This window comes from Granulicatella sp. (assembly GCF_057274575.1).
Map to the genome: position 1 here is coordinate 1 of NZ_DBHISP010000014.1, position 41,075 is coordinate 41,075.

Here is a 41,075-nt window from a genome sequence, read left to right on the forward strand (position 1 = left end):
AATTGCAACAAGTGGTTCTAAATCTCAAGTTTACCAAATCGAATTGACTTCTGAAACAGGAACTAAATAAGAAAAGAATAAAAAAACAAGTCTAGAATGTCTAGACTTGTTTTTTTGTTAAAAAGAGATAAAATGAAAAATAGATGATTAAGATTAAAAAAAGATTAAAAAATGCTTGCAAATTGGAAAGAGTTACTGTATTATAAATTCAACATAAATTTATGGATTGAAAATCACAACCAATTTATAGAACGGAGAATGAATATGAAAAAGAAAAATATGATGATTCTGTTTTCAGCAACGACGGCGTTAACTTTGGCAGCTTGTGGTGGCAATAACAATAGTTCAACAACCACAACTACAAGTAGTGCTACGAATACTACTCAAACGAAATTTGCTTCAGAAGTAACTCATGATGGAACCCCTATTAAAGGTGGAACATTAAAATATGCCATTGTATCAGTTTCACCATTTTCTGGAATTTTTCCGGATGAGTTGTCTCAAGTCACAACGGATTCAACCATTGGTGGTTTAATTGATGAAGGTATGTTTGAATATGACGAGAATCGTAAATTAACGAATACTGGTCTTGCTAGCGTTAAGTTCGATGTAGAAAACAAAACAGCAACGGTTTCATTAAATTCTAAAGAATATAAATGGTCGGATGGACAACCAGTAACAATTGACGATTATATTTTCGCGTATCAATCAATTGGGGATAAAGATTATACAGGTATTCGTTACGATGAGGATTATAAAAATGTAGTCGGTATGGAAGAATACCATGAAGGAAAGGCAACAAGTGTATCTGGTCTTCAAAAGGTAGATGACTATACGGTTAAAATCCAATTCAAAGAAATGAGTCCATCGATGCAACTAGCTGGGGGATCATTATGTAATTACATTATGCCAAAACATATCTTTAAAGATATACCTATAGCTGAATGGGAGCAAAGTGATTATGTTCGTGGCACAAAATTTGTTGGTTTAGGACAATTTAAACTTCAATCAATTACTCCTGGGGAGTCTGTTACATTAGTTCCAAATGAACACTACTACAAGGGAGTTGCGAAAGTAGACAAGGTTGTAATGGAAGTTGTGTCTCCAGCGAATATTGTATCTGAAATGAAAGCAGGAAACTATGATATAGCAGAGATGCCAAATTCCCAATATGAAGCTTTCAAAGGATTAACTAATGTAACGTTCTTAGGTAAATTAGCTTCGGCTTATGAGTATATCGGATTCCACTTAGGAAAATATGATGCTGCAGCAGGTAAAAACGTAACAGATCCAAATGCAAAAATGAGCGATGCAAAGCTTCGCCAAGCAATGGCCTATGCATTAGATATTGAAGCTGCAGGACAAAACTTATACAATGGACTACAACATTCTACAAACTCAATTATTATTCCATTCTTCAAAGACGTATATAATAAGGAACAAGAAGGATTTACTTATAATCCAGAAAAAGCAAAACAATTGCTAGATGAAGCGGGATATAAAGATGTTGATGGTGACGGATTACGTGAAAACAAAGATGGTTCTAAATTACAAATCAACTTTGCAGCACGTACTCGTGATGATGCCAATGAATCACTTGTTCAACAATACTTGAACTGGTGGAAAGAAATTGGGTTAGATGTAAAACTTTACACAGGACGTACGATTGAATTGAACTCATTCTATGATAAAGTTCAAGCGGATGATCCAGAAATCGATGTATTCGCTGGTGGTTGGTCTACAGGTTATGATCCAAATCCAGAAGGATTATTCGGTGAATCTGCAAAATTCAACTTTGAACGTTATGTGGATGCTGAAGGAACTGCAATCATGAAGAAAATCGCTTCAACAGATGCATTCGATTCAGCTAAAAACGTTGAATTCTACAAAGAATGGCAAAAATACGTTCATGATAAAGCGTTTATCTTCCCAACGTTAGTCGGAGAATCAATTACAGCAGTTAACAAACGCGTGAAATACTACGATGTAAATTTAGGCAGTCGAAAATCTGACCTCTATCAAATTGAGTTAACAAGCGATGCTGCTGCTAAATAAGAATTCAAAAGAGATGGACTTCGGTTTGTCTCTTTTTTTATTGTGGAAATTGTGATGTCCAATGAAAACGTATTAATGACGTGTTTAGGATGAATTTTGGGTTCAAAATTAAAATAACATGAGAAAAGTTAATTTTTTGCTCATAAATAATGGTAATCAAGATTGATTCATGGTAAACTAAAAATACGCTGTATCTGCGCTCAAATTGTCATACAATTTGCATTTAGAGAGCATGCAACGTATAATAGAAACGTTGTTTTATTATTTTAAGAATTGAAATAGTTCACTGAAAAAAGAAAATAAGGAGGAATCGGATTTGACAATTGATAAGCCACTATTAGAAATCAATAATTTACATGTTGGTTTCCGTATCAAAGATGATTTTTATGATGCAGTAGATAATGTATCTTTAACATTAGAAAAAAATGAAATTTTGGCCATCGTTGGAGAGTCAGGATGTGGGAAATCTACATTAGCGACAACCATCATGGGCTTACACAATAAAAATAATACAAAGATTACAGGGGACATCATTTATAACGATGTAAACTTAGTAAATTTAAACGAAGCGTTGTACAACAAGATCCGCGGAAACGACATCGGTATGATTTTCCAAGATCCATTGGCTTCATTAAATCCATTGATGACAATTGGGGCTCAAATCGATGAAGCTCTTTATTATCATACAGACTTAAATGAAAAAGAACGTACTGAACGCGTATTAGAATTGTTAGGACAAGTAGGGATTCCAAACCCACAACGTACTTACAAACAATATCCACACGAATTATCAGGTGGGATGCGTCAACGTGTGGTTATCGCGATTGCATTATCATGTAAACCACCAATTATCATTGCCGATGAACCAACAACTGCCTTAGACGTAACGATCCAAGCGCAAATCTTAGACTTATTAAATGATATCCAAAAAGAAACGGAATCTGGAATCATCTTAATCACTCACGACCTTGGTGTAGTAGCAGAAACTGCTGACCGTGTAGCCGTGATGTATGCTGGACAATTTGTTGAAGTAGCACCAGTTGAGGAGCTGTTTACAAATCCACAACATCCTTATACACGTTCATTATTACAATCAATCCCACAAGCGGGATCAGAAGGTCAAGAATTACATGTAATCAAAGGAACAGTGCCACCATTACCAAAATTACCACGTAAAGGTTGCCGTTTTGCTCCACGTATTCCGTGGATTTCAGCGGACGCTCACGAAGAAAATCCAACACTTCACGAAGTTGGACCAAATCACTTCGTTCGTTGCACATGTTATAAACATTTCCATTTTGAAGGGGAGGAAGCATAATGAGCGGTTTTGTAACCATTGAAGATTTAAAAGTTCACTATCCGATTCGTAGTGGCTTCTTTAACCGAGTAACGGATCATGTTTATGCGGTAGATGGAGTGTCACTTGAAATCGAAGAAGGGAAAACTTACGGTCTTGTTGGAGAATCTGGTTCTGGGAAATCTACAATTGGTAAATCGATTATTGGTCTCGAACACGTAACAAGCGGTAAAGTGATCTATGAAGGTGAAGACGTAACAAACAAAGCACGTCGTCGTACTTCAGACTACAACCGTAACGTACAAATGATTTTCCAAGATTCACTGTCAAGTTTTAACCCTAAAAAACGTATCTTAGATATCGTGGCTGAACCATTAAGAAACTTCGAACGTTTATCTCCAGATGAAGAGAGAAAACGCGTTATCGAATTAATGGAAATTATCGGATTATCTGAAGAAGCCTTATTAAAATATCCACACCAGTTCTCAGGTGGTCAAAGACAACGTATTGGTGTTGCTCGTGCTTTAGCAAGTAACCCTCGTTTAATCATCGCCGACGAACCAGTATCAGCGTTAGACTTATCTGTACAAGCGCAAGTGTTAAACTACATGAAACGTATCCAAGATGAGTTCAACTTAAGCTACTTATTTATTTCCCATGACCTTGGGGTTGTAAAACATATGTGTGATGAGTTATTCATCATGTACCGTGGACGTTTTGTTGAAACAGGTAAAGCGGAAGATATCTACGCTAACCCACAACACATCTATACTAAACGTCTATTGTCTGCGATTCCGGTAATCGATCCAGAAAACCGTGAAGCAAACAAACTTCGTCGTAAAGAAGCTGAAAAGTTCTATCAAGAAAATCAAAAACTTTATTATGATGAAAACGGTCGTGTGTTTGATTTACAAAAAATCTCTGACACACACTCTGTTGCATTTAATCCAAAAGGAGGAAACTAATTATGTGGAAAACCATTTTACGTCGTGTGTTATTGATGTTGCCACAAATCTTCATCCTTAGTGTGCTAGCATTCTTAATCGCGAAGATGATGCCAGGGGATCCATTTACAGGTTTAATTACTCCAGAAACGGACCCAAATACAATTGAAGCGTTACGTGTGAAAGCCGGATTCTATGATCCGCTTCCTGTTCAATATTGGAACTGGATTTCAAAAGCATTCCGCGGAGACTTCGGTCAAAGTTATACTTACAAATATGAAGTAACGAAATTAATCGGTGAACGTATTGGTAACACAGTATGGTTATCATTATTAACATTGATTTTAACTTACTTAATTGCATTACCATTAGGGATGATTGCAGGTCGTTTCCAAAACACTTGGGCTGATAAAGTAATCGTAGTATATACCTTTATTACTTACTCAATCCCAGTATTCGTATTTGCGTTAGTATTATTATGGTTATTTGGTTATACATTAGGTTGGTTCCCAACTCGTGGATCTGTCGATTCAGATGTAGTTGCTGGAACAATTGGCTATTATGTAAACAAATTCCATCATATGCTTTTACCAGCGTTTACGATGGCGATTCTTTCGACTACAGGTACAATTCAATACTTACGTACAGGGGTTATTGATGCGAAGAGTCAAGACTACGTTCGTACTGCACGTGCGAAAGGGGTTCCTGAAAATGTTGTGTTCAACCGCCACATCTTCCGTAACTCAATCTTACCGATTGCAGCTTTCTTAGGATATGAATTCACTGGTTTAATCGGTGGTTCAGTGTTTATCGAAAACATTTTCTCATATCCAGGGATGGGGAACTTATTCGTATCATCTATCACAGGACGTGACTACTCAGTAATCTTAGCGTTACTATTATTGTTTGGTACAGCGACTCTTCTAGGTACGCTTCTATCAGATATTATTATGAGTATTGTTGACCCACGTGTACGTGTACAATAATAAAAGGAGGAGTAGCAAATGGAGCAAAATAATGTAAATACAGTTGAAGAAACTGTTGTTGAAGAAAGCACCGTATCTACACCGCCTGCTGGTTTTCAGGTTATTGTACGGGAGTTTTTAAAGGATAAATTAGCGCTTTTCGCGTTAATTTTACTAGCATTGATTTTCTTAGTTATTTTTATTGGACCATTTTTTATTAATGAAGATACAGCTCTTAAAGTAAATATCTTAGGTCGTTATAAAGCCCCAACAAATGCTCATTTGTTAGGGACAGACGAAAGTGGTCGTGATGTTTTAGCCCTATTAATTATCGGAGCTCGTAACTCAGTATTAATTGGGTTCTCAGTTACAATCTTGACATGTATCGTTGGTATCATCGTTGGATTGATTTCTGGTTACTACGGTAAATGGGTGGATACAACTTTAATGCGTGTTGTTGACTTTATCATGATTTTGCCAACATTGATGATTATCATCGTGTTCGTAACGGTAATTCCAAACTACACCATGTTCCACTTTGTATTTATCATGACAGCCTTCTATTGGGTAGGTTCTGCTCGTTTATTCAGAACACGTACTCTTCAAGAAGCAAGCTTAGACTATGTAAATGCATCTAAGACATTAGGTTCAAGTGACTTACGTATCATGTTCCGTGAAATCTTGCCAAACTTAAGTTCATTAATTATTGTTAACTTAATCTTACGTTTAGCAGGGAACATCGGTATTGAAACGGGGTTAACTTACTTAGGTTTCGGTTTACCATTTACAACACCATCACTTGGTACATTAATCTCTGCAGCGAAAAATGCGGATATCATCGAAAATAAATTATGGGTTTGGTTACCAGCCACAATCTTAATCTTAATCATGATGTTATGTATCAACTATGTTGGTCAAGCATTGCAACGTGCAGCGGATTCTCGCCAACGTTTAGGTTAATCATAAATTTGCAAAAGAGATTGAAGGAAACTTCAGTCTCTTTTTTTGTGCGCAAAAAGGCCAAATAGAAAATTTTTTCGTACCTAATAGAGAAGAAAAGTGTAGGATTTCGGTGTTTGGTTGTGAAATAGAAGGGAATCTAGTAAAATAGAGAATACAAATGGTGAAAGGAGTGGCCATGATGTACGTAAGTGAATCATTTGAAACAGTGCTAAAGAACCGTGAATTGAAACTGGATAAGAAAGATTTAGGTAATGACGGAATTGCGTTTCTAGGTCTCTATTCAGAAGGAGAAGATGAGTTTCCGTTTAGCGTCGTGTTTGATGATAGCCAGGATCGTACCGATTACCAAATCACTTATGAAGGAATCGGAAATGGAAAAGACTTAGGTTTAGATTTATTCGATGTGCTTTTTACCATTAATCGCTTGAACCAGGAGTTAGTGGCCTACTATACGCTACTCATGGATCCAGATGGGGAACTTTTTATTCGCTATGTGGGGAGAGTAACTCCATTTGAAACTTTCACTTTGTATGAATTACTCGTGATGGGTTCAAAAATTGCATCAGAAGTACGAAGAACATTATTAGAGTTAAAGGATGAGAACAATATTTAAGAAGTATTCCGATTTGATAAAGCCATACGACATTATTATTGTGCTCGTGTTATTGCTCTTATCATTTTTACCAAATGCAATTTATGCTTACCAACAAGCAACGGTTAAAGAAGAAGCTAAAATATATGCCATTATTACCATTGATGGGGAGGAAGTTCAGCGTATCGAGTTAAGCGAAAATACGCCTCGTGAAGAGTTTTATTTTGAGCCTCATGATAATCAATATAATATTATCGAAGTTGATGGAACTAGAATTAGAGATAAAGAGGATAATAGCCCCGATCAGATTGCTGTGAATACGGGCTGGATTTCCAAACCGGGTCAGACCAGCATCTGCTTGCCACATGGGCTGATGATTGAGATTGTCTCAACCGAACCTGCCAATAGTGATAATGACACCATTATTCCGTTATAAAATAAATGAAAGTTCGCTACAGTTGTAGCGGACTTTTTTGCTATCTCGACAGTTCTCTTTCCAAGGAGGAGAGTATTTTGTCAGTAGCCTTTAAGATGCACCAAATTACCTAAAATCACACAGCGCATTTTTTATAACAAATCCTATTTCAGAGTTTTTAAAATAAGGAGTTTCTCGTAGTAAGAATTTCTCTTTGACTTAGACGATGAGGAGAATCGAGCGGATTTTAAAATAGCAGTAATGGGAAATGACACAAAATGCGAATTAGGAGCCGTAGGAAGTCTTTCCTTACGGCTCCTTTGAGGCTTTTAAGGTGAGAGACGAGAGGCTCGAACCGTTGTCCCATTACAGCTATTATAAGAAAATCAGCAAGGATTCGATTCATCGTCATTATTAAATTCATAAAGAAATTTTTGTAGAAGAGAAGCCTACTCCTTATTTTATAAAAAAACTCACGAAAGAACGCTGGAATATGGTATTATAGTGAAATAAGGAGGAATGCACTGTGCGAATTATTTCAGGAGAATTTGGCGGAAGACGCTTAAAGGCAGTACCGGGCCAAAATACTCGTCCGACGACCGACAAGATAAAAGAATCGCTCTTCAATATTTTGGGCGGTTATTTTGACGGAGGAGTCATGCTCGACATGTACAGCGGAAGCGGAGCCGTTGCCATTGAGGCCGTTTCTCGTGGGATGGACCGTGCGTTTCTATTCGAGAACAATCGCCTTGCACAAAAGACGATTGAGCAAAATATCGAGATTACGAAATCACCCGAGCAATTTCATTTAAAACGACAAAATGTGAAGCAAGGATTGAAAACACTGGCGAGTGACCCAGCGTTTGAACCGCTAGAATTGGTGTTCATGGATCCACCATACCGCATGCAAGAAATTGTAAAGGACATTGAGCAGTTGCAAGAATTAAACTTAGTTTCTCCAGACTGCGTGATTGTTTGCGAGGTGGATAAGGAAGTGCAACTTCCAGAACGAATTTTAGAATTTGAGCAATATAAGCGCGTGGAGTACGGCATTACAGCCTTAGTGTTCTTTGACCGTGCATCCGACGAAGAGGAGGCTTAATATGAGAAAAGCGGTAGTAGCAGGAAGCTTCGACCCGATTACAAATGGGCATTTAGATATTATCGAGCGAAGCAGTGAGCTCTTCGATGAAGTCATTGTGGTTTTATCGCATAATGTTCAGAAAAATTATTTATTTTCTTTAGACGAGCGAAAATTGATGGTTGAAAAAGTGATTGCGCATGTACCCAATGCCAGAGTGGTAGCCGTAAGCGGAGGATTAACGGTAGAGGCGGCGGCTCAGTTAGGAGCAAGCGTTCTTGTGCGCGGGGTTCGAAATGCAACTGACTTCGAATATGAAGCGACTCTTGCATCTCATAACCGTGTTCAAAAAGGGGAAGTTGAAACGGTTCTTTTACTCAGTAAGGAAGAATATCGCTTTGTAAGCTCTTCGATGATGAAAGAATTGGCACGTTTTGGTGGGGATGTCAGTCCTTTTGTCCCTGAAGTTGTGAAACGCGCCTTAGAAGAAAAGTATAAGAATACGCCAGAACGAAAAATTAGAATGGATGAGGAGATTACAAATGTCGAAGTCTAAGAAATTTTTTTATATTATTTTAACAGTTATTCTGTTAGCGATTATTTCATTCATTCCCATTCCTTACGTCATTGAATCTCCCGGAACGGCTGAAGATGTATCTCAGTTTCTAACGGTCAATGGGACAAAAGATGAAGAGGAGGGGACACTGCGAGTGCTGACTGTCTATGTAGAGCAAGCCACCGTCTTAACTTCTTTAAAACAATTTTTCAAACATCATGAGATTTTACCTGAAGAAAAAGTATTTGGAAACTATACTCCAGAAGAATATGATCAATTACAAGAGTTCAGTATGCGAAATGCTCGTTCAAAAGCAGTTCGTGTCGCCTTTGAAGCAGCTGGAAAGTCAGTAGAAAGTAAAGTCAACGGTATTTTTGTCACTCGAGTGGATCAAAATTCTAATTTCCGTGATAAATTAAAAGTCGGCGATATCATTGAAACAATTGATGGAAAGAAACTTGAAAATACGGATGAGAGTCTTGAAGAATTACAAGAGTATCTTTCTTCACTGGAACCAGGCCATTATTTATCACTGATGATTAAACGTGATGGAGAATCAAAACTAGTTCGTGATAAATTAAAATTGAACAGTCGTACTGGTAGAATTCGTTTAGGATTTGAAGGAGAAATTGATGAAGACGTAACGTCAGATCCTGCGATTGAATTTGATCCTCATGGTGTCAGTGGTCCGTCAGGTGGCTTAATGTTCACTCTTGAAATCTATAATCAAATTACGAACAGCCATTTGAAAAAAGGACATAATATTGCGGGAACTGGAACGATTGAACTGGACGGAAGAGTTGGAAGAATCGGTGGGATTGATAAGAAGTTAGTTGCAGCAATTGAAGCTGGAGCTACTGTTTTCCTAGCACCGGATGATGAAATTACGGATGAGATGCGTGAGCGTTATCCAGATATCAAGACAAATTATGAAGAAGTAAAAGAAGCAGCTGAAAAGTTGGGGACAGATATTAAAATCTATCCTGTAAAAACTTTACAAGAAGCGATTGAGATTCTAAAAAATCTATAACAGGAGAGTCATTTTTCTCATATCTTTAATTGGAGCAATCTTTTTAAGGAGTGAGAAAAATGGCTTTTTTTGATGCATGGAGAAATAAATGGGAAGAAATGAATTGGAAAGTAAAAGGGAATATTTTATTTGTTTGCCTCATTATCGGGATGGGGCTTTTTTGGATGAGTCGTCAAGGGGAAGAGGTGGAAGAAGTTGCACCATCCCTATCGGAGACAACCATTCTTCCTCAAGAGGTAGAAGATAAAACAACTGTTTCGACCGTCATTTATGTCGATGTAAAAGGAGAAGTTCACCACCCAGGAGTCTATCGAATGAAAGCAGAAAATAGAGTGAAAGATCTCATTGAGGCTGCAGGAGGATTCACTCCATTGGCAGATGATCAAAAATTGAATTTAGCTCAACTCTTAGAGGATCAAATGGTGATTGTAGTCCCAAAAAAGGGAGAAGAAGTGAATTCGGAGCTCTCTCAAGCTCCCACGCCACATAAAAAAGAGGTTGGAAAAGAAGGTAAGATCAATATTAATACGGCAACCGTTGAAGAATTGAAGACATTAAAAGGGATTGGGGAGAAAAAGGCAGAAGCCATTATAGAATATCGAAAGCAAAATGGTTCCTTTAAAAACAAAGAAGAACTTATGAAAGTGAGAGGGATTGGAAAGAAATTATATGAATCCTTTCAAGAAAGAGTGATCGTCCAATGATTTATTTTGTTCTTGCAAGCGTGATGGGGACGGCGATGGTCGTTTTTTCAGTCGGGAAAGTGGGATGGGTTCTTCCTTTACTGCTTATCGTAGTTGGCTTTATCCGTGAACAATCAATACGAAAAAAAGCAATGGGTCTAATGGTCGTTGGAATTTTTTCTATTCGCTCATTTTATTATGTCCAGGCTATTACACAAACTCCTTTTCACCCTTCACAGTCTCTCCATGGGCAAATGATATTAAATCCCCATCACCTCAAAGTGAATGGGGATTTGTTAACCGGAAGTGCACTTCTAGAAGCAGAAGGAAAGAGTGAAAGAGTATTTTTTCGCTATATTTTGGGTTCGGAAGAGGAGCAAAAGGTGTTTCTGGAACTGAATCATGTGGTAAAGGTATCTGTTGAAGGAATTATTGAGGAAATCGAACCTGCTCGTAATAAAGGGAATTTCGATGTGAAGAATCATTATTTAAGTGTGGGGATTCTTCATTCTTTCAAAATTGAAAGTCTATCAAGTAGAAAAGTTGCTGTCAAAGGAATCTCTGCTGCTATTGAAAATCTTCGTTTCTGGCTGATACATCAAGTGCGCATGCAGAAGGAAAATCAGGTCAAACAATATACATTAGCATTGCTTCTTGCGGACAAATCAGGATTTGATGAAGAAGTTTGGGAACGGTACAAACAACTTGGGATTCTGCATGTATTAGCGATTTCGGGGCTTCATATTTCGTTAATGGTTTCTGCCCTTCAAAAGTTTTGCTGGAGGTGCGGGATTACTCGAGAGAAAACAGATGGTGTATTAATGTGTTTTGTCCTGTTCTATGGGTTTGTCATCGGATGGGGAATTAGTGGGACGCGCGCGATTGGAATGGTGGTTCTCTCGATTCTTTTGAAACGATGGACGCCTCTTCGTCATCACACACAACTATGGAGCCTTTTAGGGATGCTTGTTGTATCGGTCCTCATTTGGCCAGGAATTCTTTGGAATGTCGCGTTTCAATTAAGCTATGCGCTTAGCGGAGTGATTCTTCTATTATCCAAGTGGCAAAAAAATGTGCTTCCTAAAGTCAACGCTTCATTATGGATTCCAATAGGAATAAGTGTTATGGCTTTGCCTCTCATCTGTCAGTATTTCTTTTATTGGAATGCCTTTAGCATCATCCTTACTGCTTTGTTTTCCCTATTGTTTGAAGGGGTTCTATTCCCGCTATTAACGATTTATCTGATTGCGGTATTACTTGGGTGGGGGAATTTAGTGGCTATCATTTGTTTTCTAGGAGAAGCACTTCTTTCGGGGCTCACTCAACTATTAACCTTTTGTCAGAAGTTCACCATTACAAAATTTACATTCGGCATTTGGGAACCATGGGAGTGGGTTGTTTATTTTTTGTTGATTCTTATCGCACTAGTGCTATTTGAACGAAGGAAAATGACAGTTAAAAAAGGACTCTTTTTTCTAGGGGCTCTTATTTTACTTCTGGTAGAAGTTCCCTATCATTGGGGAACTGAGCTCATCATGATAGATGTTGGGCAAGGGGATTCGATTTTAGTATTGGCTCCAGGATGGAATCAAGCGACATTAATCGATACAGGTGGATTGAGCGATTTTGCCTTCAAAGAAGAATGGAGAAGACGCAAGAGAAAATCCCAAGGAGTCACAACTGTCATTCCTGCTCTTCAAGCAGAAGGACTTTCAGAATTATCGCAAGTAATGCTTTCCCATGGAGACGAAGATCATGTGGGGAATCTTCGAGAAATCGCACAGCAGATTAAAATCAAAGAAATGGTGATAGGAAAAGGGATGGAGAAGCTTCCATTGATGCAACAGCTGAAAAGGGACTATCCGTCCATACGGTGGAAGTTGGTTTCTTCAGGAAACGAGTGGAAATGGAACCAAATGAAGTGGCAAATTCTGTGGCCAAAAGACACTTCCAAAGGAGAAAATGATGATTCAATTGTAGCTCTTCTAACGATTCAAAAACATGCCGTGCTACTCACGGGAGATGCTTCTGAAAAAGTAGAAGACACTATTCTGAAGGATGCTCCCAACTTGCATTTTTCTATTTTAAAAGTGGGACATCATGGAAGCCGAACGTCTACAAGCGAAGCCTTACTAAAAAAAGCTTCCCCTTCTATTGCTTTGGTTTCTTGCGGGAAGAATAATCGTTATCGCCATCCTTCAATCGAGACGATAGGAAGGCTGAATGGCATACACGCTCATATTTTCCGCACGGATCAAGATGGCCAAATTCGTCTTTATTTTAAAAAAGAACAGATTGAAATTTCTACGAAACTTTCGAAAAAGTATCAGAAATTGAAAGAATAGACAAAGCCCACGTTTCAAGATAAACTTAAAGGACAGGAGGCGGAAAGATGGAATTTGAGAAACAACTCGATCGCATTAAAAACGGGCAAGTGAATCTAGTTTATTTAGTTCAAGGAAAAGAACCTTATTTACAAGAACTTGCACGGAAAGTGTTTTTAGAGACCATTGTGGCTCCTGAAGATCAAGACTTGAATGTGGGACGATTCAATATGGAGGAAGTCTCTATTCAAACAGCCATTCAAGATGCAGAGTCGGTTCCTTTTTTTGGAGAGAGAAGATTAGTACTGGTTGATAATCCAAGTTTTTTTACTGGAGAAAAAGAGAAAAAATCAATGGATCATCAATTAGAAAGATTACAGGCGTATTTAGAAAATCCAATGGAAAGTTCTGTGATGGTATTCTTTGCTCCGTATGATAAGTTGGATCAACGAAAGAAAATCGTGAAACAATTAAAGAAAGTGGCGGTTTTATTAGATGCTAGTGAACTAACGGAGAGAGATGTTAAACAGTATATTCAGGATTCTCTGCGTAACCACCAGTACACCATTCAAGAAGAAGCGCTGGAGACCTTACTCGTTAAAACGCAATATTCACTAACGAATAGTATGAAAGAATTGGATAAACTGATGATTGCTTCCATTGATACAAAAATGATTCCACTGGAACTGGTCGAGAGTTTAGTCGCCAAAACATTGGAACAGAATATTTTTGAACTTGGGGAATCTATCTTGAAAAAAGAGGGAGTCAAGGCACTCCAAATCTATCACGATATGTTACTACAAAAAGAAGACCCCTTGAAGATGAACGCGATTCTTTTAGGTCAGTTTCGATTATTGCTTCAAGTGTCCTACTTGAAAAGAGAAGGGTATCAAGAACCAGAAATTCAAAAGACACTGGGCGTACATCCGTACCGTGTTAAGATTGCCCTGCAACAATCCAGAAGATTTGGGTTATCCCTTTTAGAAAAAGCCTTTATGCAATTGGTCGACACAGAATATGCTCTAAAGACGAGTCTAGGGATTAAAGAGATGCAACTGGAATGGTTTATCCTACAGTTTTGTGCTTAGCAAACAATAAAATTCAAATATACAATATGGAGGAATAGATATGACCCCAATGATGATTATTATCGCTGCGGTTGCAGTGTTCGTATTACTAAGTTATGTAAAGGTAAAAACAAACAAGATTTCTAATAGAGAAAGTTCTTATTCGAATACTAATCGTTCATCTAACGAACAAGTAGAGTACATCCCAGAAGAACTAGAAGAACACTTACGTACACTAAAACGCGACGGTCGCCTTATTCAAGCAATCAAAGACTTGCGTGACGAAACAGGAATGGGCTTAGCCGAAGCCAAACAATTTATCGATGACTTATCTGTCTAACAAAATCAGAGTGCCCAAGCAGGAGACTAATCCCCTCCCGCGGGCACTCTTTTTTTCTTCCCGGAGTCTTCACATTGTTCAGGCCCTTTTTTCTAGCAACTTCATATCCCCCGGGCACTTTTTACTTTCCCGGAGCAGTCCTATTGTTCGGACTTCTTTTTTATCTCTGAAATCAAGCATAGGGTAAAATTCTTACGGATTTTACGGGTGAAATCAAAATAGAGGATAAACAAAAAAGAATCAGTTTATTGAAAGAATAGCGGGAACGTGCATTAAATGCGAATTAGCAGGAGTAGGAAGACCTTCCGTACTCCTGCTTTGAGGCTTTAAAGGCGAGAGACCTAGGCTTGAGCCGTTGCCCCGCTATAACTCTTTCAATAATAAAACTGATTCTTTTCAGTTTATCCGGTATAACACTCTACCTTGAAGAAATCCGTAAGGATTTTACCCAGCCAACAAGAAGCACCATTGATCGGGCTTCTTTTTTCATCTCTAATAATATACGCCTCACGGATATCGTATTAGAGTAGAACAAAAACGAAGAACTTCCTGGATTCATCGGAATCATCGTCATGAACTAGAAAGCAATGTGAATTACTGAGGCTTAGTGAATTTCACTTAGCCTCAGTTTGAAGCTTGCTAACCTTGAGACTTCGGCTCAAGGTGGTGCCATGATGATGATACCGATGAAAAATCCAGAGGAGTTCGAAGGGGATGTTCCAATCTCTTCATTCGTTATCCGTGAGGCGTTCCTATTTTTGAGCATAAAAAAAGAGCCCGAGATCAATTCTCAGGCTAATTATTATTTGCTTAATTTTGCAGCAAGACGTGATTTGTCACGAGAAGCTTTGTTTTTGTGGATTAATCCTTTAGAAGCAGCTCCGTCGATTGCTTTGTGAGCAGCACGTAATAATTCTTCAGCATTTTCAGCACCTTCAGCTACTGCAGCTTCGAATTTTTTGATAGCAGTACGCATAGCAGAAGTTTGTGAGTTGTTTGCTAGTGTTGACTTTTTGTTAGTACGAACACGTTTGATTTGTGATGCGATATTTGGCAATGGGTTCACCCCTCTTTCATTTTACATGTATAATCACTGATCAGTTGTTTCCAACACGGACTATTATACAAAAGTCCAGTATGAAATGCAAGCAAGGTATAGGGTTGGCAGGGTGCAAGCTGGCGGTAAATATTGTTTATTGATGGTATAATGGAAAAGAATCGAAAAAAGAGGTGAAGGTATGAATGAATTTAAACTAGTGGCTCCGTATACGCCACAAGGAGATCAACCTCAGGCCATCCAGGAATTAGTGGAGGGGCTTAATAAGGGCGTTAAAGAACAGACGCTTCTTGGTGCGACAGGTACGGGGAAGACGTTTACGATTGCTAATGTGATTAAAGAAGTGAATAAGCCGACATTAGTGTTAGCTCATAATAAAACATTAGCAGGGCAATTATATGGAGAGTTAAAAGAATTCTTTCCGGACAATGCTGTAGAATATTTTGTTTCTTATTATGATTACTACCAACCAGAAGCTTATGTGCCTTCTAGTGATACTTATATTGAAAAAGAATCCAGTGTCAATGATGAAATCGATAAGTTGCGCCACTCTGCTACAAGCGCGCTTTTGGAAAGAAGAGATGTCATTGTAGTTGCTTCCGTATCTTCTATGTACGGGTTGGTAAATCCAGAAGACTACCGCGACCATGTATTGTCTCTTCGTGAAGGAATGGAAATAGAAAGAGATGAATTACTTCGTCGTTTAGTCGAAATGCAGTTTGAGCGAAATGACTATGATTTCAGAAGGGGAACATTCCGAGTGCGAGGCGATGTAGTCGAAATCTTCCTTGCGGGACATGATGCGACGGCGTTTCGAATCGAGTTTTTTGGAGACGAAATCGAAGCGATTAAAGAAGTAGATGTGTTAACAGGAGAAATTAAGGCAACGGTAGAGCATGTTCCAATCTTCCCGGCAACGCACTTTGTCGCGAATGAAGACCAAATCTCTAAGGCGGTTTCGACGATTAAAGAAGAACTCGCCCTCCGCCTAAAAGAATTAAGGGACAATAATGAGTTGCTGGAAGCGCAGCGATTAGAGCAAAGAACCAATTATGATATTGAAATGCTCCTAGAGATGGGATACTGTAATGGGATTGAAAACTACTCTCGCCATATGGATGGAAGAAAGCCGGGACAACCACCGTATACATTGCTTGATTTCTTCCCAGAAGATGCACTATTTGTCGTGGATGAGTCTCATATTACAATGTCTCAAATTCGTGGAATGTATAATGGGGACCGTGCTCGTAAGGAGCAATTAATTAAGTACGGATTTAGATTACCAAGTGCGCTAGATAATCGTCCGTTACGCTTTGAAGAGTTTGAAGCAAAAGTTCCGCAAATTATTTATATTTCTGCGACTCCAGGTCCATATGAATTAGCACATACGCCAAAAGTTACCGAGCAAATCATTCGTCCGACAGGCTTGCTCGATCCGCCTGTGGAAGTTCGTCCAATTAAAGGACAAATTGATGACTTAATTAGCGAAATTAATTTACGTGTTGAACGGAATGAACGTGTCTTTATTACGACGCTTACGAAGAAAATGTCTGAGGACTTAACCGATTACCTAGAAGAAGTAGGCATTAAAGTGAAGTATCTTCACAGTGATATTAAGACATTGGAACGTACTGAAATCATCCGAAACTTGCGATTAGGAGAATTCGACGTATTGGTCGGAATCAACTTGCTTCGTGAAGGCTTAGACGTACCAGAAGTTTCTCTGGTGGCGATTCTAGATGCTGATAAAGAAGGCTTCCTGCGTAGCGAGCGTGCTCTAGTGCAAACGATTGGACGTGCTGCACGAAATGCAAATGGCCGAGTGATTATGTATGCCGATAAGATTACAGACTCTATGCAAAGAGCGATTGATGAAACAAACCGTCGTCGCAGTGTCCAAGAGGCTTATAATAAGGAACACGGCATTGTTCCGAAGACCATCGTGAAGAATATTCGTGATTTAATCGCGATTACTCATGAAGTGGAAAAAGAAGATGCTCCAAGCACTGCAAGAGACTTCAAAAAAATGTCGCAAGAACAAAGACGAGAAGCTATCGAGTTGCTGGAATTGGATATGCGTGCAGCTGCGAAAGCATTGGATTTCGAAAAAGCGGCTGATCTGCGCGATGTGATTTTAGAGTTAAGAGCCGAGTATAAATTATAAGAGGGTTATTCGATGAAATGGAATTTAAAAGAAGACCTGACAGAACATGAAGGAGAAACAATTCTAAGCCATATAGAAGGTTTCTCCTTCTATATTGTCAGTGCTACAAAGGAAAAAGGATTAGAAATCATTGTTTTAGATGAGTTTAATGAGAGATATACTTTGTTTGATGTAGAAACAACAGGAAGCAGCATCGCTCAAGCCCTTCGAGAAGAAGCCGGTGAAATAGCGACCAAGTGGATTCATCCTCTTCAGGGAGAACTGAGCGCCGCGAAGGAAAAATGGACGAATTGGATTCATAGCAATATTGTTTCTTTTAGTTCGCAACCGTTCAAAAGGTCGTCAGCTACATTGTTTAGAGTGGAAGAGCAAGGAAAGTGCTATGCCTTGATGACAGAAATCCCATTCAATAAATTAGGGGTTTCAAGTGAAGAGCGAGTGTTAATCTTGAATGTGAAAATTGATCCGAACACGAAGGAAAAGCTATTAACGAATGAAGGTTTCTTTGAGGTGTATCATATGAATAAAAAGCATTGGATTTCAATTGCGCTGAATGTATGCACAGATGAAGCACTCATCAAAGAGTGTATTTATTACAGCTACAAATGTGTTTCGAAGAAAGACAATTCTTTACTTTCTAAAAGAGGTTCGTTATAATTTTCAACATAGCGTTTTAGCAAAAGGAGATTTTTTTATGGTAAATATTGCAATTGTAGGAGCGACAGGAGTCGTTGGAACAAAAATGATTGAACGTTTAGAAGAAAGCAACTTACAAGTAGACCACTTATATCTACTTGCATCAGCACGTTCAGCAGGAAAAGTACTACAGTTTAGAGGAAAAGATTATGTAGTCGAAGAATTAACGGAAGACTCCTTCAAGCGTGATATTGACTACGCCATCTTCTCAGCAGGAGGCGGTACTTCATTGAAATTTGCACCCATCGCAGAACGTGACGGCGTGATTGTCATCGATAACTCAAGCGCATGGAGAATGGATCCAGAGATTGATTTAGTCGTACCAGAATGTAACGCACCAACATTAGAACGTAAGATAATCGCAAATCCAAACTGCTCAACCATCCAATCGGTTGTACCATTACGTCCATTGCATGATGCATTTGGATTAAAACGTGTGGTTTATACCACTTACCAAGCCGTTTCAGGTTCTGGACAAGCAGGGATTAATGATTTAAGAAACGGGGAAAAAGGGGAAGCTCCAACAAACTACCCACACCCAATTTACAATAATGTATTGCCGCATATCGATGTGTTTTTAGAAAATGGCTATACAAAAGAAGAAATGAAAATGATTCAAGAAACGCGCAAGATTCTTGGTTTATCAGATGATGTAGCTGTGACAGCCACTTGTGTGCGTGTACCTGTATATAACTCACACTCTGTAGAAATCAATGTGACTTTCGAAAAAGATACAACACCGGAAGAAATTCGTGCATTATTAGCAAAAGCACCAGGCGTAATCGTATTAGATAAACCTGAGGAAAATGTGTATCCAACACCATTACAAGCAACTGGACATGACGAAGTGTATGTGGGACGTATTCGCCGTGACATTTCTCAACCAAACAGCTTCCACATCTGGTGTGTGGGCGACAATATCCGTAAAGGTGCTGCGAGCAATGCTATCCAAATTGCGGAGTACATTGAAGCGCACGGATTACGTAAATAGGGAGTAAGACAAAAGCTAAACAAGGACTCACAGTGTGAGTCCTTTTTCTTATAGTGGTCTCAAATCCTTCGCACCGTGAAGGATTTCCGCAAGGCTGATTAGAATTAAGCAAATCACGAGTGATGAAGCTTAATTCAATCAGCTACTGCGTCATATTTTATAAGTTTTTTTGGTACAGAGTTAATTCCTTCTCTCCCTCTAAGCACAGTGGTTGAATGATATGAGCTGCACTGTAAACAGCTTGCTCATACCTATTCAACTTTGTGGGGGAAAGAAAACGAAACATCCTAGATACAATAATGTATCTAGGGTGTTTCTGTCTTTCTCCCTCGCATTTAATGCCATTCCACGTTATGGCTATGTTAGAATCCGTAAGATTTTTCGTAATCAACTTTCAAATAAGCAAGAGTTGCACAGTCTTCTAATAATTTTTTACTCCGCTATATCCCACTGTGGGTATAAAAAAGGGCTCGTTGAGGATGGAAAAACTTGATGTATCATAAATGCTCCATCTTTAGGGAGTAAAAAAGTGAATGACACATTTTTGTTACGTAACATAATTGTTACATCCTTTATAATCAAAAGCAGGAAGCAATTTTTTCCGCTTTTGAAGAGGATAAAATGTGATACAATGAAAGTACTATTGATGTAAAAGGAAGTATGATTGTGAATCGATTAAAGCCTTATTTAAAGCCATATTTGAAAGAAACAATATTGGCACCGTTATTAAAATTATTCGAAGCAATTTTGGAGTTATTAGTACCGCTTATTATGGCAGTCATCATTGACAAAGGAATTGAAAACCAAGATACCTCTTTAATCCTTGGTCAAGGGGCCATTTTAATCGTCCTTGGGATTTTAGGGGTCGTCGTGTCCATTACTGCCCAATATTATGCAGCAAAAGCAGCAACGGGATTTACAGCGGATCTAAGACAGGCGCTCTTTTCAAAAATTCAATATTTTAGTTTCTCGCAACTGGATGCGTTAGGGAATGACACTTTACTGACACGTTTGACGAGCGATGTGAATCTCGTGCAAAACGGATTAAACATCGCGCTTCGTCTGTTGCTGCGTTCACCTTTTATCGTCGGTGGAGCGATTGTGATGGCCTTTGTTGTGAATGTGGAAATGGCATGGACGTTTGCCATCACAGTTCCAATCTTAGCAGTCGTCGTATTCGGAATTATTTACTGGACAATTCCAATGTATCGCCGGGTTCAAGGGCAAATAGATCGTATTATGCGTCTCGTGCACGAGAATTTACTAGGTGTTCGTGTGATTCGGGCATTTAACCGTGAAGAAAAAGAAATTCAGTCGTTTAGAGAAGATACCGAAGCGTTGAATCAGGCGCAACAAAAGGTGAGTGCCCTATCAGGAGCTATGAATCCTATTACGTTTGTGATTGTGAATGTAGCGCTTATCGTCATTTTATATAGTGGGGCGATAAAAGTGGATACAGGAACGTTGTCAAAAGGGGACGTAATCGCCTTAACAAACTATATGTCACAAATTCTAGTAGAGCTTGTAAAATTAGCCAATCTTATCGTGTTAATGACGAAATCTGTTGCGAGTGCGGAGCGTATTGACAATATTCTATCGATGGAACCGGATATGGTGGAAGGAACCCAAGACGTCCATCCAGATAGCGACATAGCAGTGGTGTTTAAAGACGTGACGCTTACGTATCAAGGGGACCAAAATGCAGCGCTCAACCATATCTCCTTTACCGCATTAAAAGGACAAAACATCGGCGTGATCGGGGGGACTGGTAGTGGGAAATCATCTCTTGTGAATATGATTCCTCGTTTCTATGATGCGACAGAAGGCAGTGTAGAGGTCTTCGGAGAAAACGTTCGTGACTACCGTTTTTCTTCGATTCGTGGAGCGGTTGGAATGGTCTTGCAAAAGGTGCAACTCTTCCGTGGAACGATTGCCGACAATGTCCGTTTTGGGAATGCATCTGCTTCAAGTGAAGTCGTAGAACATGCACTAGGAATTGCTCAAGCCAGAGAGTTTGTACAAACGAAAGAAGGCGGACTGGATTATGGCATCGAACAAAATGGACGCAACTTATCCGGGGGACAAAAGCAACGGATGACGATTGCGCGTGCCATTGCTAAACAAGCGCCGATTTTAATCCTAGATGACAGTGCTTCAGCATTAGACTTTGAGACCGATGCGAAATTGCGTGAGGCTATCAAGAATCAAGTGCCACGGCCAACAACCTTTATCGTGTCACAACGGGCGGCTTCTGTGCAGTACGCAGACTTAATTCTCGTTTTAGATGAAGGGAACCTGGTCGGAAAGGGAACGCATGAAGAGCTATTAGCGAACAACGAAATTTATCAAGAAATTTACTATTCACAATTTCCAAAGGAGGATGAAGCATGAGACAGAAAACTCAATGGGAAACCGTCCGTAAAGTTCTCCGCTACATCCGTCGCTACCGTATTTATTTTGTAGCGTCCATTCTTTTGGCGAGTGTGAATGTATTTGGAACCTTAATGATTCCAAAATTAGTCGGGGAAGCCGTAGACCAAATGCTAGGAACTGGCCAAGTCTTCTATGAAGGACTATTTGCCATCCTATGGCAGATTGCACTTTTTACGGCAATGGCAGCCATCGCGCAGTGGTTTATGAACCTTAGCAATAACAAGATGACATACTCGGTTGTGCGAGACCTTCGTAGAGACGCGCTTGAAAAAATCGAGACCTTGCCACTCAGTTATTTAGATATTCATCCTGTCGGAGAAATCGAGAGCCGTATCATCGCGGACGCGGATCAATTCGCGGATGGATTATTGATGGGATTCACGCAGTTATTTACGGGTGTGATGACGATTCTAGGAACGTTAGTCTTTATGCTCAGTGTGAATGTGACATTGACGCTTGTAGTAGTGGTGATAACGCCAGTGTCATTTGTCATGGCCAGCTTTGTCGCGAAAAAATCCTATCATTTCTTTAAACAACAATCGGAAATTCGTGGCGATCAAACCGCCTATATGAATGAGATGATTGAGGGGACACGAGTGGTGACGGCCTTCCAGCAACAAGAAAAAGTCATCGAAGACTTCTCGGTGATTAATAAGGAGTTGACGGATGTTTCTCTAAAGGCCATTTTCTATTCCGCGATTACTAATCCAGGTACAAGGTTCGTGAACAATATGGTGTACACAGTAGTAGGAGTCTTTGGAGCCTTCTTTGTCATTCAAAGAGGAGTAACGGTGGGACAACTTACTTCCTTTTTAAGTTATTCTAACCAATATACGAAACCATTCAATGAAATTTCAGGAGTTATTACCGAACTTCAAAATGCGATTGCTTGTGCCAACCGCGTATTTGAACTGTTGGAACAACCGTCTGAACATCCAGAGCGCAAAAATGCTGAGTCTCCTGAAACCTTTGACGGAGCGGTGGAATTTAGCCATGTGGACTTCTCTTATGTGAAAGGGCAACCGCTGATTGAAGACTTTTCGCTGGATGTCAAACCAGGGCAACGCGTGGCAATTGTCGGTCCAACCGGAAGTGGGAAGACGACGTTGATTAACTTATTGATGCGTTTCTATGAAATTAATAGTGGAAAATTAGCCATCGATGGTCATTCGATTGAAGATATCACGCGCCATTCATTGCGTAATGGATTCGGAATGGTGCTTCAAGAAACGTGGCTTCAAACGGGAACTGTCCGTGAAAACATCACGATGGGAAATCCAACGATTAGCGAAGAAGAGATGATTGGCATCGCCAAACTCTGCCATATTCATGGATTCGTCAGCCGTCTGCCACAAGGATATGATACGGTGATTTCAGATGACGGTGGGGATTTCTCACAAGGGCAAAAACAATTGCTCTGCATCGCGCGTGTCATGATGGGACAACCGAATATGCTAATTTTAGATGAAGCAACCTCTTCCATCGATACACGTACCGAGTTGAAGATTCAAGAAGCCTTTCAACATCTGATGGAAGGACGCACGAGCTTTATCGTGGCGCACCGCTTATCGACGATTCGTACAGCAGATGTGATTCTCGTCTTAAAAGACGGACATGTCATTGAAAAAGGAAATCATGCCAGCTTGATGGAGCAACGTGGGTTTTACTATAATCTCTATCAAAGTCAGTGGCAACATTAAAAATAAAAATAGCGTAGGCTCGTTGAGGAGCTTACGCTATTTTGTTAGTTAATTTTGAAATTCTTCTAGAGCTAGTGAAGCTTCTTCCCATTCGGCGAGAAGCGTTTCTTGACGTTCAAGAAGGGCAGCTTCTTCAGTTGAGAGAGCAGCGGATTTATCTGGGTCAGAATAGTTTTCCTCCAGTGTCATGGCCTCGTGGACTTTTTCTAACGCCTCTTCGATATCGTGCATCTCGGTTTCGAGTTGCTCGATACGTCGAGTCAGCGTACGAATTTGACGTTGCTCTTCTTTTGAGGCATGATAGCTGGCTTTGGCCTCTGTCATCGGCTGAGCTGTTGTTGTTTCAACACTCTTGGCTTCTTGAAGTGCGGCGAGTTCTTCTTTTTCTTGTTTTTTCTCAAGGTAGTAGTCGTAGTCGCCAAGGTAGAGTGTGCTTCCTGTTTCTTCGATTTCAAGAATGGCCGTTGCAATCTTATTGATAAAGAAACGGTCATGGGATACAAAACAAATCGTACCATCGTAGTCGATGAGAGCATCCTCCAATACTTCTTTACTATCGATATCCAAGTGGTTCGTTGGTTCGTCGAGCAGTAGGAAATTATCATGTTCCAGTGACAATTTGCAAAGGGCTAGTCGGGCTTTTTCACCCCCGCTTAGTTGTGCAGTTGTTTTTTCAACGTCACTTCCGGAGAATAGGAAGCTTCCGAGAATCGAACGCACATCTTTTTCGGGCATAGTTGAATGACGAGACCAAAGTTCCTCTAGAACCGTTTGATTCGAGGAAAGGCCAGCCAAGTTTTGGTCATAGTAACCAACTTGGACGCCAGCTCCTAAGTCAATCGATCCTTTGATTAAAGGAAGTTCACCTGTAATCGACTTCAAGAGAGTTGATTTCCCAATTCCATTTGGCCCCACAATAGCAATGGCTTCACGCTTGCGAAGTTGGAAGGAAATCGGACCGCTCAAGGCTTCGTGGTCGTAACCGATATAAGCATCGTTTACTTGTAATACTTGGTTTCCGGATTCGCGTTCCACGGTAAATTCAAATCGAGCAGAGCGCTGATCGCCTTTTGGTTTCTCCAATCGTTCCATTTTCTCTAATTTTTTACGACGGGATTGCGCGCGTTTTGTGGTTGAGGCGCGCACCAAGTTTTTTGCGATGAATTCTTCTAAGTCGTGAATTTCTTGTTGTTGCTTTTCGTAGGCTTTTTGCTTGAGTAAATAGCGTTGTTCGCGTTCTTCTAAGTAGTGTGAGTAGTTTCCCTTGTAATATTCACAGGCTTTATGGCTGATTTCGTAAACCTCATTACATACACGGTCTAAGAAATATTGGTCGTGGGATACGATCACAAGAGCGCAATTGGAAGAGCGTAAATAATCCTCTAACCATGTTAAGGTTTCAATATCCAGGTGGTTCGTCGGTTCGTCTAAAATCAGTAAATCGTGTTTCTCTAATAAAATCCGAGCTAAAGCTAACCGAGTACGTTGCCCTCCAGAGAGCGATTGAATCGGTTGGTCGTAGTCTTCTGGATAGAAACGGAATCCATGAAGGACAGTACGGATTTCAGATTCGTATCCATACGCGTTCTTTTGGTTCAGTTCTTCTTGTAGTTGGTCATAGCGTTTTAAGGCGAGTTCGTATGCCGTAGGGTCTCCTAGAAGGTCAGGGTCACCGAGTTGCTCAGCTGCTTTTTGCGCTTGTTTCTTCAAAGTTTCTACGTCTTCGAAGAGATGAATCATCTCTTCCCAGACGGTTTTCGTTGAATCGATGGCCGCATATTGGTCTAAGTAACCGATGGATAGGTCTTTTTTCTTTGAGACACTTCCCATTGAAGGTTCTTCGATACCCGCCAACATTTTTAAGAGCGTTGATTTTCCAGTACCATTACGCCCAACGATGGCAATCCGCGAATTTTCTTGAATATGAATCGTAATATTTTCAAATAGGACTTCATCTGCAAAAGTTCGAGCGAGTCCTTGTCCTTGTAGTAGTATCATGATAGGTCCTTTCAGTGAGTATTCATCTCATTTTATCATAAAAAAGAGGTGGACAATATTGAAATGCGTTCGAGTTTGCGTTCACATTCACAATTAAGAGGTTGTGAATAAAAAAGTACAAGCCTTGCTGTATATAAGCAAATTATATAGGAGTAAGTGAGGAGCAAACAAAGTATTTGTGAAAATTCATATCGTTGTGATAGAATACGCATGGATGTAAAAGAAAAGGAGTCTTAGATATGAAAGAGTATAAAGAAATGAAAGAAATCGAAGTGCCACGTGCAACCGCAAAACGTTTGGCCATTTATCATCGTTATTTACGTTTCTTGCATGATGCAGGAAAACGTCGTATTTCGTCAACAGAGTTAAGTGAAGCTGTAAAAGTAGATAGCGCAACGATTCGTCGTGATTTTTCTTATTTTGGAGCTTTAGGAAAACGTGGATATGGATATGATGTAGAATACTTATTGGAATTCTTCAGTCATACATTAAACCAAGATCGCTTAACAAATGTAGCTTTAGTCGGCGTTGGTAAATTAGGACAAGCGTTACTAAACTACAATTTCCACCAAAGCAACAATGTTCGCATCAGTGCAGCATTCGATGTGAACCCTGATATCGTCGGAACGATTCAAACAGGAGTTCCAGTCTATAGCATGGATGAAATGATTGAGCAATTAAAAGTTCAACAAATTCAAGTAGCGATTCTAACCGTTCCTCAAGATGTAGCGCAAGATACAGCCGATCGTATTGTAGAAGCAAATGTTCGAGGCATTTTAAACTTCACACCAATTCGATTAAACGCTCCAGAAAACGTTCGAGTTCAAAACGTTGACTTAACAAACGAGCTTCAAACTCTAATCTATTTCCTCGACAATCAAAAATAATTTTTGAAAGGCATCCGTAAAGGGTGCCTTTTTTGTATAAAATAAGAGTATTCAGAAATGCAAAAATTCATGATATACTATACAAAACAAGTAGAACCTTTAAATGCATTAGGGGGCTGAAGAAAATGATGAAGAAATTCAGTAGTGGAATGCTAGGGGTCGTTGCAGTAATAGCGTTAATCATCGGCGGATTTGTAACGTTGAATCTAGTGAAGAAGCATGAAATGGTCACTTTAGTTCAAAGTACGCAGGTGAGAGAATCTATTGAAAATCAATTAAAAGACTTAGATAAAAAAGCGTTGGAAGAAGGCGGAGTTATTCAGTCCTATGAAATTGATGTTGAGTCTATTCAGCATAACCCTATGGGAGGAATTCACTTTAAAATATACTTAAACTCCAATAAGAAATTAAGCGTGAGTTTTAGTCTGACTAAAAGCTTGGATACAGGTCAGTTCAAACATTCTTCAACGGGATATTCAAAGGAAGTCTCAGACTTGATAAAAAATAGGCCATAAGAAATAAGAGCTTTTTATCTAAAATAAGATTTAAAAAACATAAAAAGCACTAATCGATTGCATTGATGCAGTGATTAGTGCTTTTCTTCTGGATCTTTATCGTCTAGAGAATCATCATCCGTTTGGAAATTATCCATGATATTAGCAAGTTTCTTTAATTCATTGTAAGTTCGAAGCATATTGATACTTGTTACGATGTTTGTTGTTGCAAATAGACAGCAGAATAATGTGATAAAGTCAAATCCGTTTCCAGGATAATGAGAAGTTGCTAGAAAGATAAAGAAGATGGCTAGTGCAATTTCAAAATAGAGCTTTCTAAAGAAAATTTTTCTAGGCATAGCGTTCATCCTTTCTTGTTAAAATCTTACATAATTCTGGAAAAATAAGCAAGTATTTATTCTTGATTTTTCCTGACCAAATGAGTATTATAAAACTATGAGTTAGCACTCATTGTTTTCGAGTGCTAAAAAAGAGTAAGGAGGATTTTATATGTTAAAGCCTTTAAAAGATAGAGTTGTTATTCAAATGGTGGAGCAAGAAGAGAAAACGGCTGGTGGATTATTTCTACCAACTACTGCTCAAGAAAAATTACAATTTGCAAAAGTAATCGCAACAAGCGAATTCACTGCTTCTGAAGACCGTCAAGTGTCGGTTGGCGATAAAGTCGTGTTCGAAAAATATTCAGGAACAGAAGTAAAATTAGATGGTCAAGAATATATCATCGTGAAAGAAAAAGATATTATCGCAATTGTTGAATAAAGGGGGATACAATTATGGTGAAAGATATTAAATTTGCAGAAGACGCAAGAAGTGCCATGCTTCGTGGTGTGGACGTTTTAGCAAACACAGTAAAAGTAACATTAGGACCAAAAGGACGTAATGTCGTATTAGAAAAAGCATTCGGATCTCCACTCATTACAAATGATGGGGTCACAATCGCCAAAGAAATCGAATTAGAAGATCACTTCGAAAACATGGGTGCAAAACTCGTAGCTGAAGTGGCTTCAAAAACAAATGATATTGCCGGTGACGGTACAACAACAGCGACTGTTTTAACACAAGCCATCGTTCGTGAAGGATTGAAAAACGTAACGGCTGGCGCAAACCCAGTTGGCATCCGTCGAGGGATTGAACTTGCGACAAAAGCAGCGGTTGAAGAATTACACCGCATTTCTCGTCCTGTTGAATCAAAAGAAGCCATCGCACAAGTGGCGGCTATTTCTTCAGGTTCAGCTGAAGTCGGTGAATTAATCGCTGAAGCTATGGAAAAAGTGGGGAACGACGGCGTTATCACAATCGAAGAATCGAAAGGGATTGAAACAGAATTAGATGTTGTAGAAGGAATGCAATTTGACCGTGGTTACTTATCACAATACATGGTAACTGATAACGACAAGATGATTGCGACTTTAGATAATCCATTTATCTTAATCACAGATAAGAAAGTCTCAAACATCCAAGAAGTTATTCCATTATTAGAACAAATCGTTCAACAAGGACGTGCGTTATTAATTATCGCGGATGACGTGGATGGTGAAGCTTTACCAACATTAGTATTAAACAAATTACGTGGAACATTTAACGTGGTAGCTGTAAAAGCTCCAGGTTTCGGTGACCGTCGTAAAGCGATGTTAGAAGATATCGCTGTGTTAACAGGTGCCCAAGTCATTACAGAAGACCTTGGCTTAGAATTAAAAGATGCAACATTAGCGCAATTAGGGACAGCAGGTAAAGTGGTGGTTTCTAAAGACAGTACTACAATCGTGGAAGGTGCAGGTTCTAAAGAGTTAATCGCGAACCGTGTTGCTTTAATTCGCGCACAAGCACAAGATACAACAAGTGATTTCGACCGTGAAAAATTACATGAACGTCTTGCTAAATTATCAGGTGGGGTTGCCGTGATTAAAGTCGGAGCCGCTACTGAAACAGAATTAAAAGAGAAAAAACTTCGCATCGAAGATGCGCTAAATGCTACTCGCGCAGCGGTTGAAGAAGGTATCGTTTCAGGTGGAGGAACAGCTCTTGTGAACGTTCAAAAAGTAGTTGACGCTCTTGAATTAGAAGGTGACCTAGCTACAGGTGCGAAAATCGTATCTCGTTCATTAGAAGAACCATTACGTCAAATCGCAGAAAATGCGGGCCTTGAAGGTTCGGTCATTGTTGCTCGTTTGAAATCTGAAGAAAAAGGAATTGGATACAATGCCGCTACAGATCAATGGGTAAACATGATTGAAGCAGGGATTGTGGACCCAACGAAAGTAACACGTTCTGCTTTACAAAATGCTGCATCTGTTTCAGCATTATTATTAACAACAGAAGCTGTGGTAGCTGACAAACCAGCTCCAGTAGCACCACCAATGCCAGGAATGGATCCAGGTATGGGCATGATGTAATCAAAGGAAGAGAGGAAGAGGGGTGAAAGTTTTTCACCCCTCTTTTTCTTTTGTAATAAAACACCGCAAGGTGCTTACTAAAAAATAGAACTTCGTTCAAAACTACGAACCCCCGAGGATTTCTCTATAGTATATGCAACGAGGCACCGGCTTGAACCAAAGTCTCAAGCTCCTTCAAGATTCAAATGGACTCTAAAAAATAGATTTTTAAGAGTCCATAATTCACTTTGAATGCTTACTCCCATTGCCAATACTATGGAATCCTCGGGGTTCTCTGTTTTGAACAATTTTTTGAGGTGTTTTATAAAAAGAGGATGGAATAGAGAAGGCGAGTTACGCTACGAACCCTCGAGGATTTCTCTATAGTATATGCAACGAGGCACCGGCTTGAGCCTGTAGTTTCTTACCTCAAAAGCTTCAAAAGGAACTTACGAAAAGGCTAGTCACAATGATTGACGGGGGCGTACATTTTTGCTAAAATAGTCGTGTTGTAATTGTGAAGCACCACAGCTACAACCGCTCGGATTAGAGTACAAAAGACCGAAAGCGGCACTTTAAACTGGCGAGTCTTAGTCTAAAATATAGGAGGTGCAATATGTACGCAATCGTAAAAACTGGTGGAAAACAAGTTAAAGTTGAAGTTGGTCAAGCAATCTACGTTGAAAAATTAAACGCAGAAGCTGGCGACAAAGTAACTTTCGAAGAAGTAGTATTTGTAGGTGGAGATGACGTTAAAGTTGGTGCTCCATTCGTAGCAGGTGCAACTGTTGAAGGAACTGTTGAAAAACAAGGCCGTCAAAAGAAAGTTGTTACTTTCAAATACAAACGTCGTAAAGACTCACACCGTAAACAAGGTCACCGTCAACCTTATACAAAAGTTGTTATTGACGCAATCAACGCTTAATCACGATGATTCAAGTGACTGTACACAAAAAGAACCAGCGAATTGTTTCCTTTGAAATGACTGGACATGCAAACTATAGTGAACATGGTTCGGATATCGTTTGCGCAGGGGTATCAGCTCTGGCTATTACAACTGTGAACAGCATTGAGAAGTTAGCAGGATATCAACCGATTGTCGAAGTCGATGAGGTTGAAGGTGGTTACTTATACATGGAAGTTGTAGAGGACTTGACGAAAGACCAAGAACATACAACTCAAATTTTATTAAATAGTCTATTACTAGGGTTAGAAGATATTCAATCAGAATATCAAGACTTTCTAGCTGTAACTGTTGCATAATCAATCAAGGAGGTGCACAACTATGTTAAAAGTGAATTTACAATTATTCGCCCATAAAAAAGGGGGCGGTTCTACATCAAACGGACGTGACTCACAAGCAAAACGTTTAGGTGCTAAACGTGCTGATGGACAATTCGTTTCAGGTGGTTCAATCTTATTCCGCCAACGTGGAACAAAAATCCATCCAGGTGAAAACGTAGGTAGAGGTGGAGACGATACTTTATTTGCTAAAGTTGACGGAATCGTACGTTTCGAACGTAAAGGCCGTGACAAAAAACAAGTATCAGTTTATCCAGTAGTTGCTGCTGAATAATAATGAGTAGGATGTGACATTCAGTCACATCCTTTTTTTTAGGAAATTTGAGGAGTGACAAAACTACTGCGAACTTTCCAGATTTCTCTATAATTGCTATACTAGCTGTATCGGAGGAAGCCTTGCGTCTTCCTTCCTCTCAAGCTTCAAAGAGACTCTAGGAAATGAATTTCCAGAGTCAGTAATTCAGATTGAGTAAAACTGCTAGTATTGCTATGATAGAATCTGAAAGTTCTGTGTAGTTTTGTAAAAAAATATGTGCTGCTGTCGTAGCTCATAATATTCAAAGCAGGGAAACTCTTAAAAGTAGAAGGAGGGGTTTTTATCGAAGCGGGAAAAGAAATTCAAGCGTTCGAGGAATTGGCAAAAGCAGTAGAGCTGCTTCAAAAAGAAATCGGCTATTCGAATATAGAAGCGCTAGGGGAAACCTTACAAAATATAGTCAATGACAACACTGCGCAACAAGTCGAAGGCCTGCCAAGTAACGAAGTGGCCCAAGAATTAAACAAAGCGTATAAAGAATTAGATTTAGCAAGTTATTCGAGTGAAGAAATTCGCCGTATGATTCAATTCACGTTCTTGAAAGCTGCTAAAGAAGATGGCTTACAAACCAATCACCAAATGACACCAGATGCGATTGGATTACTCGTGGCGTATATGATTGACCAAATTACGAAGAAAGACCAGGCTATTACAATTGCGGATTTTGCTGCGGGAAGTGGAAATTTACTGAGCACGATTCTCTTATTTTTACAATCTGCAGGAAAAACAACCCAAGCGACGGCTATTGATAATGATGAAGTACTCGTTCATTTAGCCTTACAAGCTTTTGCGTTAGAACAGTTGGATGTGAAGACTTCCTTGCAAGATGGCTTGCAAGATTCACTTGTGGAACCACAAGATTTCGTAGTGAGTGATTTACCAGTCGGCTACTATCCAGTGGATGCCAATGCCGATCGTTTTGAGACAAAAAATGAAGAAGGTCATTCTTTTACCCATCATTTACTCATCGAACAGCATATTCGCTATTTGAAGCAAGCGGGAATCGGATTGTTCATCGTTCCGACAAATCTATTTGAGACTGTCGAAGGGGAAACGTTACTGGCTTACTTGCAAAGGGAAACATATGTACAAGCAATGCTCGCTTTCCCACGTAATTTATTTAAAGATGTGCAGTTCAGTAAGTCTTTACTCATTGTACAGAAACGAGGGGAATCCGCTAAACAAGTGAGTCAAGTCCTTCTTGGTGATATCCCAGAATTTAAAAACAGAGAAAAATTTAGAAAATTCACTCTAACATTCGAAAAATGGGCACAAGAAATGTTATAATGAATCCGTTAGACCCAGATGCGGGCTTAATTTTAAATTAAAGGAGAATGTGCATGTCAAAATCAATCGCGATTAATGCAGGAAGTTCAAGCTTGAAATTCCAATTATTTAATATGCCACAAGAAGAAGTGGTGGCTAAAGGGTTAGTAGAACGTATCGGATTAGGAGATTCAATCTTCTCAATCAGCTATGGAGACGACCAAAAATTTGAAGTGGTAGAAGATATTCCAAACCACGAAGTTGCGGTAGAAAAATTATTAGAACAATTAGTAGCGTTAAACATTATTTCTTCATTCGATGAAATCACTGGTGTTGGTCACCGTGTCGTTGCAGGTGGAGAATTATTCAAAGATTCAGCTTTAGTAGATGATACTGTTATCCAACAAGTAGAAGACTTAGCAGAATTTGCTCCATTACACAACAAAGCGGAAGCAGTAGGAATGCGCGCATTCAAACACATCTTACCAGACATTACAAGTGTTGCTGTATTCGATACTTCATTCCATACAACAATGCCTAAAAAAGCTTATTTATACAGCATTCCAATGGAATACTACAAAAAATTCAAAGCTCGTAAATACGGAGCTCACGGAACAAGCCACCGTTACGTTTCACGCCGTGCTGCTGAAATGTTAGGTAAACCAATTGAAGAATTAAAAATCATCACTTGCCACTTAGGAAACGGTGCTTCAATTACTGCGGTTGATGGCGGAAAATCTGTAGATACATCTATGGGATTCACTCCACTTGCAGGGGTTACAATGGGAACACGTTCTGGAGATATCGATGCTTCATTAGTAGCGTTCTTAATGAACAAATTAAACATTACAGACGTTAACGAAATGGTTGACATCTTAAACAAAAAATCAGGTCTATTAGGAATTTCAGGCATATCAAGCGACATGCGTGACGTTGAAGCTGCAATGGAAACAAACGAAAACGCAAAAGTTGCTATGGAAATTTTCGTTGACCGCGTTCAAAAATACATTGGACAATATGTTGCTGTGATGAACGGTGTAGATGCAATTGTCTTCACTGCTGGTATCGGTGAAAACTCTAAATCAGTACGTGCACGTATCATTAACGGATTAACTTGGTTCGGTTGCGATATCGATCCTGAGCGTAACGATACTCGTTCAGAAGCAATCATTTCTTCTGAAGGTGCAAAAGTTACAGTCTTAAATATCCCAACTAATGAAGAGGTTGAGATTGCGCGAGACATCGAACGTTTACGCAAATAATACAAACCGAAGGTTTGAAGAGAAACTTCTAAATCCTTGGATTTGTTTATAGTAGTGATTGTAGGAGACCGGCTCGAGCCTGTAGTCTCTCACCTATCGAATTCAAAGAGCCCCATGGCGGAATATCCGCTGTGGGGCTCTATTTCATTTCGATTCTTATTCCCTACTATCACTACTATAAAATCCAAGGTTTATCCGTTTCTCTTCAAAAATGCAGATGCTTGCGTAAATCCTTCTCAGTGAGTACGCGACATGTGCTTTTGGAGGAGGGCGTAAATCCTTCTCGGTTAAATACCCGACAAGGAGTGTGGTAGTGGAGACAGGCTCTCACCTGCCAAATTCAAAGGCTCTCTTGGCTATAAATCGCTGAGAGAGCCTATTTCATTTATCGTTGTTGTTATGGGATTTCTTTGAATTTTTGAAATTTTAATTGCTAGAGGTCGGGTCAAGCGTCGCATGCTTGCTCTGCTTTATAGGGGCGGAGTAAGCCCCTAATTTAGTACCCTAAAAATTAATTATACCGCTACTGAATATGAAAAAAAAGACTTTTAAGCAGAAAAAAAGAGAAGTAAAATTAGTGTATACATAAAATAAAAAGCAAAGGAGCGATTTCTATGGATAGCGGAATTTATGTTTTAGTAGGTATTGTTATTTTGGCTATTTTAGTAATTTCTGGCCTTTACTTATTGCTAAAAAAAGCTCACAAGTGAGGTTTCAATAATGTTTAAAAAAATAAAAGATTCATATAATTTTTCCGTTCCTTTTTTAAGTTGTATGATTTTTACGAAGTTTGCAGTTGATATTTTTTATGATATTTTTTCAATTGAAAGTTTTGGTGATAGTATTCTTTTTGAACGATCAATGTTACTTGCTTTATTTATTTCTATGGGTATTCACATTTATAAAAATATGAACAACAACCCTGAATAGGATATCAAAATGAAGATAAGGAGGAAGTTATATGAGACCACTTTTTTATTTAATATGGATTGTATTACTTGCGTTTGGAATATATTTGAGAAAGAAAAAATTATTAAAGTACCTTTATGGATGGAAATTTCTTTATTTGTTTTGATTTTTGTAACTTTATACTCTTATGTATTGTTTATCCCATAAATAAACAAAATCACCCTGAAAAGGGTGATTTATGGTCATATTAACTTTGAGGTATTTGTTATGAATAGATGGTTTAAATATATTATAGTTAGTACTATTATGGCATCTAGTATTTTCTTTTTGGTTTATTATCAAAAGGGGGAATATAAATATGAGGTTTTCCTTGTAATGTTTATTTTAAATGTGCCTGTATTTTTTGATAAAAAAAGTTCACAAGTAACAATTAATAAAAAATCAAGGAGGTCTTAACAATGGTTAAAAAAGCAATTTTTGCCTTTAAAAAAGCAACAAAGCTTATGGGGATTTTATTGTCTGTGTATTTAGTGTATTCTTTTTACGATTCTTCAATTTTTTCTAGTCATCAATTTCGTATGGGGTTGTTAGCTTTTTGGACAGGAGATTTTTTATATTTCTTTTTATGGAAAAATCCAAGAGATATATTTAAGGATTGGTGATAAAAAATGAGGTTTGATTTTTAATTGTCGGTGTTTAGTTAACTTTTATTATTTAAAAAAATAATTCAAAAACCACCCCGAATAGGGTGGTTTTTTAGGTTCTCGTTTTTAGGTTCTTATGATTGCGTAAATCTTTCTCAGTAGAATACATGACAAGTGCTTTTGGAGAAGGGTGTTTAAGAAGAACGTTGATAAATTCTTCTTCATTTGTCATGTGTTGTCGTAGGCTATATAATAAGTATATCTTTACTTTGAAGGAGTACTTATGACTCAAGGAATTATTATTAAAGCGTTGAGCGGGTTCTACTATATCGAATCGGATGAAGTGATCTATCAAACACGTGCACGTGGTGTGTTTCGCAAAAGAGGTCAGTCGCCACTCGTTGGCGATATGGTGGAGTTCGAAAGTAGTAACTTGCAAGAAGGAATGCTAACGAAAATTTTACCGCGAAAAAATGCCATCGTTAGGCCACCTGTAGCCAATGTGGATGTTGGCATTATTGTGATGTCTGCGGTAGAACCAGAATTTTCAACGCATCTCGTGGATCGATTCCTCGTATACCTTGAAGGATTACATGTGCATCCAATTATCATGGTTACTAAGGCCGATTTGTTAACAGCGGAAGGATTAGAAAAGCTTGAGAACATCCGAAAAAATTATCAAAAAATCGGTTATCCTGTCTTTTTCGGACAGGAAGTGATGAAAGATAAAACTCCATTTCTGGAAGCTTTGAAAGGTCAGAAAGTGATTTTTCTTGGACAATCTGGAGTAGGGAAATCTACGCTTCTTAACGAGATGATTCCGGAATTAAACCAAGAAACAGGAGAGATTTCGAATGCGTTAGGGCGTGGGCGGCATACGACTCGTCACGTATCGCTTCATGAAATCGAAGGAGTGTGGATTGCGGATACTCCGGGATTCAGTACGGTTGATTTTATGGGGATTGAGAAGGAAGACTTACCGCATTTATTTCCTGAGTTTGTCGAAGTAGAACATGAATGTAAATTCAGAGAGTGTTCGCACCAACATGAACCAAACTGCGCCGTGATTGCAGGAGTGGAATCCGGAGACATTTGGCAAGAGCGATACGACCATTATTTGAATTTCTATGAAGAACTGGACCAAAGAAAACCAGTCTATAAACGAAAAAAATAGTCAGAGGAGACAGAACATGAAAGTAGCACCATCCATTTTAAGCGCAAATTTTGCAACATTAGGAGAAGACGTTAAGAAAGTCGAGAAATTAGGAGCAGACTGGATTCATATCGATGCGATGGATGGACAATTCGTTCCAAACCTAACATTAGGGCCAAACATCGTTGAAGGATTACGTCCAGTAACAGATTTAGTATTAGATTGCCATTTAATGGTCCAAAACCCTGAACGTTTCATTCCACAATTTGCAAAAGTAGGAGCAGACTATATCTCTGTTCACGTGGAAGCAACGCCACATATTCACCGCGCGCTTCAAGCGATTAAAGCAGAAGGTGTAAAAGCCGGTGTCGTCATCAACCCAGGAACACCAGTGAGTGCCATCTCTGTAGTCTTAAGCGAAGTAGACTTAGTATTAGTGATGACCGTAAACCCAGGATTCGGCGGCCAATCATTCATTCCAGAAACATTAGATAAAGTTCGCGAGTTAGTCGCATTACGCGAGGAAAAAGGCTACCACTATTTAATCGAAGTGGACGGCGGAGTAAACGGTGAAACAGCGAAACTTTGTGCTGCAGCAGGGGTAGACGTTGCCGTTGCCGGTTCATATGTATACTACGCAGACGATATCAAAGCTGCGATTGATTCGATTAAAGAAGCATAAGAGGGACGAAGATGGAAGTTGTAATTGTTTTGGGAGGACCAAACACCAAGGAGAACATCAAGAAGCTCTTAGAAAACCGATACGGTAAGGCCTATGAAGACTTCCGTTTTGTCGGAGTCGACGGTGGCGCTCTTCGGTTATTAGATCAGCATCTTCCCATGGAAGTAGCGATTGGGGACTTTGATTCTGTCACAAAAGAACAGCGCGACTTGATTTATGAAGCAGCAGGTACAGTTGTCCAGCTCCCTTCTGAAAAAGACGATACTGATTTTGAGGCAGCCTTGTTATGGGTGAAGGAGCATTACAAAGAGACACCGATTCATGTGCTCGGTTCTTTTGGCGGTCGAGTGGACCACGCGATTAGTACCTTATGGACGATGATGCGACCAGACTTAGCACCGCTCATTCCGTATGTGGTGTTCGAGGATGCAACGAATGTCGTGAATTTCATCCAGCCAGGCACATACACGATTGAAAAGATGGACTTTACGAAGTACCTTTCCTTTATTAGTATGACTCCTGTGGAAAATTTAACTCTACAAAATGTTAAATACACCCTTGATTCAAAAAGCTACGCGTACCCAGTAGCCCTTGTCAGCAATGAATTTACAAGTGACAAGATGAATATCTCCTTTACAAAAGGACTTATCTTAGTAGCCCAAACCCGAGATCATTGGAGATAAAATAAAACATCGCACAATTAGGATGAATTACCTACACCAAAACCAAAAAGAAAAATAATTAAATCCTTTGCTTGTAGAGCTGGGAATTTATAATTTGACGAGGAGGAAACATGAATTTTAATAGGATGATTCCTGAATTGTCAGTTTTTGATATTGAACGGACTAAAAAATTTTATAGAGAATTAGGATTTAAAATTGAATATGGACGTACTGAAGATAAATTTGTTTTCATGTCATTTCAAGATAGTCAGTTTATGTTTGAACAAATTCACGATGATGGTTGGAATATAGGTGAGTTAGTATATCCTTTAGGAAGAGGAATAAATTTTTCAATAGCCGTCGATGATATTGAAGAACTTTATCAATTAGTGAAGAGTTTGAATATAGAATTATACAGAGAACTAACTAGAAACATATATCAAGTTAATGGAATAGAAGAAATGCAAATAGAGTTTTTAATACAAGATCCAAATGGGTATTTGTTGAGATTTACAAATTAACAAATACCAGTTTCAATGGTTGCAGAGGATAAAGCAACATATAATACAAAATAGAACAAAACATCGCACTGTTTCGTGCGATGTTTTTTCACAATCTTAGTTGAAATTCCGAAATTCACTTATAAGTGAATTTCGGAATTTTTTTGTTCCCCGTTGTTTTCAATGATAGACCTTCTAGTTTCCTTATCTCCAAGACTTTTATAGCGGATAAAAATTCAAAAGGCTTATGAACTTACAAATGATGAAAATAGATTTCTTTCCTTTGAGACTGCTTCAAACTTCTATCTCATAGGCTTTTCACAAATTCCATTTTTTGAAATAAAAATCAAAAAAAGCACACCCACCTAACCCCATGAGAAGCACCACCCATGGTCCCTTAGTTTCCTGGCATTAATTTCAGGGAAAGTAGACCCTGTTTAAAGCAGATAAAAATTGAGGCGATTCCCAAGCACTTTTTATAAAGTAAGGCTTAAAACAATAGAGTATAAATCATAAAGCATGAAAAGCTGCTTGAGGAGGATAGCGGTCATTGTAATGGAGAAGTAACCAATGTGAATTACCAAGGCTTAGCGACTGGTCGCTTAGCCTTGGTTTGAAGCTTGGTAGGCAAGGAGACCTTAGGCTCCTGCCGGTACCATTACAATGATGTCCGCTATCCAAAACGTCAAGCAGCTTGGAATGCGACTAGTATTCATTAATTATTGTTTTAAGCCTTCGGCTTAATTATTTTTAGATAAACAAAAAGAGCTTAGGGATATCGCCTAAGCTCTTTTTAATAGTGCTCTGTATTAAACACGTTCTACTTTACCTGATTTTAATGCACGAGTTGAAACCCATACTTTTTTAGGTTTGCCGTCGATTAAAACACGAACTTTTTGTAAGTTTGGTTTCCAAGTACGGCGGTTAGCGTTCATAGCGTGAGAACGAGTGTTACCTGTTTCAGAACGACGTCCAGTGAAATAACATACTTTAGCCATTTTCATTCTCCTCCTTTATTTAATTCATTATCAGCTGATATAATTTTGAACTAAATCATATACTTAAATAATTTAGCATAGTTGAGGTGAGATTGCAAGTGAGTCGGTTATAGAGATTTACCCCCTTTTTAAAATTGATAAAAAACTAGGTAATCGTCTGGTAATGTGATATTATAGTATAGAAATAATGTGTCAATCTGTCTAAAAATAGGCAGAAACCTTTATACATTCAAAGGGAGGTATTCGTATGACAGTAAAAATTCAAACAGAAAATGGACAAATTGAACTCAGCAATGAAGTCATTGCAACGGTTGTAGGTGGAGCTGCAACAGACAATTATGGAGTCGTTGGGATGGCCAGTCGCAATCAAATTCGTGACAACTTAAATGATATCTTGAAGAAAGAAAGCTTTTCTCGTGGCGTAGTAATCCGTCAAGAAGATGAGGGCGTTGCGGTTGATGTTTACATTATTGTTGGATACGGTACTAAAATTTCTGCAATTTGTAGAAATGTACAAGAACAAGTGAAATACAACTTAGAAACAATGTTAGGATTCTCTGCGAACACAGTGAATGTATATGTTCAAGGAGTTAAAATCATCGAAGCGTAATGCTTGTTGATTCTAGTCAGGAGGAAGTAAGAAAAATATGGCAACTATGAAAACTATTACAGCTCAAGATTTCCGCGCAATGGTAGAAATCGGTGAAATGCGTTTATCTGAAAATGCAGAATTCGTAAACTCATTAAACGTATTCCCAGTACCAGATGGAGATACAGGAACAAACATGATGCTCTCTTTCAAATCAGGTGCGGAACGTGTTGCAAACTCTACAGCAACAACTGTAGGTGACTTAGCACAAGATTTAGCAAAAGGATTATTAATGGGAGCTCGTGGGAACTCAGGGGTTATCTTATCTCAATTATTCCGTGGATTCTCTAAAGCGGTTGTGGGGAAAGATGTCATCACTGGTGAAGAATTAGCCCAAGCATTTACAAACGGTGTGGAAACAGCGTATAAAGCCGTTATGAAACCTGTTGAAGGAACCATCCTTACTGTTGCTCGTGAATCTGCAAAACGTGGTGTTCGCAAACTAGAAACTTCAAACGATATCATCGAAGTAATGGGTTCAGTATTACGTGGAGCTGAAAAATCTTTAGCAAAAACTCCAGATTTACTACCAGTATTAAAAGAAGTAGGCGTAGTGGATTCAGGCGGTCAAGGTTTAGTATTCATTTACAACGGATTCTTCGAAGCATTAACAGGGGAAGCCGTTCCAGTTCAATCATTACAAAGCAATAAAATCGATTTAACTTCAGTGGCTCACCACGAAGCAGGCGTTGACTACGAACATGTATCAACTGGCGACATCAAATTCGGATACTGTACTGAAATCATGGTGAAAATTGGTGAAGGCGAAACCGTTGTGGATACTTTTGATTATGATACCTTCCGTAACTACTTAAATGAGCTTGGAGATTCTCTATTAGTAGTAGCAGACGATGAAATCATCAAAGTACACGTGCATACAGAGCGTCCAGGTGAAGTCATGAACTACGGACAACGCTTCGGTTCATTAATGAAAGTGAAAGTAGACAACATGCGCTTGCAACACGAAGAAGTGTTAAAAACGGACTACACTGCAAAGGTAAAAGAAGCAGCGCAAAAACAAAAAGCGGAATACGGAATCGTAGCAGTTGCTGCAGGTGAAGGTGTTCAAGAATTATTCAAGAGCATGGGTGTAACGACAATCATCAACGGTGGTCAAACAATGAACCCAAGCACGGAAGATATTCTTCAAGCCGTAAAAGAAGCGCATGCTGAAAAAGTCATCGTATTACCAAACAACAAAAACATTCAAATGGCTGCAAACCAAGCGGCTGAAGTATCAGAAGATGCTGCAGTTGCCGTTGTTGCAACTCGTACGATTTCAGAAGGGTTAGCTTCATTATTAGCGTTTAATCCAGAAGCAAGCTTAGAGGATAACCAAGCTGCAATGAGCGAACAAATGACTCTTGTATCAAGTGGTCAAATCACAAATGCTGTTCGCGATACAAACATTGATGGCGTTGAAATTAAAAAAGACGACTTCATGGGGATTGTAGATGGGAAGATTTTAGTAAGTATTGCAAACCGTAAGGAAGCAACTCTTGCGACAATCGATAAGATGATCGACGAAGATTCAGAGATCCTAACAATCATCTATGGTGAAGACGCAGACGCAAGCGAAGTGGAAGAAATCACTGAAGCTGTAGAAG

General features: G+C 39.1%; 40 protein-coding genes and 1 other annotated feature. Of the genes, 36 read left to right on the top strand and 4 right to left on the bottom strand.

Annotation, left to right across the window (positions count from 1 at the left end; all coding sequences use genetic code 11):
• The first annotated feature begins 264 nt into the window (after positions 1-264).
• The 14 genes from ACO5V7_RS07260 to ACO5V7_RS07325 all read left to right on the top strand — a co-directional run bounded on the left by ACO5V7_RS07260 (position 265) and on the right by ACO5V7_RS07325 (position 14,312).
• A complete protein-coding gene (locus tag ACO5V7_RS07260; protein WP_485485640.1) occupies positions 265-2,055 on the top strand; it encodes an oligopeptide ABC transporter substrate-binding protein in 1,791 nt (596 codons plus the stop codon).
• A 316-nt stretch (positions 2,056-2,371) separates the two neighbouring features.
• Complete coding sequence (locus tag ACO5V7_RS07265) at positions 2,372-3,373, top strand: ABC transporter ATP-binding protein (protein WP_485485641.1); 1,002 nt, start codon at positions 2,372-2,374, stop codon at positions 3,371-3,373.
• Positions 3,373-4,317, top strand: coding sequence for an ABC transporter ATP-binding protein (locus tag ACO5V7_RS07270; RefSeq protein WP_485485642.1), 945 nt, complete (start codon positions 3,373-3,375; stop codon positions 4,315-4,317). Before ACO5V7_RS07265 ends, ACO5V7_RS07270 begins: the two co-directional genes overlap by 1 nt.
• A 2-nt stretch (positions 4,318-4,319) precedes the next feature.
• Positions 4,320-5,282 carry an oligopeptide ABC transporter permease gene (opp4B, locus tag ACO5V7_RS07275; RefSeq protein ID WP_485485643.1) on the top strand — a complete coding sequence of 321 codons (963 nt, stop codon included), beginning with the start codon at positions 4,320-4,322 and terminating at the stop codon, positions 5,280-5,282.
• A gap of 18 nt (positions 5,283-5,300) precedes the next feature.
• Positions 5,301-6,221, top strand: a complete 921-nt coding sequence (locus tag ACO5V7_RS07280) for an ABC transporter permease (protein ID WP_485485644.1) — start codon at positions 5,301-5,303, stop codon at positions 6,219-6,221.
• A gap of 178 nt (positions 6,222-6,399) precedes the next feature.
• Positions 6,400-6,837 (top strand): hypothetical protein, encoded by a 438-nt coding sequence (locus ACO5V7_RS07285; RefSeq protein WP_485485645.1) that lies wholly within the window; start codon positions 6,400-6,402, stop codon positions 6,835-6,837.
• Entirely contained in the window at positions 6,821-7,252 is a 432-nt protein-coding gene (locus ACO5V7_RS07290) for a NusG domain II-containing protein (RefSeq protein WP_485485646.1), read from the top strand. Before ACO5V7_RS07285 ends, ACO5V7_RS07290 begins: the two co-directional genes overlap by 17 nt.
• 505 nt (positions 7,253-7,757) lie before the next feature.
• Positions 7,758-8,333 carry a 16S rRNA (guanine(966)-N(2))-methyltransferase RsmD gene (rsmD, locus tag ACO5V7_RS07295; protein WP_485485647.1) on the top strand — a complete coding sequence of 192 codons (576 nt, stop codon included), beginning with the start codon at positions 7,758-7,760 and terminating at the stop codon, positions 8,331-8,333.
• 1 nt (position 8,334) lies between these two features.
• Positions 8,335-8,868 (top strand): pantetheine-phosphate adenylyltransferase, encoded by a 534-nt coding sequence (gene coaD, locus ACO5V7_RS07300; RefSeq protein WP_485485648.1) that lies wholly within the window; start codon positions 8,335-8,337, stop codon positions 8,866-8,868.
• A complete protein-coding gene (locus tag ACO5V7_RS07305) occupies positions 8,855-9,898 on the top strand; it encodes a SepM family pheromone-processing serine protease (RefSeq protein ID WP_485485649.1) in 1,044 nt (347 codons plus the stop codon). Before coaD ends, ACO5V7_RS07305 begins: the two co-directional genes overlap by 14 nt.
• Before the next feature lie 59 nt (positions 9,899-9,957).
• Positions 9,958-10,602: a helix-hairpin-helix domain-containing protein gene (locus ACO5V7_RS07310; protein ID WP_485485650.1), complete on the top strand. Its 645-nt coding sequence runs from the start codon at positions 9,958-9,960 to the stop codon at positions 10,600-10,602.
• Positions 10,599-12,926 (top strand): DNA internalization-related competence protein ComEC/Rec2, encoded by a 2,328-nt coding sequence (locus ACO5V7_RS07315; RefSeq protein WP_485485651.1) that lies wholly within the window; start codon positions 10,599-10,601, stop codon positions 12,924-12,926. Before ACO5V7_RS07310 ends, ACO5V7_RS07315 begins: the two co-directional genes overlap by 4 nt.
• A gap of 47 nt (positions 12,927-12,973) precedes the next feature.
• Positions 12,974-13,993, top strand: coding sequence for a DNA polymerase III subunit delta (gene holA, locus ACO5V7_RS07320; RefSeq protein WP_485485652.1), 1,020 nt, complete (start codon positions 12,974-12,976; stop codon positions 13,991-13,993).
• A 40-nt stretch (positions 13,994-14,033) separates the two neighbouring features.
• On the top strand, positions 14,034-14,312 hold the full coding sequence (locus tag ACO5V7_RS07325; RefSeq protein WP_298649609.1) for a hypothetical protein: 279 nt from the start codon (positions 14,034-14,036) through the stop codon (positions 14,310-14,312).
• Between the two features lie 802 nt (positions 14,313-15,114).
• Here ACO5V7_RS07325 and rpsT read toward each other — a convergent pair.
• Positions 15,115-15,369 (bottom strand): 30S ribosomal protein S20, encoded by a 255-nt coding sequence (gene rpsT, locus ACO5V7_RS07330; protein ID WP_039849208.1) that lies wholly within the window; start codon positions 15,367-15,369, stop codon positions 15,115-15,117.
• 181 nt (positions 15,370-15,550) lie between these two features.
• On the opposite strand from rpsT, the gene uvrB reads away from it, so the two are divergent.
• From uvrB to ACO5V7_RS07355, 5 genes are all read left to right on the top strand, one after another.
• Positions 15,551-17,533, top strand: a complete 1,983-nt coding sequence (uvrB, locus tag ACO5V7_RS07335; RefSeq protein WP_485485653.1) for an excinuclease ABC subunit UvrB — start codon at positions 15,551-15,553, stop codon at positions 17,531-17,533.
• 12 nt (positions 17,534-17,545) lie between these two features.
• Positions 17,546-18,190 (top strand): MmcQ/YjbR family DNA-binding protein, encoded by a 645-nt coding sequence (locus ACO5V7_RS07340; protein ID WP_485485654.1) that lies wholly within the window; start codon positions 17,546-17,548, stop codon positions 18,188-18,190.
• Positions 18,191-18,227: 37 nt separating this feature from the next.
• Positions 18,228-19,220: an aspartate-semialdehyde dehydrogenase gene (locus ACO5V7_RS07345; RefSeq protein WP_485485655.1), complete on the top strand. Its 993-nt coding sequence runs from the start codon at positions 18,228-18,230 to the stop codon at positions 19,218-19,220.
• 660 nt (positions 19,221-19,880) lie between these two features.
• Positions 19,881-21,611, top strand: coding sequence for an ABC transporter ATP-binding protein (locus ACO5V7_RS07350; protein WP_485485656.1), 1,731 nt, complete (start codon positions 19,881-19,883; stop codon positions 21,609-21,611).
• Positions 21,608-23,353, top strand: a complete 1,746-nt coding sequence (locus ACO5V7_RS07355) for an ABC transporter ATP-binding protein (protein ID WP_485485657.1) — start codon at positions 21,608-21,610, stop codon at positions 23,351-23,353. The genes ACO5V7_RS07350 and ACO5V7_RS07355 overlap by 4 nt, the downstream gene beginning before the upstream one ends.
• A 48-nt stretch (positions 23,354-23,401) precedes the next feature.
• Here the strand turns inward: ACO5V7_RS07355 and ACO5V7_RS07360 are convergent, their stop codons facing one another.
• The gene (locus tag ACO5V7_RS07360; RefSeq protein ID WP_485485658.1) at positions 23,402-25,351 is read right to left on the bottom strand and encodes an ABC-F family ATP-binding cassette domain-containing protein; all 1,950 of its coding nucleotides are present in this window, start codon (positions 25,349-25,351) and stop codon (positions 23,402-23,404) included.
• Positions 25,352-25,608: 257 nt separating this feature from the next.
• On the opposite strand from ACO5V7_RS07360, the gene ACO5V7_RS07365 reads away from it, so the two are divergent.
• A complete protein-coding gene (locus ACO5V7_RS07365; RefSeq protein WP_039849269.1) occupies positions 25,609-26,238 on the top strand; it encodes a redox-sensing transcriptional repressor Rex in 630 nt (209 codons plus the stop codon).
• Positions 26,239-26,363: 125 nt separating this feature from the next.
• A complete protein-coding gene (locus ACO5V7_RS07370; protein ID WP_485485659.1) occupies positions 26,364-26,753 on the top strand; it encodes a DUF1310 family protein in 390 nt (129 codons plus the stop codon).
• Positions 26,754-26,827: 74 nt separating this feature from the next.
• On the opposite strand, the gene ACO5V7_RS07375 is transcribed toward ACO5V7_RS07370, so the two are convergent.
• A complete protein-coding gene (locus ACO5V7_RS07375; protein ID WP_298649631.1) occupies positions 26,828-27,091 on the bottom strand; it encodes a hypothetical protein in 264 nt (87 codons plus the stop codon).
• A gap of 151 nt (positions 27,092-27,242) precedes the next feature.
• On the opposite strand from ACO5V7_RS07375, the gene ACO5V7_RS07380 reads away from it, so the two are divergent.
• The 13 genes from ACO5V7_RS07380 (at position 27,243) to ACO5V7_RS07440 (ending at position 37,842) form a co-directional block, all read left to right on the top strand.
• On the top strand, positions 27,243-27,512 hold the full coding sequence (locus ACO5V7_RS07380; RefSeq protein ID WP_070438661.1) for a co-chaperone GroES: 270 nt from the start codon (positions 27,243-27,245) through the stop codon (positions 27,510-27,512).
• Between the two features lie 14 nt (positions 27,513-27,526).
• The gene (groL, locus tag ACO5V7_RS07385) at positions 27,527-29,146 is read left to right on the top strand and encodes a chaperonin GroEL (protein WP_485485660.1); all 1,620 of its coding nucleotides are present in this window, start codon (positions 27,527-27,529) and stop codon (positions 29,144-29,146) included.
• Positions 29,147-29,650: 504 nt separating this feature from the next.
• Positions 29,651-29,726: a sequence feature (ribosomal protein L21 leader region), on the top strand.
• 15 nt (positions 29,727-29,741) lie between these two features.
• Positions 29,742-30,050: a 50S ribosomal protein L21 gene (gene rplU / locus ACO5V7_RS07390; RefSeq protein WP_005607264.1), complete on the top strand. Its 309-nt coding sequence runs from the start codon at positions 29,742-29,744 to the stop codon at positions 30,048-30,050.
• Between the two features lie 5 nt (positions 30,051-30,055).
• Complete coding sequence (locus ACO5V7_RS07395) at positions 30,056-30,388, top strand: ribosomal-processing cysteine protease Prp (RefSeq protein ID WP_070438655.1); 333 nt, start codon at positions 30,056-30,058, stop codon at positions 30,386-30,388.
• Positions 30,389-30,410: 22 nt separating this feature from the next.
• Positions 30,411-30,701, top strand: a complete 291-nt coding sequence (gene rpmA, locus ACO5V7_RS07400; RefSeq protein ID WP_005607260.1) for a 50S ribosomal protein L27 — start codon at positions 30,411-30,413, stop codon at positions 30,699-30,701.
• Between the two features lie 360 nt (positions 30,702-31,061).
• The gene (locus ACO5V7_RS07405; protein ID WP_485485661.1) at positions 31,062-32,030 is read left to right on the top strand and encodes a class I SAM-dependent methyltransferase; all 969 of its coding nucleotides are present in this window, start codon (positions 31,062-31,064) and stop codon (positions 32,028-32,030) included.
• A gap of 53 nt (positions 32,031-32,083) precedes the next feature.
• Positions 32,084-33,271: an acetate/propionate family kinase gene (locus ACO5V7_RS07410; RefSeq protein ID WP_485485662.1), complete on the top strand. Its 1,188-nt coding sequence runs from the start codon at positions 32,084-32,086 to the stop codon at positions 33,269-33,271.
• 720 nt (positions 33,272-33,991) lie between these two features.
• On the top strand, positions 33,992-34,201 hold the full coding sequence (locus ACO5V7_RS07415; RefSeq protein WP_485485663.1) for a hypothetical protein: 210 nt from the start codon (positions 33,992-33,994) through the stop codon (positions 34,199-34,201).
• A gap of 437 nt (positions 34,202-34,638) precedes the next feature.
• Positions 34,639-34,842 carry a hypothetical protein gene (locus ACO5V7_RS07420; protein WP_485485664.1) on the top strand — a complete coding sequence of 68 codons (204 nt, stop codon included), beginning with the start codon at positions 34,639-34,641 and terminating at the stop codon, positions 34,840-34,842.
• 265 nt (positions 34,843-35,107) lie between these two features.
• The gene (gene rsgA, locus ACO5V7_RS07425) at positions 35,108-35,998 is read left to right on the top strand and encodes a ribosome small subunit-dependent GTPase A (RefSeq protein WP_485485665.1); all 891 of its coding nucleotides are present in this window, start codon (positions 35,108-35,110) and stop codon (positions 35,996-35,998) included.
• Positions 35,999-36,014: 16 nt separating this feature from the next.
• Positions 36,015-36,659, top strand: a complete 645-nt coding sequence (gene rpe / locus ACO5V7_RS07430; protein ID WP_485485666.1) for a ribulose-phosphate 3-epimerase — start codon at positions 36,015-36,017, stop codon at positions 36,657-36,659.
• Positions 36,660-36,670: 11 nt separating this feature from the next.
• The gene (locus ACO5V7_RS07435) at positions 36,671-37,342 is read left to right on the top strand and encodes a thiamine diphosphokinase (RefSeq protein ID WP_485485667.1); all 672 of its coding nucleotides are present in this window, start codon (positions 36,671-36,673) and stop codon (positions 37,340-37,342) included.
• A gap of 110 nt (positions 37,343-37,452) precedes the next feature.
• Positions 37,453-37,842 (top strand): bleomycin resistance protein, encoded by a 390-nt coding sequence (locus ACO5V7_RS07440; RefSeq protein WP_485485668.1) that lies wholly within the window; start codon positions 37,453-37,455, stop codon positions 37,840-37,842.
• A gap of 788 nt (positions 37,843-38,630) precedes the next feature.
• On the opposite strand, the gene rpmB is transcribed toward ACO5V7_RS07440, so the two are convergent.
• Positions 38,631-38,819 (bottom strand): 50S ribosomal protein L28, encoded by a 189-nt coding sequence (gene rpmB, locus ACO5V7_RS07445; protein WP_006703478.1) that lies wholly within the window; start codon positions 38,817-38,819, stop codon positions 38,631-38,633.
• 247 nt (positions 38,820-39,066) lie between these two features.
• On the opposite strand from rpmB, the gene ACO5V7_RS07450 reads away from it, so the two are divergent.
• Both ACO5V7_RS07450 and ACO5V7_RS07455 read left to right on the top strand, forming a co-directional pair.
• Positions 39,067-39,429, top strand: a complete 363-nt coding sequence (locus ACO5V7_RS07450; RefSeq protein WP_204703817.1) for an Asp23/Gls24 family envelope stress response protein — start codon at positions 39,067-39,069, stop codon at positions 39,427-39,429.
• 37 nt (positions 39,430-39,466) lie between these two features.
• Positions 39,467-41,075, top strand: a 1,609-nt coding sequence (locus ACO5V7_RS07455; protein WP_485485669.1) for a DAK2 domain-containing protein, incomplete at its 3' end; no start/stop codon positions are given.

Coding starts and splice junctions, on each gene's coding strand:
- rpe (WP_485485666.1), top strand. CDS start 36,015: ATGAAAGTAGCACCATCCATTTTAAGCGCAAATTTTGCAACATTAGGA.
- ACO5V7_RS07435 (WP_485485667.1), top strand. CDS start 36,671: ATGGAAGTTGTAATTGTTTTGGGAGGACCAAACACCAAGGAGAACATC.
- opp4B (WP_485485643.1), top strand. CDS start 4,320: ATGTGGAAAACCATTTTACGTCGTGTGTTATTGATGTTGCCACAAATC.
- ACO5V7_RS07420 (WP_485485664.1), top strand. CDS start 34,639: ATGGTTAAAAAAGCAATTTTTGCCTTTAAAAAAGCAACAAAGCTTATG.
- rpmA (WP_005607260.1), top strand. CDS start 30,411: ATGTTAAAAGTGAATTTACAATTATTCGCCCATAAAAAAGGGGGCGGT.
- ACO5V7_RS07345 (WP_485485655.1), top strand. CDS start 18,228: ATGGTAAATATTGCAATTGTAGGAGCGACAGGAGTCGTTGGAACAAAA.
- ACO5V7_RS07305 (WP_485485649.1), top strand. CDS start 8,855: ATGTCGAAGTCTAAGAAATTTTTTTATATTATTTTAACAGTTATTCTG.
- ACO5V7_RS07325 (WP_298649609.1), top strand. CDS start 14,034: ATGACCCCAATGATGATTATTATCGCTGCGGTTGCAGTGTTCGTATTA.
- ACO5V7_RS07440 (WP_485485668.1), top strand. CDS start 37,453: ATGAATTTTAATAGGATGATTCCTGAATTGTCAGTTTTTGATATTGAA.
- ACO5V7_RS07355 (WP_485485657.1), top strand. CDS start 21,608: ATGAGACAGAAAACTCAATGGGAAACCGTCCGTAAAGTTCTCCGCTAC.
- ACO5V7_RS07340 (WP_485485654.1), top strand. CDS start 17,546: ATGAAATGGAATTTAAAAGAAGACCTGACAGAACATGAAGGAGAAACA.
- ACO5V7_RS07450 (WP_204703817.1), top strand. CDS start 39,067: ATGACAGTAAAAATTCAAACAGAAAATGGACAAATTGAACTCAGCAAT.
- ACO5V7_RS07415 (WP_485485663.1), top strand. CDS start 33,992: ATGTTTAAAAAAATAAAAGATTCATATAATTTTTCCGTTCCTTTTTTA.
- rsgA (WP_485485665.1), top strand. CDS start 35,108: ATGACTCAAGGAATTATTATTAAAGCGTTGAGCGGGTTCTACTATATC.
- coaD (WP_485485648.1), top strand. CDS start 8,335: ATGAGAAAAGCGGTAGTAGCAGGAAGCTTCGACCCGATTACAAATGGG.
- ACO5V7_RS07280 (WP_485485644.1), top strand. CDS start 5,301: ATGGAGCAAAATAATGTAAATACAGTTGAAGAAACTGTTGTTGAAGAA.
- ACO5V7_RS07380 (WP_070438661.1), top strand. CDS start 27,243: ATGTTAAAGCCTTTAAAAGATAGAGTTGTTATTCAAATGGTGGAGCAA.
- ACO5V7_RS07350 (WP_485485656.1), top strand. CDS start 19,881: ATGATTGTGAATCGATTAAAGCCTTATTTAAAGCCATATTTGAAAGAA.
- ACO5V7_RS07310 (WP_485485650.1), top strand. CDS start 9,958: ATGGCTTTTTTTGATGCATGGAGAAATAAATGGGAAGAAATGAATTGG.
- uvrB (WP_485485653.1), top strand. CDS start 15,551: ATGAATGAATTTAAACTAGTGGCTCCGTATACGCCACAAGGAGATCAA.
- ACO5V7_RS07410 (WP_485485662.1), top strand. CDS start 32,084: ATGTCAAAATCAATCGCGATTAATGCAGGAAGTTCAAGCTTGAAATTC.
- ACO5V7_RS07375 (WP_298649631.1), bottom strand. CDS start 27,091: ATGCCTAGAAAAATTTTCTTTAGAAAGCTCTATTTTGAAATTGCACTA.
- rplU (WP_005607264.1), top strand. CDS start 29,742: ATGTACGCAATCGTAAAAACTGGTGGAAAACAAGTTAAAGTTGAAGTT.
- holA (WP_485485652.1), top strand. CDS start 12,974: ATGGAATTTGAGAAACAACTCGATCGCATTAAAAACGGGCAAGTGAAT.
- rpmB (WP_006703478.1), bottom strand. CDS start 38,819: ATGGCTAAAGTATGTTATTTCACTGGACGTCGTTCTGAAACAGGTAAC.
- ACO5V7_RS07285 (WP_485485645.1), top strand. CDS start 6,400: ATGATGTACGTAAGTGAATCATTTGAAACAGTGCTAAAGAACCGTGAA.
- ACO5V7_RS07315 (WP_485485651.1), top strand. CDS start 10,599: ATGATTTATTTTGTTCTTGCAAGCGTGATGGGGACGGCGATGGTCGTT.
- ACO5V7_RS07370 (WP_485485659.1), top strand. CDS start 26,364: ATGATGAAGAAATTCAGTAGTGGAATGCTAGGGGTCGTTGCAGTAATA.
- groL (WP_485485660.1), top strand. CDS start 27,527: ATGGTGAAAGATATTAAATTTGCAGAAGACGCAAGAAGTGCCATGCTT.
- ACO5V7_RS07360 (WP_485485658.1), bottom strand. CDS start 25,351: ATGATACTACTACAAGGACAAGGACTCGCTCGAACTTTTGCAGATGAA.
- ACO5V7_RS07270 (WP_485485642.1), top strand. CDS start 3,373: ATGAGCGGTTTTGTAACCATTGAAGATTTAAAAGTTCACTATCCGATT.
- ACO5V7_RS07260 (WP_485485640.1), top strand. CDS start 265: ATGAAAAAGAAAAATATGATGATTCTGTTTTCAGCAACGACGGCGTTA.
- ACO5V7_RS07290 (WP_485485646.1), top strand. CDS start 6,821: ATGAGAACAATATTTAAGAAGTATTCCGATTTGATAAAGCCATACGAC.
- ACO5V7_RS07365 (WP_039849269.1), top strand. CDS start 25,609: ATGAAAGAAATCGAAGTGCCACGTGCAACCGCAAAACGTTTGGCCATT.
- ACO5V7_RS07395 (WP_070438655.1), top strand. CDS start 30,056: ATGATTCAAGTGACTGTACACAAAAAGAACCAGCGAATTGTTTCCTTT.